Source organism: Cuniculiplasma divulgatum (genome assembly GCF_900083515.1).
Classification (GTDB): Archaea; Thermoplasmatota; Thermoplasmata; order Thermoplasmatales; family Thermoplasmataceae; genus Cuniculiplasma; species Cuniculiplasma divulgatum.
Map to the genome: position 1 here is coordinate 979,222 of NZ_LT671858.1, position 57,671 is coordinate 1,036,892.

Consider the following 57,671-nt stretch of genomic DNA (forward strand, 5'->3'; position numbering starts at 1 on the left):
AATTTTCTCATATAAATTTAAGTCATCTTCAACTGCTCCAACATAAATTAACTTCAGTTCTGGTAATTTTGGTTTCAATAATTGATATAGTTCGACTGCATATATTCCAACGCCTGTCCAGTGTGGCTGATCAACAATTATGGCAACTTTCACTCTAGGAAATTTAGTTGAATAGTATAAACGTTATTAATAAGAGTATCTTATGAATAGTGGTTGTCTCTTTTTTAACCAAAGTATAGAAATATTGTGTGAGGCATTTGATTAAATAAGCGCTTTTATTTACTATTTATCAAGACTAATACTTAACTTTCTCCAATTTATTAATTTAAATAAAACAGCCTTAACGGTTAATATGAACAAATTTTAGATATTTCATACCTCTTTTAAGTGGGCAATGACATAGAATCTATTTTCCTCTATTTCACATTTTCTGGTTGACGCAAAAGGCTGTTCTTTAGGCAATATTTTGAATTTTAGTAAAACATGGTTAATCTGTACTTAGACATCCGAATGGGTACCAACAAAAAAAGGGGCAAGCTTAAAATGTCCCTGTACACATAGAGATTTAGTCTTGGGTAAAACCCATTGGTCTTCATTTTTTTTGAATGTAATATATAGAATTTTAACAAGTTAGTTGTTTCCACAAAAATCTCACTTCTACTTCCTCTAATGTAGGCTCGCTTTAATTTAAGATATGAAATAAGAAGTTCTATATGATTGCCAAAAGCTATATCTCTGTTTTTCATAAATATCTGGATATTTTCGAAGGATTCTATCTCCTTATCCAATTGAGATTTCAACTTATCAAAGGATTTGTCATAAGGTTTAATTCTACTAATGTTCTGTCCGTGAATCCTATAACCAGTTAATTTGCTTTTTGTGATTGCAATTTGCATTGGTTCGAAAATATAAAACATGACTATTGCATCATCTACACCATAGGATATATTTTCCAGATATTCAGAAAGTCTGACCATGTCTTTATTCCTCAGAGAGATTCTACTGGTATTAAAAAATATATCAAACTTCCTAAATTCTTTATTAGAAAGATTACATTTTCCTATGTCTAAAATATTTAATTCGTTATCCTTTTGATTTTCTACAATCTGTTTATCAGCGATTTCACAACCTGATTGGTCTATCTTAAAATAACCATTTATCAAAAGGCTAATCTCCTGATTGTTTTCGAAAATTTTAGAAATTGCTTTAAATTTGTCTTTATTAAATATATCATCATCATCTAAAATACATATAACATCATTACAGCAGCTCTTAATGCCCTTAGAAACGGAAATACCATAGGATGGTGAATCACAGAATATAGTTTTAACATTATATTTATTTAATTCTTTGTCTATATATTCATCTAGGAAAGCTTTCACTACTACGATCTCTACGTTCTCCTGACGATAATCTTGATTTATAATAGATTTTACGGCTTCCAAAATATATTCTTTCCTTTTATAGCAAACTATAAGCGCTGAAAAAGTTGTAACCATGAACCGTAAATAAATGACAACAAGTAATATAAACTCTATTGGAGCATATTAAAAATTCACATATTTTTAACATGATAAATGTAATTAAACTGTCGGATCTCATTGTCCTATAAACTTCAGATAGATATTTTTATAATTCCTTCTGTTGAAGTTTAGTTTTTTCAACCCATAAGATTTGTAAGAGAACTTGTAGCTAAGAAATCAAACCCAGTATGGCTTGATTATAAAAAATTCCTGATGATTAATAACAAATAGAAAAGTATTAAATTTAAGCTTCTCTCAGTCATATCCAATGAGTCTATCTATTCAGTTTAAACCGATAGAACAAATAGAACTGATTAACTAGATAAAATCTAGATCTTAACTATATCTTATCACTGTTAATGTTTCTAATTAATCCTTTAAGATTTTTAAGGGTTCCACTATGGAGATTTGTTAGTTTTGGAGGAGACGACCTTGTATTGAATTGGATCTTTCAAATTTCCAAATTTATTTTTATTACTGAATCAAAAATAATATTCAGTAATATTTCTTTCCTTTACTATTACAAGTGCAAAAAGGTATATAATATTATAACAGATGAATAACAAACGTTATAAAAACAGCAACTAAGAGTTAGAGAGAAAGGTAATTTTATAATATATAAATTCTCATAATTAAGATCCTAGTAGCCTATCAGAATAATCTTTATTATGAAGTTATAGACCTAAGCTTGTCTCATAGGAATCATTTTAACATAAAATAAAAATATCTAATATGATTCCAATTGAAAAATTATTAATCCGAACATACATATAGAAAAGGGTGTCAGACAAAAGTAATATCCCAGAAGCAACATGAGGAGCAGAAGAATGAAGGAAAAAAAATTTCTATTTATATTCCATAAGCCCTTGGATCAGGTAGATGGACAGACACGGTATATTAAAGAATTAATTGATGTAATATCATCAACCTATACGATTACTATACCTTCAGAACTATTCTATTCGAACTCAAAATGGAAAAATAGAAACTGGATTCTTAGAACCACACTGATCAATTTATATTTAATTAAATGGATATTTGTGAATCGAAGAAGTTTAACGACGAAATTCGATTGCTGTATTGTAGAGGACAGATATACGCTTTTGCCTGCTTTTCTGATTATACTCTTAAGCAAGGTGAAGTTAATTTCACGTCTTTCAGATTGGGGTAAGAGATATGTTGATTCGCTAGGTCTCAAGGGTACCATTCCAAAATATTTAGTAAATGTACTTGATCATATCTATGCAGGATTTGTATTACGATATTCTTTTGCAGTAATTGTTCCTTCAGATTATACATATAAACTAGTTAGAGAAAAGTTCAGTGGTATAATTCTTAACTTTCCTTTTCCTTACACACCAAACATTTTAAAAGAGACCGATAAATCAAATAAGACAGAAATTAATGACCATGAACACGATATTTATTGCGTTTTAGTGGCCAATTTTAACTATCGTCCAAACGAAGACTCGGCTTACTTTATTGTAAAGGAGCTTGCCCAAAAAATAAAAAAGAGAGATGGAAGAATTAAATTTCTTCTAGTAGGTATGGGTAGTAAAGAAAAATTCTCAGAATTCGATTGCGAAAATGTTCTTGCCATAGGAGTTCAAGATAATTTGGATGAATTTTATAAACAGTGCCACATAGGCATTAACCCATCCCAAACAGTTGGAGGTACAAGTATTAAAAATATAGAATATTTAACCAATGGATTGCTGGTTGTATCTACGGAGGAAGCTGCAGCTGGAGTTATTAAAAGTTCCCACTTGTTCATAGAAAAGAGAGAAGGATTTTTAGAACTTATCTTAGATCTTGCCAATAAGATTAGAAGTGGAAAAAAGATCACAGATGAAAAAGAAACTGAAAGAATTAAAAAATACTATTCAAAAAAAGAAATTAAAAAAAATACTCTTGCAATCTTAGATGAGATATCCAAAAAAACTCAATAGAAATTAGTTACCTTAAGTTGTATCTCTAACATAAAAGTTCACAATTGTTCAATAAAGGCAATTGGAGACAACTAAGCAATCAACTTGATTAGAAATATGGTGATATAATTCCTTAGATAATGCTACATTATAAATATGAACCTATTAAAAACAGAACCATAAGAAAAAGAATTCAGTTTGATAAAGCTGATATAATTTTTAACAACCTTCCTAAGTAACTTATGGGAAAGTTAATTTTTCAGACTAAGAATACATTACACTTTTAAACAACTCCATATAATAACTTGCACACTGCCTCGAATCTTTAAAGGTTGTTTGAACATCCTGTGTTGAACCCATCAGGGTCTTCATAAAGGTATCCCCAAAAGTATCATTGTTTTTTAAAGGTTTCAAGAGAAGTATATTCCTACGGGTCACTGCACTCCGTGCCACCATGTTGTTCGACCGTCTTGCAATCCAGGCAGCGAATTTTTTTCTGTGCCATTTCATAAATTATGGGTTGCTCTATAAATGTAGGCATAATATCCAGTAGCTTTATTGCATATTCATTCTTTTTAGGAATTTTAGGAACTCCCAATTCAGGGTTATTAAAATATGTGAAATTATACTTCCTATGTTTTTTGATTTCATAACCTACTCCAGAGACAACCTTCAAGTAAGGAAAATACCCCCTTTCTTTAATTGATTTAAAAGCTCCACCAACTGCTGAAGACAATTTTTCTGGAGGAAATGAATTGTAAATCTGTTTATGCTTTTGAGCAATGATATTAAGAAATTCAATAAACGTGTCCTTCCCATAAAAAATATAGGACAGTTCCATATAGTCAGATCTATTTTTCATCAGAAGGCGATTTCCTGGATAATCCTCACCGGAACTGTTAAGCAGTATTATTCGGTAATTGGTTAATACCAGCGACTGAGAGACTCAGTTCCACCTGATTGATACCCTGATGATGTTTCATCTTGTTCATTTGAATAGGAAACAGTAGTTATTCTTTTAAATTCAGCCTGTTGCATTATCTTTTCATTTTCAAATAGATAAACCATAAATTATAATTTGTATGCGTTAATATATTTTTTGTTTCCTAAAAGAAATATCTTCCAATTAATCAAATAAATAATCAATCGATTCTGGATATCTGATAGAATTTGTAATGATAAATTATGTTTATGAATAAGATGCACTTTCCGGCATAAAAAAATCTTATATACTAAAACCTTCGAATAGAAATTCCCAATTATGTTTAAAATATTGGGTGATTGAAAAAACTTATTTCAGCGCAGCTCCTTCTGCCAGTGATTTCAGCTTATGAAGAGCAATATTCTTCGGCACACCATCCATACCGGAAAATGTCTCAAAACCGCAGTCTGTTCCACCTAGAACATGCTCCTCACCAATATCATCAATATCCGATACATTGTGCAGCTTCTGGCTCACCGCCTCCGGTGTCTCAACAAATGGCGATTTTACATCTATTACACCAACGGCAAACTTGATGTTTTTCGGCCAGACGTATTCCTTCACATGCTTCCTTATGATCAACGGGTCGCCGGCATGCCTTGCATTTGCCATCTCTCCCACAATGGTACCAGCCTTAAGTTTCAGTAATTCTGGAAGAACCTTAGAATAATCAGGATCTGTTAGATGGGATGCAGAATAGTTTCCATAGCAGTAGTGAACTCTTATTCTTTCTGAAGGCAATCCCTTAATGGCATCATTGATAGCCTGCACATGCTTTGCAAGCACATCAAAGAATTTCTCCGTCCAGTCAACACCCAGGCTTTTTGCCATGGCGAGATCCGGTGCATCTATCTGCAAATCCACACCATCCACTGAAAGTATGGATCTGTATTCCTTTGCAAGCTCCCTTGAAAGATCAAATAAATAATCCTCATGATCGTGATATGCCTTTCCAGGTGGATAGAATACCGTTATAACACCAGGAGAAGGCGTAGGTATGAAGATCCTCTTTGCACCAAGTTCCTTTGCAAGCTTCCTTGCATCCTCTGCCTCCTTTCTGGACTGCTTTTCTCCTGTATAAACCAGCTTATCTTCAATGGCAGGCAGTTCAAAAACTTTGGAATCCTGTATGACTTTCTCCAAATATGGATTTGCCTCCATAAGCTCATTATAAAATGCCTCTGAAAATTTCTGTGATACCCTGTTCTTTGTGGAAAAACCATGGAACCTGTTTGGTATGTATGTTGTATAACCTGATTTCCTCTGCTCGCCGTTGCTCACCCATGTCAGTCCAGACTTTGAACCAAGTGGATGGAGCTGGTCAGATATGGCAAGTGATTCAGCAGATCTGATAACATGATCATGCGTATTATCTATTTCACCTGTGCTTGATTTTCTCAGCAGTTCCTCGATCTCCTTTGTCCTGAAGAAACTCCCCGTCATTGTTGTTTCATACATAAACTCGCACCCTTTGATGAATGATAAATATTTGGGGAAGAAATATGTGCTGGGGTAATACAACAAATAGGCGAATTAATTAGAGTTTTGAGGATTAAGAATCAACAATGGATGGAATTATAAGTTTCCTTATGAATGAGAAAGATTGCATGCAAAAATAGGATGCATTATATCATTAAGCTGAACACTCACTAAAAACAGAAATAGTAGATTACACAGTGTTAGTATATTTATTTAAGCGATCAGCTATAATTGATCCTGAGTATAACTAGCCCTCATAACAAAATAATGTAATTTTTATTATAAGCAAGAAAAAATTAAAGAACAAAGCTGTATTTCGATTTAAAAGTCAATGGTGAAAATTGGTGAATAAAAGGATGAGCCTTATTTTTAATTATTTAAGTTTTAAAGATTCAACTTTAGGAGGTGGTGTTTATACCATAGAAAATCCGCTATTAGTTTTTTTCCGCAAGAAGGGTCTCGTGAAACTTAGTGATGGATATTCCATTCCTTTTGATAAACAGTCCAAAAAAATAATCATGAGTGTAGTTGACCTCGCTCTGACAAATGGATTCAGGTTTGGCGAACAGGAATATCAATGGAAACTAGATATTAAAAAAGGGATAATTGAAACGCCTCAAGGTATAAAATTTAGCATAAAACAGGTCAGAATCTTGGATGAAATATTTCTTTATCAAGTTCATTTCTCTGGAATGGATTTAAAAGACAAGGTTGTTGTAACGGCTGGAGCGTATATTGGTGATACTCCACTGTTCTATTCCTATTATGGAGCTAAGGTTTATGGCTTTGAGCCTGATCCTAATTCCTATAGCCAGGCTTTAGAAAACATAGAATTAAATCCTGAATTATCTAAAAATATTGTAATGAGAAATTATGCAATAGGAAAGGATGAGGAATTGAATTTTCCCATTAATCCCAATGGAAGCGGTAGTTCATCAGTATTTAACCTGAAGAACAGAAAGACAGTGAATATTACTTCAAAGAGTATTTCAACGATATTGCAGGAATATGACATAACCGATCCATATCTTCTAGACCTTGATATTAAAGGCTCAGAATTTACAGTTATATAAGATTCCTCAATTGGAAAATTTCAGAAAATTAGAATGGAATATTCTCCCTATATACTTCACTCTGAAAATAAAACCCTTGGCTATTTAATAGGTAAATTAAAGAGTTATGGCTTCTGTAAAATTAGGATTTACAAGCATAATAATATGCGCTTTGACCTACTTAACCATGGTACCATAGAAGGTGAGAAATAGCTTTTAACCTTTATAATTTTAATTTTGTGAGATTTTGATCTATTTTGATCCAGTAACAAAGGCTGTTTAGGGGTTTTGAATGTAAGTGTTTGTCTATTCATATTCTCTAAAGAGCAATCGATATAATTTACAAAATAAAGATGCTGTGGAGACAGAAAAGATGAATACCTCTATATCCAAAACACTTCTACTAGGGATCATGAATGAAACCCATATCATTTCTGATGGTAACTCATTTATTGTGCCATTAATGGCCTGAACATGTCTTGACTTCACACTAAAAAATCCATGTCAAGACGGAAAAAATGATTTCTGCTATTCCAAGATCTATAGAGCCTCTCTGCAGATACACACCGTCAGCTGGCAGTATAGATCTGTAATCCTTTGCACATTCCTTTGACAGATCAAAAATCTTTAAATTTGCTATGATGAAGTATTTATGCTTCACGACTTAAGAAATGTTTATAAGTTAAATGTCTTACTTTTATTCATATGTCAATGGGAATATCAAAGAAGCAGGTTTTATCAATCATTGTCATGTTATTTATGGTTCTTTCATCACTTTCAGCAATACCAAATAGTCATGTTAATGAACAGAATAATGACATAACCAATCAAATTTTAAAGAGTCCTTCTGGAATCAATAATCAATTCCAGGTAAACCAGAATATTCATTCCGCATTATTCGGATTTAATTCTAGTTCCTATGGCAGTTCAAAGTATTATGATCAGAGTCCAGAGATTGCCACAACAGATATTCAGATAAATTCCATTATTTATCATAAGGGTGAATATGTTTTAGGCGGAGAAAATACAACACAGTCGCCTCTTCTCATGATATACAATAGTTCCCACAAAAAAATGAGTATACTCTCATCAAAGGTGAGCAGCTCAATCAGATACATTGATACAATGGCATCCGAAGGTGATCTTGTGGCATTCGGCGGCATGCCCTCAGGTTCCGATGGTCAGATCTTCCCAGTGGAGATCATGAATCTATCCTCTAATGAGATTACATCTTTATCAACAGCATATCCATATTTCTCCTCTGTTCCAAACATATATGCCATGTCATTCAGTGGAAAGGATCTTTTCATGGGTGGTTACTATCAGGAGGCTGCCCAGGATGGATACCTTACAGAATACAACCTTTCATCTGGAAAGATAACAAATCTTACGTCTCAAATGCTACAGGGAACCACAATGATCAATGTTGTCCAATCTTACCATGACACACTATACGTTTCAGGAAATGCCATGAATCCAGCATCCTTTGTTCAGATATTCAACCTGACAACCATATCCTCAAATGAATATTCTCTTCCCAGTTCCGTTTACGGCATAACATCCGGATATATTTTCAATGATTCCCTCTTCCTTGGAGGTGGAAATCATCTTGGAGGTGCCCTATACGAAATTTCAAAAACTGGAGTATTGACAAATTACAGTTCACCCTTTACACATTTTGCCCAGATAGACGCCATAGGTATGATGAATAGAAAACTCCTGATCGGCGGATGGGGATTGAACTCATCCTTCGCATCACTTCTTAATCTGAATACTGACATCATAATAAGAAATATTACCCCAGGTGGAGGATTCAGGACCATGGGATCGAATATACTTTCATTTGCATCCAATTCCACCGCAGTCCTCATTGGTGGTACTGTTTCCTCACAGTTCACAAACTACTCAGGCGCACTTCTGGCTTCTGTTACGAATAATTATACATATACAGATTTGTGCGGTGATCTGCAGAAATCATACACCGAGTATAACTACAACAATCCATTAAATGAACAGTTCTATGTGTTTGCAGAAAAGAACATTCTGCTGCCTGGATCAAATCTGACAATTATAGGCCATGATCTGAAGGCAAATGCACAGTATGATCTAAGTTTTCTCAGAGTAAATGAGACTGTTAGAACCAATTCAAACGGCATGTTTTCAATGACATATTCATTGAATAAGACGCAGAAGCCCGGAGATTATCTCATAACGTTGCAGAACTCCTCAAATAGATACTACAACTATTTTGCCATAGCATGCAAATTTGACAGAATGATACATGGTGCCCAGTATCCGGAGGCATCAAAATACATACCCTATTCAAATTTAAAATACGGTTCCGTTGTGATGGATGGGAACTATCTGGAATTCTTCAGGATTGCCAATGGTACATTTCCCTATACATCGCTGGATTATGAGGTTGAGTGGAACCAGATACTCTTCGAGAATCTCACTTCAATAGGATGGACGGTTGCACCACTCAATCAGCTGGATTATGCATCCCAGTATTCCATAAATCCACTGAATGATCAGTACAGCCCATGGACAGATTACGGCATATCAAAAGTAACACAGTCGGCACAGTTCACCAACTTTAACACGCAGAATTCATACTTCTACCTTTCCGGTGATACCATGATAACATGGATACCATTCAGTGATGTAAACGAATCAAAATTCTACTGGTCTCTGGACACGGATTATGTTCAAAACAGCCCAGTTTACAATCCTGCATACAGGGTTGAAATAGGACAGGATGGCATATCACTGTTCAATTCCACAGTTGCACCAACTGCTGTTAACCAAAGTACCATAGCAAATGTTCACTTCTTCCAGAAGGGTTTGCCATCGGGACAGGAGTGGAGTATAAAGATTATCAGCACCGGAGCAAATGGAAGTAACCTCCTCAATACAATCTGCGGCACCGGAAGGGAGATATCTTTTTCCCTTAACAACGGAACATACAAATATGTAATATCCTCGCAGAATGCATTATATACCACATCCAACGCAACCGGCATAATACATGTAAATGGATATGTGAAGAAAAGTGCCACGTTCATAATATCACCGGAATCAACCTATTACCAGGTATACATGCCTGTGAACGGTACAGATGAGAGAACATTTACCCTAGATTCAACAGATTCAAAAGAAGCTATAAGCTTTGGTGTGATGAATTCCACATTAAATGTTAAAATATATCTTGGTACAGAGATGCTGTATCATGGAAATATAACGGGAACACCATACACACTCGTATCCATGGGAAGAACCGGCTCATATGGTTTTGTCAATTTCATTGGAAACGGAAATAAGATGACAATCTATGCAAACAATTCCCATAGCCAGAGAGGATACATTGCATTCAGTCTCTGGAATTACTATATTGACAGTTATACTGCATCCATGATCACTGTTCCACCACAGTTCAGCGAAAACCTCAATGGAAACAACTTTTTAGGACAGTATAACAATACAGGATTATCATTCACGCTGAAGGCACCCTATTATAGATATCCTGTTGCTCTGGCATTCTGGATTGGCGAAGGATACAGCAATCCCGTAACGGGGAAGAACTGGTGGGCCCAGATAGGTTTCAACAACTGGCTATATGGAATGAATGATGTTTCATATGCAGGCTGGGGGGCATTTTCCAACATTTTCGGATCACCAGGCGGCACAGATGGCAATTATCCAATGGTACCCAATGAAACATACACCATAACCATGGAACTTGTGAAGAATACAACATGGGGTTTCTTCATAAACGGGCATCCCATAATTGAACCGGGTCTTGACGGATATTTGAATACAACAAGCAAATATGCCAATGGAGGCGTCACCATGGGATTCGAGGTTCTAACAGAGGCAAGATCAGGTTATGAAAACACAACATCCCTGTTGCCAGATCCTGTAAAGGCCATCACTGCCCAGAGTGTAAGAATTAACGGCAGATGGATCCAGGTATCAAATTTCTCGTTCAACAATATTGGAGAGGACTGGTTTAATGATGGCGCGACGAGTTCTCCAGGAATGAATCTATGGTCCACTGAAGGACATCTTCAGAATTCAACCATAAGCAACGGCACACTCATATTCAGCAATACAGGTAAACAGATGTTCGACATTCCTGTTACGCAGCAGTATACGGTGGCATATCCACTCTACGGGAAATACACATATCCCTATGAAAATATGAATCTTTCACTGAATTACGCAGATGCGAAGTTGCTGTCCAATGATTCCATATATCTTAAAATAAACAATAATAACACACTTGTGAGCATCATATCTCTGGACAGTTCAGGCACGCTTCTTGGCTTCAGGAACCTTGTTTTGAATAATGGAACATATTACATACCAAACAGACTGCCCGATGGAAGGATTGCAGTTATAACAACGCTGAAGAGCAATGCGAAATCTCTTTCCTACGATAACAGGATCGAGGAGATGGAATTAAGATCATTAAAAAGTTTCACATACAGTATATCTTTTATGGAAACGGACCTGCCATCACATTTGGGATGGTATGTCAATCTGAGTAATGGATTCTATTCCGGTCAAATATCATCATCCAGCTATACCTTTGCATTACCAAATGGAACTTACAACTTTACTGTTGCATCCAGCATTAAATCCTTCATTCCTGATCCTGCCCATGGAACTATCACCGTAGATGAGAAATCCTTTACTGTAACAGTCAATTTCACGCTCAATGGTTACAATCTAACGTTCAAAGAGAATGGCCTTCCGGACAATTATATATGGTATGTTGATCTAGCAGACGGGTACAGTTCAGGTTCTATCCATAATGATTCATACACCTTCCATCTGATAAATGGAACTTATGACTACAATATTAGTGATAATAATGCAGCGTACAGGCCAAATATAACAATAGGTTCAGTAAGTATTAATGGCAAATCAAAAAAAGTGGATATTACAATTAGCGAAACCAGATTTTCAATTTACTTCGTTTCCTATGGATTGCCTGCAGGCACTGGATGGAATATTAGCCTCAACGGAATAATTGAGCATTCAGATAATAGAACCATAACGTTCAGTGAATTTCCAGGCATATATAATTACACTGTATTCAATCTTTCATCCTATTATGCACTTCCCTACTCAGGATTTGTGGATCTTGTAAACAGTAATATATCTGTGACTGTTTCATACTTTTCCTACGCGTATCTTGCAATTGGCGTTACTCCTACCGAATTTACACTAATGTTCAACGGAAAGAAGATGGATGGAAATTCATCCATTTCCATTAGGCTTGTAAGTGGCAATTATACCATATCCATAATGTCCAGTGGCTATGTGACACAGAACATGACCCTATTTATCAGATCAGGCAGCAACGTTGAAATAATAGTCAATCTTCAGAAAGTACACAGCAGTTCATCTGTTTCACAGTTAGGCATATATGCAATTATGGTTGGTGCAGGTGCACTAGTTGGAATTTTATGGGGAGCATTGGTTTTCAGGAAGAAATGAGGTAACTTTAATTTTTTGAAAATTAAACATTTATTGCCTAAATTATCCTCGCAGAGGATAATATGTAAGGGAAATCATCCTGTGAGAGGACAATTTCAATTTTAGACCCGTAAATCTTTATCTATTATCAAAGAATGATTGAGAATCTAAAAATTCAACTATTCAGGTATAACTTCTGTCTCTTTAAGATTCCTTACTCAGTTAAAGCTTACCAATCTGTAAGAAAGAAATCTGTGTCAAAGCCTTCAGAAAATTTTACATGAAGCGGAATCAGTGCTACTATGTATATTATAAAAATTGGAGCCAGATAGTATAGGTATGAATTTGGCCAAACACTGGATTTAATCAGAAACCATATGGAGAAAATTAGCATGCTAGATTCGGTTATAAGATGGAGTGAAAGCGCCATCGGACCCTCTTCAATATCAATCCCATCTATTTCGAATGTAAACCATGTCATTATGGTGAATGCTCCTATTGGAATTATCATAAAATAGGCATAATTACCCAATACAGGATACAGGAACATCCATCCCAGTGTATTTCCGAATGTAATGGCAGCGCCAGTTGATATATGGTAAAGAACAAGAAGTAGAAGTATGTTAAGAGGGAGCGAAAGTGCATAGACATACTTTACCAGAACAAGAGAAAAAAGCAGGATAAATGCCAGAAGCAACACCACAGAAGGAGTTGAATCGAAGACTGCACTCGAATGGAGAAGATAAAGTGTCGCTCCTGCTAAACCTCCTGCAATCGCAAAGGCCACATCGAAATAATCTGAACCTAATAGAAGTGATATCAGGGATCCACCAATAAACAGGGCAAAAATTACAGTAATTACAATTACGACCTCGATTGTGTGACCAAAGTGTGTGCTCTCCGATATATTCCCCGCATCAACATGTATAGTTCCAGAGGAGGGATTTGCCGAATAAAGGTTGTCCCCTGAACTTATTTTATAATAATAGGTACCATTTGGAAGGCAAAAGATAATATTGCTGCCCGAAGAGGCATCCTTACCCATCCCATTGCTGAGGTTAACCATCCATACATATCCACCAGGTAAATTATTTTCAGAGAATGTTATTTTGAAACCTTCTTCAAAATTGATGGAATAATTCATGTGCTCTCCACTGACGTTAAGGTAATTCAAATATCTGGAGGCAAGCATTGCCGTTCTGTTTGTTCCATAGGTAAACTCATATGTGCCGTTTGGAAGAAATATGTCCAGTATTCTTTGATTGCTTGAATAATTCAACCCGTTTTTAAAACTCACCCACCAGTAGCTACCATAGTTCAGTTCATATCTATTAAATGATATCCCGTATGCATTACCAAGGGCCATAACAGTACCGTTACTGTCTGTAAGATAAAGTGTACCATTATAGAGAATGGGCTCTGTGCATATTGCGGATCCTGTGCTGTATGACCAGATGGTATTTCCATTGGTTCCAAGAGCGTAAACAAGGCCATTATTTCCAGCAAGGTATAGCCTGTGATTACTTGAAATTACAGGAGATACAGTAATATCTTCACTTAACGACTTCTTCCAGATAAGTGTACCATTATACCTGTTAATGGAATAAAGAGTGTTTCCGTATGGAATGTAAACATAGGTTTTGCATACGGCAGGGGTGTTGGTAAAATGGCCGTTTGGCAATGTATACTGCCATAGAATATTACCATCATTGTTTATGGCATAGAGAGTGCCATTAGATGTTGCGGCGTATATTGTTCCATCAAAATAGCTGGCAGAGGCCACAACGGGTGAATTAAGTTTAACCTTCCATTCCAATGTTAAATTAGAACTATTGAGTGCATCCAGATAGCTGGAATTGGAAAAGCCTAAAATTACAAGGCCATGCTCCAGAGTTGGAATGGTATCGAGTGCCCATGGCATATTTCGATATATAGGTCTTATGAGGTCATTTCTGAACATGGAAATATTAGTATTTCCATTGAATGAATAGTAAAAGCTACTGTTGCATGCTGCAATAAGTCCGTATCCGTAATCCCTGTTAAAGATCATAGATCCTCCTATGGAGGAAACATTTATGTTGTTCCCACTGCTAGAATTATCCAGAGTTAGCCAAGGTCCCTCCGAGAAAAAACATCCAATGCAGAAATCCTGAAGCATAATCTTTCCAGATGAAATTGCAGGATAATAGCTGCCCACAGAAGTTGGGTTATTATACATGGTATGTGCTGTATACCCAGTCCACTTTAATGATCCTGAGGAAGTGGATAGATCGTAATAATAACCATATTCCTGGTCAGGTTCTGTTACTATGAGATTGTTATCATATTCCAGAATAGTATCTGAACCCCCACCAAGATTATATTTCCATATGAGTGAATCGTTGGATGGTCCAGTAGACTGACTGAAACCGTTATGAAAAGAACTACCCTGAAATTGACTCCATTCTGAATTATTATAGTTAACAGCAACATTTGAGGCAAACGAAGGTAATTCACTATCAGAACCTAAGGTTCCTTGAATATTTACAGCATGTGAACTTTCCATCGCCATAGAGAGGAAAGAGATGGATAGTATCAGTGCTAAGAAAATAATTAGAACATGTTTACGTTTTTGTGATAAATTAAATATTTTGTGTAGCCTGTTTGAAATCTTAATGAATTTACTAACATTGTTTTTTAGATATTGTGTAATAAAACACAGTATAGCCTTCAATTCATTGTAAAGGCGTATTGAATATTTAGAAAGCTTTTCAACGCTAATCCTCAATTCAAAATAATAATTCTAACCTGTTTATAAATATTTCTTATACAATGTGGAACTATAATATATTATATAGTTAATTATTACTTTATGACCTTGCCTAACCGTGGAATTGCCACCCCTTATTTCATATCTCTCGGTATTAATAGTATATCAAGAATAATTAATGGGGAGCAAAAATAATAATGTATATATATTAAATCCTTTAGAACGCAATCCTATGGAATGTGTGAGTATCTTTACCTATTAGATATTGAGAAATCATCCCTGAGTATTACGCCATCCTTAAGAGCATCTGTTATAAACCTATCATTCTTACTTTTCATTTTGTTTATCTCTTCTGGTGTGAGCATTATTGTCTCATATCCAGGTGGAAAATCTATATCTTTAAGCCTTTCCAGGGGATTGCCTTTGAAATCGCCAATAATGAGGAGATCAATATCACTCCAGAGATTAAAATCACCCCTTGCATATGAACCTATGAGCAGAACTGAACATTTGAATGAGAGGTTTTTTGAATATGCTGTTGCATCATTAATTATCTTATTTCGTTTTTCTATTCTCTTTTCAACAACTTCCATTTTGCTTCCACCTCTTTGATAATAGTTTGCGAGCATAGTATGGCATCATTTGCATCCTCTACCGTGTAATAGTCATCAGGAGTCCCCTCCGACCACACATCGGTGTATCTAGTTGGAATGTAATACTTATCTATTTTCTTAGCTAGGTCTATTAGATTCTTATCGAAATCAAGATCTTTCAACAAGAGAGATACGGAATGCCCGAAAGAACTCATTCCTGTGCCCCTCAGATAGGCTTTAATTGCATATTCAGATGCCTGTTGAGCCTTAAAGCATGCCCAGTTATAAAATTTGGATGAATTATCATTTTCTGCTGATCTTAATGTGGTTTTTGCATTTTTCATCCAGCGATTGAATTCATCCTCATCAAGATAGCTGGTCATTATACCTACTGAACAGCATAGAATATATTAAGATTGTCCGAGGGCAATTTTGATATATTGTTTTACCAGTAAGTTATAACTTTATCTTTTTTTTTCCTTAACTCAAAGTCTTTTATAGACAAATATAAAAACATTTTCATGCTTTAAGAAATACGAGTTTCCTCTTCTTTCTTTACAGTGTTTACTGAAATTGTGTTGTAGATCATGTTAAAGCCATTAATTAGCATACCAGCGTTTGCAGTCATGAAATATTTAATAAACATAACTATATTTCCTAATTAAATTATGAGAAAGAATAGTCAAAAGAAGATTGCTTATAATATAGAATTACAGTTCTTGATTATTATAATTGCGGTTATTATATATATTTTCTTTTGGTCTATCATAGATATTTTAAGATTATACAGCATGCAGGACAGTGTTTTTGACTCAGGCATTATTTCACTCACCATGGGGTCAATATTTCATTATCATTACTTACCATACATAACGTATATGATTGCGTTTTCTCTCCTTAGAATAATATTTAGTCCCTTGATTTTAATTGATGGAATAACGGGAATGCTTGTAATTCAGGAGATCTTTTTAGGTTTACCTGCAATAGTTATTTATTTAATAGCGAAAACCCATATAAAGGATAAAACCAGTTCGCTTCTAATCTCTCTTTCGTATCTGTTATATTTTCCCCTTGCAGGGGTAAATTACTATGACTTTCACTTTCAGGCTTTTTTCATGTTATTTTTCCTTCTTGGCTATTTTACCTTTATAAAAGGAAAATATTTATATTCATCAATATTCTTCTTCCTTTCAGGAACTGTAAGATTTCCATACCTGGCTTTTCCTATTTTATTCTTCCTTTTGTTGCTTGTAGTTCAATTATACAATAGTTTTCAAAAGAGAGATCATGATAAGAAGATCATGAATTATGCTTTATACAACCTATTGATTCTTGTTCCCTTATTTTCCATATCATATTTCATTCTAACCAGATCAGCATATTATCAGGACCAAAATTCTTATCTTGGCGGATATCTTCACATACATGCGGGTCCTATACTGTCAAATTTAGAATTAAACATAACAAATAAGATCATCACCATATTACTTCTACTGGGTCCTCTTTTATTCATTCCTATCAGAAATAAAAAATGGATCTTATTTACAATACCATTTCTAGTGATATTGTTTTACAGTAATTATAATGTATATGTTTATCCAAATTTCTATCACTTTCAGTATATGGTTACAATTGCACCATTTTTATATTTAGGACTGATCTATTCTATTACGATTGAATCAGGAAGTGTATTGAATAATGTTTCTAAAACGAGGATTAAAAAAGCAATAGAGAAATTTTATATTGAACTAAAAAAAAGAAAAGAACCTATAGGTGTGTTGATTGCAGTTATTCTGTTCGCCATGGTATTCCAGCCTTATGGCCCATTAAACACATCAAATTCCAATCCTTTCGACATGAATATTTTTCATCCAGATATTACAACATACAATGAATATAGGGAGATAGCTAATCTAATACCTAATAATAATCCGTACGTAATTTATCAAAATAATTTACCATATATTGATGTTCATGATCCGTCCCTGTCCTGTTTGGCCTCCTTCCAGACCATTAATGGTTTTAACAACAATCTGTCTTTCATACTCCAAAATCTCACAGTAACAGATAATATAGATTATGCCTTAGGATACATAATTGGATTCTCTGGTGGTAGCCAACTAACTATGTGTCAGGCTATGAACAAACTTTATCAGAAAGGTGACTACGGAATAGAAGCCTCAAAGGGTGGATTTATCCTATTAACAAAAAATTACAATGTGGCACCAATGATATATGAACCAATTCAGTTTAATTCCACCTATTCGGCTTCCTTTAACAAATTAAACAATAGTAAAATTTCTACTTACTGTGATCTCATAATCCCAGGAACCTATAGCTTTAATATTTCATATAATAATACAGGCAACAATTTAATATTTAATAATTATTCGATTATTAGCTTCAATTATAAAGAGGTGAATGCGAAGCTTAAACCGAAAATCACCCAAACGAATAATAGAACATATGTTTCTTTTACAATGAAATCTAACTATTTCCTGTATAATCCAAAGATTGAAATAGGCTATTCCGGGCAGGAGTCAAATTTAACATTAAGCATTGAAATGAAAGAGAATGAACCCCTTTGAGAAACAGTACATGCAATTTTTAAAATAACTAAACAACAAAAAATATATGTTTCCGTAAATAGAATCCACAAAAAGTGAATCTAATCAATTTCAAATGAGTTTAGTGAAGAAATGCACATTAGAAAATAATAGCATTGCTTCTTTTCGATAGAACTTCGATTTAATAATTTGTTCCAGTTACGATAAGTTCTCTATTAAAAATTAGGTCGTGATTGGTGGTTTCAGTATTAATAACGTCAATTTAGGTATTTACAAAAAGGTATCCTGTATTTAGAGATAGTTTGCCCATGGTTATTACAGCGCGTCTTACTAATATTAAGGAAAAGATAATGATAACTTAATGAATCTAATACTATCTTTTTGATAGTGTATTGAATCTGCTGTAAAATTGAAAAGGTCCTGCAAGATTCAGATTTGGAGATGAAAAAAATGCAGGACCAAATGGAAATGGTGAAAGAAGTAATAAGCACTTTCCTGAACGACAGGAAAGAAGGAAAGAAGCAGCTGGTTGAATGGTTTCTCAATAAAGTGATGGAGGAAGAGGCGAGAATCCAGGTATCGGCTGAACCGTATGAGCGATCAGAAGAGAGGAAGGCACACAGGAACGGAACCCGCAAGAGAAAATTGAATACCACTGACGGTACCGTGGAGCTAGACAAGCCACAGATAAGGGAGTTCCCGTTCGAAACGAAGGTGTTCGACCGTTATTCGAGGGTAGAGAAGGCACTGGATTCTGTCATGCTGGAATCCTATCTGCATGGAGTATCGACGCGTAATGTGATGAATGTGGTGAGATCGCTTGGAATGGAGAATGTATCCGCGTCATACGTATCATCGCTTGCATCCGGACTGGATGCAAACGTCAAGACATTCCTTGAAAGACCCATTGAATCTCCCATGAAATTCATGTACATCGATGCAACGTACTTCAAGATACGTGAGGATGGAAGGTACAGCAACAAGGCCCTCTATGTGTGCATAGGCATAAACAGCGAGGGGAAGAGGGAGATCCTTTCGGCAAGGCTCCATGATTCAGAAACAGAGATGCAGTGGGAAGCCTTCTTCGACAATCTAAAGGAGCGAGGATTGAAAGGCGTCGAACTCGTTGTCTCCGATGGCCACAGGGGGATCATGGAGGCGGTATCACGCTCCTTCCTGGGAGCGTCATGGCAGTACTGTCATGTTCATTTCCTCAGGAACCTGATGAAGGTAATACCAAAGAAGAAGTGGCAATCGGTATCGCTCATAGTAAAGGAAGCCCTGGAGAATGAATCGCTCATATCAAGAGCACAGGATGTACTGGTTGCCAATGGATTGGAGGGTGCATCCGATATGTTTGAGAGATGGCATCCATCACTGTACAACTATCTGGCATTTGATCCAAATTGCTGGAGAAGATTGAGGACGACAAACGTGCTGGAGAGGTTGAACCTGGAATTCAAGCGAAGGACAAGGAAGATAGGTGCATTTCCTTCGGAGCAATCCCTGATGAGGCTTGTTGTCTCTATAATGATGGACATAAACGAGGAATGGATCACGGGGAGAAAGTATATTAGCATGGAGGGGAATTAGGATTGAGCTGGATCTTTTCGAAATTACAGCAGATCATGTACACTATCATCTTTTTAATGTTAATAACATTTATTGCGGATATTCCTAAAACATGTGTGTCTTAGGTTCAACATTATAGTTTACCGTTTTATTGAAGAAGAAAATTTTTAAGAAAACTTCCATTTTTAATTTGAATATTATATGCTAAGAGTAAACATAAAGGAAATAGAAGGATGTTATCTAACTGCTATAGTAATACATAAAATATACTCTCTATTCTTCAAGATAAGATAATTAAAATAATTTAAAAAATTGAGTTAAGAATTGGTTTGACTAGTTCTTTCTTCTCATTATCACAACGACTGCTCCTATCACAACTACTAGTGCGATAACACCGAATATGGCAAACAACTCATCGTTGGTCAGTGTTGAAACAGCCTTTGCAGGCTGGGCCACTGCTTTTAATGACAGATCCACATTCTTTGTAGCGCCATTGCCAAGAGTGAAATTGTCGTATACTGTTTCATAACCATTATCTGAAACAACAACTTCATAGGATCCTGCTGCGACACTCATATTGAATGCACCTGTGGATGATAGTGACACTGACTTGCCGTTTATTGTTACAGTAGCACCACTGGGTGATATGTTTCCTGCTATGTACGAATAGTGGAGATATGTAACTGATTCAGATACATCCTTTCCGCTGACCTTTACTGTAAACTGAGTTACTGTGGTGTAATAGTCTGTTGTATTGGTGACAGTGAATGTGTATGTTCCATTTGTCAGTGAGAAAGTTATGGATGAGCCTGAAACTGCACTTCCACTAACCGATCCATTCACATACCATGTTGTTCCTGACGGTAATCCAGTTTCTGAAAAGACAACGCTGTATTTTGCAGCTGTCTTTGGAATGGATACGTCCGGTGAGTATTTCCAGTATAGTGTTGGATCACCTGAGAGATGTGTTACTGTTAGAATGGCAGATCCTGTTGATGATATGGATATGGTGAAATTCTTGTACTGAACCCCATTGATATATACCTTGCTTTCCAGTATCTCAGTTATGGTTGCATTCTGTATCTCATTATATGGCAGCAGAATGATAAGCGTTCCATTAGGATTCGCAGTGTAATTCAGTGAAACATATCCATTTGCAGGTTTAATTCCTGAAACTGTCACATTGTACCCGGTTGAAACTGTTCCGTTGGATGTGCTTGTGGATGTTGGGGCAGGCTCCTTTACCAGTGCAATATTGCTCAGTGTTGTGGATGACGAAAGATTTAGTGTTTCGGAGAATGGGTAATATCCATTTTCCACCGCAGATATGGTAACACTTCCTGCCGGTACTGATACCTCGAAGTAACCGGTTGAGTTGACATATGCCACGAAACCGTTAACTGTGAGAGATGCATTCAACTGATCCAGGCGTCCCTGTATAATCACAGAGCTGGATACCTTTTTAAGTGTTACATCAAGACTGGTTGCTTTATTTTCATATACCTTCACGGTGGTAACATATCCCTGGTAGCCTGAAGCAGAAACACTTATGTAATATGTTCCTGGTGAAATTGTCGTGTTGAAATAACCGTTCATCAAGGGTATTACGGCTCCATTGGCTGTGACAGTGGCATTTGCCGGCAGTACTATACCTGTAAGATATCCATATACGGGAATTTCAGTTAATGTTACACTGTATGAGTATGAATGATTCCATGACAGATAGACAAGGTTTGTATATGGTGTGTATCCTTTTTCATCTACACTTATGTAATAGTAGCCCTCCTTTACGTAGCTGGTGTACTGTCCTAAAATTAGGGATTCGTTAGCACCGTTAAGGGAAAGACTGGCTGTTTGCGGATTTACATCAATTTTCAGAAACGCTTCCTTTTCATAGTTTATTACAACTGAAATATCAGCACCATGAACAACTATGGTTCCACTTTTCACGAAGTAGTGATCTATCATATACGGAATGTAGGAATAGGTTCCGTTTGTAAGCATCAAACTATATTCACTTCCAACGCTTAGGTTTCCTGAAGATGTTAAACTCACACCTGTTCCAATGTTTACACCCCATACAAATCCAGAAGGCAAACCTTTCTCCATGAATAAAACGTTATATTCAACTTTGTAGAATGTAATGTTTATGTAAATATTCTTACCATTGACGGTAAATGTTCCGCTTCTAAGATCCGGGGCATATATTTTGTTTGCTGAGGTGATTGTAAATGAATAGGAGCCGTTTGGAAGATAGAATATATAATTACCCAGCGTATTTGATCCCGGGATAGGACCGGATTTCATTCCATTTGAAAGATTTACATACCATGTATAACCAGCTTTCAATCCGTTCTCATCGAATGTAATCGAATAGTTTTCCTCGGAGAACTTTATATTCTGGGTAACGGATGATCCATTTATTATGAGTGAACCTCCATTTGAGTGGTAGAGCTTGTTACTCGATGCAATGTTATAGAAATAGGTACTGTTAAAGAGAATGAATGAAAATGTAGTTCCTGTTATTGGACCTGATGTGATCCCGTCTGTTAGATTCACGTACCAGATTGTTCCTGATGGCAAACCAGACTCATTGAATACCATAGTATACATTATGTAAAACTGAATTTGTTCATTCACAGAGGATCCATTCACACTAAAGTTGCCCATATCAAAGAAATATACATTATTGTTGGAGGATACTGTGTAATTATATGTCCCGTTGGTAGCATAGAATGTAAAGAAAGTACCATTAATAGGTCCAAATTTTGACAATTCACCAGGGCCGCATGTAACGTTTATATACCAGGATGTGCCCAATGGTAAATCTGTTCTGGTGAAGTTGATTGTGTATAAAGCTTCGAACTGTACTTTCTCGGTAATTGCTGATCCGTCTACCTTAAAAGATCCGCAGCAAGGTGCATAATATAGGCCATTGGTTGCATCCGAAGATGATGAATAATTATATGAACTGTTGATAAGATTAAATGTATATGATGTTCCACTAATTGGTCCAGAACTTAATCCATCTGTAAGATTTACATACCATGGAGTACCAAAAGGTATTCCTGTCCTTGTGAATGTAACATTATACTGACCTTTATGAACTGCAGGTGCTATAATGCTTATGGTTCCTGAGTTTTTGTTACCTACATATAGATTTCCATTCAATGGATCAAACAGTGTGGTGTATGGATAGGTACCCACAGTTATATTTCCGGCCAAGGAGTTTGTTGCACCGTTTATTTGAACCGTATTATTGTATACATCACTTGCACCGTATATATATCCGTTCACAAAATCATAGGATAACCCTGCAAGATGGGCTCCCACATTTATTGACTTAATCACTTTGTTAGACGAACCATCTATAACGGATACATTCTTGCTGAAGTAGTTTGATACATATATATAGCCGTTTGAGGAATCAAATGTCATGAATATAGGACCACTACCAACAGTTATATTTGCAACAACCTTGCTTTCTGATGGATTTATAACTGAAACCATGTAATGCTGTTCTATAGAAACATAAATATTTCCATTGATGGAATCATATGCCAGCCCACAGGGATTGGTTTGTGTCGCGATTGTTGCAGTAACTGTGTTGGTCATTCCATTGATAACGGTTACATTGCTTGAACCAGTATCTGCTACGTATAGATTTCCATTTGATGAATCGTATGCTATGGCCCTTGGATAGTGCTGTACCTTGATGGTCGTTATTACCGTATTTGTGACTCCGTTAATCACAGTCACATCATTTGAACCCTGGTTAACAACATATACATAACCATTCATTGAGTCGTAAGTGATTGCTCTTGGATGGGATCCAACGTTTATGTTTTTCACAAGCATATTAGTTACACTATTGATCACTGATACATCATTTTCAAAACAGTTTGCAACATATATATTTCCATTGGAAGTATCAAGCGTTGATGCAGTAGGAGAGTAAGTAAAGTTAATGAAACCCAAGAGTTCATTATTATTTCCATTGATAATAGAAATGTTACTGTATGTTGGAATGTACAGATAATTGTTTTGTGAATCATATGTCCCCTTTGTGGCGGTGCATTCCAGATTAATATTTTTTAAAATAGTATTGGTTGCAAGATCCAGAACGGAAACATTATTTGACCCCCCATTGCTAATATAAAGGTAATTTGAGGTCCCATCAAAAGTCTCAAAGGTTGGTTTATCGAAAGACGTTATATTTCCAATGATTTTTTCAGTGTTTGCATTAACCAAAGTTACATTATTTGTATTTGGGTTTGTAATATAAAGTAAGGAATTAGAATTGTCATAAGACAAACAAAAAGGATCCTTACCGACGCTTATATTCCCAACAATTTTATTGCTTGTTGTGTTCACAACATATACATTTCCGTAGGTGCAATCAGCTACGTAAAGATTTCCATTCTGGGAATCATAGGCCATTCCCACCGGACTTGAATTTTTGCCTGTAAAAATGGATGACACTACCTTATTAGATTTTCCTGAAATCACAGAAATATTACCTGAACATATGTTTGAAACATAAATGTTGCCGGTGGAGGGAACATATAGAGACGTAAATGGAGCGTTTCCAACACTTATACTTTTAACCACATCATTACTCGTGGTATTTATGACAGTTATATTGTGTGAGTTTTCTTGTGGCAAATATATATATCCATTAGCTGAGTCATAGGAAATCATCGAGGGGTAATAATCCACCTTGATAGTTTTTTCCACAACTCTAGACGATGTGTTGATTATTAGAAGTTGACCGCCGTTTGCATCTGAGTAATACAATAAACCATTTGATGGATCATAGAAGTCGGAGAAGCCTACTACCGAGCAATCGTATAAAAAGTTTCCCTTCACCAAACTGTTGTTATTCATCACAATAGTTTTCAAAACTGGACTCTGATTAATGGCCCCTGCAGATACCTGAGGATTCACGCTTAAAATAGTGTGTGTGCCAGCAGTATTTGTAGGCTGATTTATAGTATTAATTCCGGAATTGTTGTTTGCAGCTATAGAGGCTGCTGAGCTCAGCAAAAACAGGATTACGACAAATATAGCCATCCCTTCAGAGAAAAATTTATTATTTAAAAATTTGTTCATTCGTCCCTAATATCGACCCAATTAATAATAACTTGGATATACTTATTAATAGTGTAAAGAAAAAAATAGTTTTGAATGGTAATTCATAAGAAATAGTTATTAAAATTTTATAAAATATTATAAAAACGATCGCAATTTCAGATCTAAAACATTATGAAAATACTTTTTATCTCTTCTATTTAATTCCAATGATAAATGAAGAATGTGTTATTTATTCCTTTTTACAAAGATGAAAGGAATGATTATGGAGAAAGTATCCTGTACAGGATTATAAGTACAGCAATGCCAAATAGATTTATTATAAACAACGGAACAGAAAGTGCTATCCCATATTTCAATGAAAATCCATAATAGATATAAATGGATACAATTTCCTGCAACAGTATGAGTGTGCCAAGTGCAATAACCGGCCTGTAAACTTTTACCCTGTTCTTTCTCATCTCAGATGAAAACACGTATATAATAACCAGTGAAATTATCAGCTCTACTGCTAGCACTCCTATATTCAGGAACCACATTACCTCAGTCATACATTCATTCCCCTCCTCTTCATCATTGCCACAATTTCATCATATATCTTCTCTACCAATGCAGATGGAAAGTATATTTTACCATATCCTTCACCCTCCTCAACAACCATTTCACTTTTTATCAGTATGTTAATATGATGTTCAACTGTTCTGTAGTTCACATCCAGTTCCCTCGCAAGGCTGTTCATATTCTGTGGCCTATTTATCAGTGTTCCAATGATTCTCATTCTCATTGGGCCACCTCTCGTAGCTCCCAGAATATACCACACAAGCCTTTCAGTCTCCCTGTCCAAGTGTTACACTACCAATCTGTCTATTCAAATTAAGGTAAAAGGTTTTAGATTTCAAACCTTATTTATAGGACCAATTGCAGTGTTGTCAAAGTTTTCGTAAATGATCTCATAGTTGTATGCACCGGTATGAACATCGAAGCCCATGTTGTAATACTCTATTCCGTAGGTGACATTAATGTATTCGAACTTTGAAAGGTTAGAGCTGCTCTGCACTATGAACTGTACCGTAGCGTTAACATTTGCACTGTTTCCATGCATGGTTACCACTGGAGGTGCCTCTGAGTAGAACCAGACGGCGTTCCACAAACCAAAGAACTTGTTCCATGTTCCCATTATGGCACTGTATCCATTGTAGTTACCCTTTAATGGACCGCTTGCCCAGTGAAGTGTTGCATTGGAAGTATATTCCTGCATTACCGTTGTTATATTTTCTATGGCTATGTTATTCCAGTGGTTGAATGCCAGGGAATTTATCTGATTTGTCTGAGAATTCTTCTCCGTAGAAGACACGAATCCTGATCCTGTGATCTTCCATATCTCCTTTTGAATCATTGGTCCAGTTGCGGATGTACTTACTGAAGTATATGCTGTTACACCACTGGATGAAGATACGGATACTTTTCCAAGGCTGTATACCAGTGTGTAACTTACATTTATGTACTGAGCCTGGTTCTGACTATTGATAGGCGTAACAACAAACTGGTTCTGGGAAGTCACTGTAGCATAATTACCACTCATTGAAACTGTGGGTGGATTAACAGAGTAAAACCAGACCGCACTCCAGAGACCAAAGAATTTATTCCATGTAGATGTTATATTTACAACACCATGATATGTGCCTGTAAGTGGTCCGCCAACCCACTGAAGTGTTGCATTAGAAGCATACTGACTGCTTAACAATGTTGAGTTTTCTATGGATATATCATTCCAGTGAGAGAACGCATCTCCCAGAACTGCTGATTCCTCTGTGTTTGGGCTTGCCTGAGGGTGGGCTGCAAGATCCGAATAAGTGTAAGCAAAGGCTCCTGCAAAGCCTATCATCAAAACTCCAAGCACTACTGCTATAATTTTTGTTAAATTCATTTTGATCAGAAATATATATAATCTGTTCATAAGGCAGTTTTTCAAGATCAAATACACATTATATGCAAATTCTTTGCATAATAAGAATCAAATTTCTGTAATTTCTCTAAATTTGTGGATGTGACTTTACTATGGTTAATATGACAAATGTTGAGGAGGTTCAGAAGTTTTCATATTCCATAATGAATTTCATGCAGTATTAGTTTGAAATCTGTTAAGAAAATTTAACTTATGTTAATGTGTAATTGGAATTTATTTAAACGAAATGGAAAAATAGCTGCCAAGACTTAAAAGCAATCATACATTATAAGAATGATTAGCATGGTTAACTTCAAAGAATCCCTCAATAATTTGCCCCTTATATTCACAGTTATACCCTTAAGGGACAGCAAGACCGGAGATCCGGAGCATGACAACAGGATCGTGAAGAATATTGAAGCACGGATTATGGATATATCCAAAACACTGTCAGATTTCCCAGGATTAACAGCTATTAATGTTCCTGAACTGGTGGAAGAAAATCATGAGGGAAAGCCAAGATATAACAGCATATTTACAAGAAAACTGGCCAGGGGAATTGCATATCAGCTTGGAAAAGAAGCAATCATTAATAAGGTTGTAGCACACATGGAATCCTTTGATGAATTTGCCAACTGGATTGTGGAAACTGAATCGCAGGGCATCAGGAATATTGTTCTTGTTGGTGGAAATACAAGACATCACAGGTATACCGGCCCAAATGTTTCAGAGGCAAACCTGATTACAAAACATCTTATGAAGACGAAAAATTTGAATGATATTACCATAGGAAACATCTGTTTGCCTGAGAGGGGTGGTGAGGCAAGAAGGATGTTATATAAGACCATATCAGGAGCTGATTTCTTTACAACGCAGATGTTATTTGAGGGGGATCACATAACTCATCTTCTGAAGGAATATGGTGAATTATGTTCAAAGGCACAGGTGAATCCTGCAACAGTGATCCTGAGTTTTGCACCACTAAAGAGTGTTGCTGACCTCAATCTGCTGGATTTCCTTGGCGTTGATCTACCTGATGAAACAAAAGATTACATACTTGAGAATGAGCAGGTTTCCAAAGCGTATAAGAGATCTATCAAAAACGCATTAGATGTTCTGACGGCAATAATGAGTGACAAGATCCATAATTACCCTGAAATAAACATAGGAATAAATGTGGAACAGCTCACTAAATCCAATATGCCCTATTCAATCGAGATGTTAAAAGAATTTCATATTATGACCCAGAAAAAATAAAATTGTTGTTTAACAATAAAAATATTAATAAATTTTTAAAATTATGGTACAGTCTTCTTTCTAAGGACAAGCATAACCCCGGCACCAACAGCAAGACCCGCTATTGCGGCGACGGCTATACCCACATATGTCAGTGTTGGGGAAACTCCTGGCTTAGCGTAATTTACAGTCACACTGTAATTGCCAAATACTGCAAAGTTGCCAGTTCTCTCTGATGAGATATATCCCGTTTCATTGCCTACCCTGTAGGTTAGGTTTGATCCTATGGGCATTGTCAGCGAAATTGAGGACTGAGTGCTTGAATAAACATGTCCATTGACTGTTACTGTCCAGTTTGTTCCTGATGCAAGTCCATTTTCATTGAAGGTTACAGTATAACTTATTCCCATGAATGATACTGTTTGTGTCATATTTGAAGTAACATCAATTGTGCCAGAAGCAACAACAGGAGAATAGTGACTTGATGAATCAGCTACTGTGTAGGTGTATGTGCCCATTGGGATGTTTGTGAATGTCAGCATGTTAGTATATCCAGACATTGTCATATGATCCATGGTCACTGTCCAGTTAACTCCACTGGGTAAACCGCCACTCATAAACGTTACGGAATACTGTGGAAGTTTACTGAATGTAAGTGGCTCGTTAACAGATGAAGATACTACATCTACTGATCCAGATAAAGACCCATATCCATATGAAGTTGCCTTAAATGAATAGGTTCCTGGGGACACTAATAGATTTATGTATGAACCAGTTGTTGTATGTGTTGTTCCATTTACATCTACACTCCAGGCTGTACCATTTGCCAACCCTGATTCGGTGAAGTTAAGGGAATACAGATACTGGTTACTGGCCTGCGTTGATACATCCCCATATTTTATCAATGAGCTGCTTGCAGGTGAATTGATACTGACAAACTTGTTATGGCCTATAACATTATCACCACCGTAAACAATCAGTGAACTGCCTGCTCCATACTGATTTCCAAGTAGTTCCACATGCTTGGATTCAAATGTGTTTCCCTGAATGTTGTTTATTCCATACTGCACGATTAGATTTGCTGCTGAGTCTCCTCCAGATGTATAGAAAGTTGAACCTGTTACACTGTTTACACCGTCCATGAATGTAATGCTATTTAAGTTAACCTGATAGTCACAGCATATTGTTTCCTCATCATTCTGGAAGTTTATCACAGCAAATGTGTCTCCTGATAAAACGTTTGTTCCATCATAGGTCCATAGGTATGTCGGAAATTCGTAACCTTCACTGACAGATGTTGGAATACTCTGGATTATGCTGTTTGTAAAGGAATTGTTTGAGAATATTGATTCGAATTCAACGCCTATTATGAACGAACCTGTTGTAGAAAAGTTTCCATATTCAGAAAAACCCCTGACTCCAAATAGTTGAGAACTGCTGATCATAGTATTGCTCTTTTCTGAAGCAAATAACAAATATGAGCCTGTAGCTGACTCAATGTTATTTAGTCCGTTCAAAGAGTACAGTTCAGTGTTATATATTTTAACCGAGCTCAGCTTAACAGTAGAATTTATATTACATATGTATGTTGAATTTAGAACTTTTCCACTAATGGAAATCATTGAATTTTCTACTATCAGGCTCATGTCTATATATTCACCACCTACATCACTTGATGTAGAGTCATAGACTATGATTTTACTGCTTCCCTGATAATTATTCATTGAACTTGCTGAGGAAAGGTAATAACAATATACACTCTCAGATACAAGGTTATCTGTACTCATTATTTTCGAATCGACAACCAGTAAATCGTCATGCGTTACAATAGTTCCACGAATGTTTAAGGAAGCTCCATCACATGCTAGTAGGATAGTATCTTCTAAATGGCTGTGTACAAGATCTGCAGTTCCATTTACCTCGGTTAAATTTCCACAGCAAATTATGTCACTTGCAAGGATAACACTTCCACAGTATAGATATATATTATTATATTCCAGGGTAGACACGCTGTTGGATATAGTGATATCTGTAGAATTGACAGTTGTGATTGGAAACTTTGTATCGAAAGAGGTTTGGACTATGAAATCGTTTGAAGAATCCCAAAAAGTTATCTCTCCTGCAATAAACCCGTCTTCTCCAGGGTAAAAGATTCCACTAACTTGCATGCCAATCATTGAATAATTCTGAACTTTATAAAAGGCGAATGGCATTGAATTAAAACCTACATAAGAACCATTATAGGAGTTTTCAACACAGGGTTGTTCGCTATCAACTGAGCTTACATAGTCCGTAGTTCCACTCAAAAAGACTGCCATAAATACTGGAAATCCAAAATCGTTTAGTTGTCCAAATACTGGATCTACCTCACAACACTGGTCTGCAAGTATGTATGGTTCCATTGGTGTACCATTTCCCTGTACGGCTATGTTAGAAAGTTGATTGTTATTGAAAGCGTATAGTGGTGTGTACCCGCAGTACGACGTATTGAAAGGCAGGTTAACTGAAATAACTTTTACTGGACCATTTGCCTTGCCCGATATATTTGATTCGAATGCAGGTGCATAGTTTGAAAGAAGTACCTGAAGGCTGTATGTTCCTGGGGTGAGAGTGAGCATAAACTTTCCGTTCTGTTGCAATGGTGCCCACTGTGCAGTTAAATTGTTCACTTTTGTCCCAACATTGACAAATAAAAATGCGTTTGAAGGTTCAATCTGGCCTGTTATCTTCATGTCACCCATTTTTGTTGCGGACTGTATACCCCACATTCCTTCGAGAATACTTGGACCTGTGTTGATCTCTGCAACATCATTTGAATTCCAGTAAATGGATTCACCTGATGACGTTTCTCCAGTATCAGTACCATAGTCATATGCGCTCGGTACATTCATGTATGCTGAGCTTGTTGCATTGTAATATTTCAATGTCATATTTGCGTTTACATTATAAAGGGTTGTTGTGCTTCCACCACCTGGTCCACCAATCATTATTTCTGCATCATAAAGGAGATAATTCGTTGGTGTAAGATGTGAACCGCTGATGAGAAAGTTTGACTGAGGTGTCTTAAATGTGCTTGCAGTATGGTAGGTAGAGTTGAGTATTACCAAATCGTATGTGCCATGCACCGATAGCTGTGGAACGGAGTAATTGAAATAAACCGCATTCCTGTTGTCAATTAGTGTTGAGTTTAGGTATAGATGTACTGTAAAAGGTGTTTTCACAGCAAAAGTGGGCCCATAAGCAATATGTACACCAGGATATTTGATAACATGCCCAGTAGTGCTATAGATAGAATTTTGTGTTATAATAGCCTTAGGACTTGAAAAATTCCACATATTATCTTCAAAAGTTATAGTGTGATGATTGGATGAATATAATAGCACGTTTTGTGTCCAGAAGGTATAATTTGAATTTCCAAATAGGGTAGCATTATTTAAAACTGTATTCAGCTGCACTGTTATATTGCTTGGATCTTCATTTAATGCATACAATGCAGTAAGATTGCTTATGGATATTGTACCCTCAAAGCTGTTCGTTGATAATTGATATGGCGTAAGAACACCACTCACATTCTTTATTCCAAAGTCTCCTATTCCCATAGGAGCTGGAGCAGATACGTAATGTGGGGTTACATGACCATCTATCGACCTTTTCTATAATCTTATGATTCCTCTAACAAGACAGTACTAAACCTGTTTTATGGGCATGATCATGCCGCTGAATGTGGATATTCTTCTCAAAACCCCTTAATTTTTTCTGTTTTTTTCTTCCTTTTCACTCATTTTACATAGCTGCCGCTATCTTCCCTCTTTTTTTCAGGTTCATCAGTGTGAAAAGATTGTAGCAGAAACACTTGAACATCGCCTTTACACGAACACGCCTAACCATGGTCACATAAACATGATCACCGTTGAATTTTCCCTTGATGATGGAGTACGGTCTCTCACCAGGTGATCTCTTCCTTGATATGCGCAGATTCCGTCTCACCTGATCGATTGAAAGCGGATTATTTCTGGATGCATGATCCATTGTCCCGTTCAGTCCCCTGCATGGTGCACCCTGGTATCCCTTGTCCCTGTAACATGGCATATCCGGTACACTCAGATCAACATTGGCATCATGGAGTGCTGCTGTGGTTACGACAAACTCCCTGATCAGTGGCATGTCGACGCCTACAGAGCTGTGAAGCTTGTATCCGAAATGTGTTCTGTTATCTTTTTTTGTGAAAGTACCGTCCTTCGATCTTCTTGTCTTAGAGGATCTTCTCTCTTCCTTGCTGAGTCTCTTCTTTTCTGATGCTTTTATCTTCGCTGCCTTCTTCTGGGCCTTTGTCATCTTTTTCTTCTGATCTGGATCAGCAGCATCACCCTTCCCTGGCGACTCACCCGTTTCCTCATTCTTCGTCATCTGCGGAGGTTCCGGATCCACTGGAACTGGAGGTTTCCTCCTTCCATGTTTTCCATGATCCGACTCAATATATGAGGCATCCTGTATAACGCCCTTTTCTATCCTTATTCCCCTGTCATTGAACTGCTTCCATATGGCTTCCCAGAGTTTCTTGTCCATGCCGGATGATGAGAGTCTTTCCCTGAACAGCCATATGGTTCTGGCATCAGGCATCTTATCCGGATAGTGGAGGAAATGCCTGAATGATATCCTGTCATAGAGTTCCCTCTCCGTTGCCTCATCACTGAGGCCGTAAAGTTCCTGTATGAAGAGTGTCCTGATCATGGTTATCTCATCAAAGTTAGGCCTTCCACCCTTTTCGGTGTTGTTTTTGAAGAGAGATGATACCATGGATCCAAGGGCATTCCAATCCACAATGGGTTCAAGCCCGACAAGTGTATCCATGCTTCTGATCTGGTTATACGCTTCAGGGATGCTGAAATCACGCAATGAGCTCATTATAATACACATGAAACACGCATGAATAAAGGTTTCGCTATCAATAATAATCATTGGAGCTAGGAAAATACTGGTCTTAATGTAAATTTAGTTTAGAAAATCATCTATGATTTGGCTTAGGTTTTTAGAAAAAGTCTATCATCTTATAATCCTCAGCTGCCTTGTAATTTGGGAGGAAAAGGTTATTATTTAAGTTCTTTGTTGTGTTCTTAAAAGTAGATGAACTTGAAGTACTTTTTCCACTCAGATTTGAGCCAGTCACTTTGGAACTTGCAGTAGCATTCAAACTATTCTCAAAGTTATGAAACTGTGAAATAGCACTTAAATTCTGACTACCAGAAGATGTAAACTGGGAACTAATAGTTCCCACACTACTATTACCAACATTACTTTGAACTGCAGGATTAGTTCCTATTACTGCCATTGAAAAACCTATGACTGACATCATGGCTATCGAAATCACTATTAATTTTTTTAAGTCCATGAAAATAATAAGATTGATATCTATTTAAACATAATGTAGTATTAAATTAAAATGTGTCTTAATAAAGATTTAAAAAGAAGATGTTGATTTATTAACTTTTAAAGTTTAAACCAAAAACCCATCCACTACTTTTCCAACTTTTACCATACTTATTTCTGATTTCCCAAAACCAGAATACTGATGAGTTTCTTTATGGAGTTTAATCTGTTTGGAAACATGGAAAGAATGAATTCCCTTTCCTCCTTTGAGAACACCTTCAGTCTTGATGCAACAACTGTATAGATTAATGCTCCAACTAATATGAGAAATGGTAGAATAAAAAGAGAGTATCCATATCTTTCAACCATAAAATGAAGTGCAAAATAGACAATCAGGAACATGAAAATGGAAGATGCCCATATTTTCAGTGTGCCAGATGTATTGTACTGAACCAGATCCTCCTTCTTTGCAAGCCTGTATAGAATAACGAAAGAAACAACATAAACAGATGAGAAACCAAAGGCTGCTCCTATAAGACCAAAATATGGTATAAGAAGGAAAGAGAAAATAACATTTGCAACTAGTGAACCAAGACTTGAGTATAGGAAGAAAGATGTTTTCCTAACAGATGAGATTGCCTGTATCAGGAGATTTTGTGATATGAATAGAGTTGGAACAAGCATGACAACTATGAGTGCATATTGACCGGAAACATAGGCAGGACCTGCTATGTAATATAAAACAATTGGAGAAAGAGCTGCAATTCCCAATGCGATCGGTGTATAAAAATAGGTCAGAAGTAGAGATGATGCTCCTACGTTGCTCTTTATGAAAGCCCTCTGATCGTTACCGAAAAACTCAGAGAATTTTGGAAGCGTGATATTATTAAAGGGAATGGCAATAAAACTGATTCCCGAAAATATAAGAAGGGTAAAGTTGTAGATCCCAAGATAGTAAGTATTAAGTAAATACGCTACAACAAACCTGTCTGTATATGATGCACCATATCCTATGATTGATGATAGCAGTACGGGAATGGCATATGTGAATATGGATCTGCTGCCAACAGTACGGTGATGCTTCCTCATATATCCCCTGGCCAGTATTGCCAGAAGATAAACGAAATCGATTAATATTCCAAGGGCGAGACCAATAATCCATCCGTATATGATATCAATTAGTGATCGATCTATGTAGGCCAGAGTCAGTGCTCCAAAATAATATATTACCCATATTATTACTGATATCAATGCCGATATCTTAAATTTCTCAAAACCAATGATTGCTCCATTTAGTATGGAGAATATGATGTTTCCGAATAGTACTAATGATAAGAGTTTGATATAGAATGTGTATGATGTTGAATGAAAGAAAATGATTGATATATATCCTGAAAATGCGTATACAACCAGCAATCCTGCTAGTGCAAGTAATATTCCAAGTACAAGTATCCTGAACAATGTCTTTCCCGGTGAGTACACCTTTGAATTAAGATTTGATGAAATGAAATGCGTTATCGCACTGTTGAGGCCTACAGTGAAAACAATTCCGAAAAGACCTACAATGGCAATGAATAATGCGATCACGCCCAGATCGCTTGGAGGAAAGATTCTTGCAGCAAATATATAGAATAATGATCCTGAAACTACCTGGACACCGTTGCCGAGAAACTGGTAAATTGCACTAATCCCAACATATTCCTTCTCGGCACCTAATTCCATTCTTCCCTGAATTCCTCCATAAATAATTAACTTTTATTCAAATCCGCAATTTGGAAGAAATACAGTAAAACAAATATTATTAATATAGTAGAAAAGCTAAAGGATATAATTTTCATAATTTTTCATATAATGATCAACTGTTTGCCTGAGGGCATCGTTGAAATTGAATTCCGGTTTCCACCCCAGTTTTCTTATACTGCTGGCATCTATGGCATATCTCCTATCATGGCCGGGTCTATCATCAACAAACTTGATCATGTCGGTATTCTTTTTCATTAGATGCATAATCTCGTTAACAACTTCAATGTTTGAATGTTCACCATCGGAACCTATAAGATATGTTTTTCCCGCTTTGCCTTTTTCCAGGATAAGATCAATTCCATTGCAGTGGTCTGTTACATATATCCAGTCTCTTATCTGTCTGCCGTCACCATATATTGGAACTTTCTCATTGTTCATTAGATTGATTATAGTTTTTGGTATAAGTTTCTCTCTGTGCTGGTGTGGACCGAAATTGTTACTGCAGTTACTAATGGTCGCCTTCAATCCGTATGTGTTACAGTAGCTGCGGACAAGCATGTCTGCAGATGCCTTTGTTGCAGAATATGGGTTTTTTGGATTATAGGGTGAATCAACATTGAATTTTTCCTTTGAATCTACTGGCAATGCTCCATATACCTCATCCGTTGATATCTGGTGAAATCTCAAATCGTTTTTCCTTGCATGTTCCAGTAAGGCATGTGTTCCCATGATATTTGATTTAATGAAGGATAAGGAGTCTTTTATTGAATTATCAACGTGCGATTCTGCAGCAAAATTAACTACTGTATCTAAATCGCGAAATTCGTCCTGATGAATGGAAATATTATTTATATCGTCATTAATGAATTTATAATTTGGGGAATTTTTAATCTTCTCCAGATACCAGGGATTTGATGCGTAGGTTAAAGAATCCATGTTATAGATGAAATCGTCATATTTCTCCATTCTATTGAGTATATAATTTGAACCTATGAAGCCCATTCCTCCAGTTACAAGTATATTCAGAAATAATCACCTTCCTGGATCAGCTCCTTGAATGTTGTTAATTTTAAGTCCTTTTCTGATATCACGGGATTATCTATATTCCATTTTACGCCTATATCAGGATCATCATATCTTATTCCCCGTTCTGATTCCTTATGATAATATTCAGTAGTCTTGTAAAGCACATAGGAATCTTCCAGTGCCACAAATCCATGAGCAAAGTAGTCCGGGATATAGAGAGAATGGCAATTGTCCTCTGACAGTTCTGCCATCACATATTTACCGAAATCCTTTGAACTTTTTTTAAGATTTACTGCAACGTCCAGTATTTTTCCATGTATTACAGAAACAAGTTTTCCCTGTGAAAACGGTAGCTTCTGAAAGTGTAAACCCCTTATAACACCCTTCCTTGAAAATGAAAGATTTTCCTGTACAAAATTTATTTCTTTGAACTGACTTTTGAAATAATCTTCTCTAAAAAATTCAGTGAAATAGCCTCTTTCATCATTGAATATTGTCCTTTGAATCAAAAATACACCTGAAAGTTGAGTTTCGTTCAGCTTGAAATTCATCTTTTCCTAATCTTCACTTGGCTTATGTATTTTTTTGACTGTTAATTGATAGATATAAAATTAAATTTTCATAAATTTTTAAGAGTAGAAAATAAACTGGTATGTGTATTTAATTTGTTTTCTTACTTGATACACTGCTTTTTGATCTGAAGAAAGACGAAAATAGAAGTCCATTGAAGATCAGAAGTATGGAAAACGCAAGGCTCACTGCCAGAGTTGATGGTGCATTTATTCCAAACCCGAAAAGATAGTTAAAACCAATGGAACCTCCAACATTTGAAATGGAAGATAGTGGAAGGCCAAGGGCTGCATCCAGTATCATTGCTATGGACATAAATATAGAACCATAGGCAAGCCCCATTCTTGCTGTTTCCTTTAGCTTATCTTTTGTCAGTAAATATCCAAGCATTGAAACTATCATCCCTGCAGTGAAGACCAACAGAAGTAGCCAGTGAAGATATCCTGAACTTCTAAGAAGACTGTCATCTGTGATCAGGAATAGTGCAGAACCCATGGAAACGATGAATGACAAATATCCCATTGCGGCTAAGTTTTTGCGTCTAAGAACCATTGGTACAATTGCTGCCAGTAAAAACAGGATTATAACAGAAGATCCGGCTATATCTGTTCCATAAAGAGCAGTGAAGGACTTGGATGGTGTAACAGGAGGAGGAGTGGTGCTGGATGCATGTCCAGTAACGGAAACTGAAAGAACGGCAGGTGAACTGGATGGATCATCTCCTGTCGCATTAATAAACACGTGATAGGTACCATCACTAACTGTTGATGCTATTGAAATAGTCATTGTCCCTGTGTATGGTGGATCACCACCACTGTTGCTGAAACCGATCGTAAATCCGCTTAAAGAATTGGATGAAAGGCTGGTGCCCCAGGTGGTTCCAGACGATAGCTCAACTGTATATGAGTCGGTAGTGGAAGATCCAGGAGTAATGGATACGGAATTTTTACTTAATGTAATACTAGACGTTCCATCAGAGAATGGATTATAATTTCCATTCCTGTCTCTGGTATCATGTGCATTATCAACATTTATCATTGAAATGACCATAATACTCACTATGACAAACAGAATAATAGTTAGTAATTTATTGTATTTATTCATAATTATTATATATTCTAATTATAGTATTTAAAACTTATTTAGTTCAATTTTGAGCAGAAAAGGCTTAAGTAATATAAGAAAAAGATGAAGAAGTAATATACCCTGAAGGTAAAGAAATTTAAGGGGTGGGTCCTAACATGGAAACATACATTGTATGTCCATAGTATGATTCTGGTAATGATAATTCTACCAATGGAACATCAAAAAATGAATCTATCCTGAATTGCAGGTGAAGGATGGAAATTCCGTTCAATATATGAACTCCTGAATATGTCACATTTGTTGTTTCTTTAACTGATCTTGCCGTGACATTTATGTTATGAAGATTATAGGGGATAGTACCATTCGGAAATGTTATGTTAAGATAATAAAGACCCGGTATCATTACCTGCGGGTACAGGTTAATCATAGACCCATTATGTTTATGGGAAATGGCTGTAAAGTTATTAATCAAAGATATAGGTGTGAAATAAACAGGGGTATGATTGTAATTTTTGGCGAGTAGTATAAAACCATCCTGAAATGCTTCGATTCCATAATTCCCCCTTGAATATAGAACATTCATTGCCTGGCACATATCCAGACTGCTGCCGGTATTGAAGCAATTTATATCATATGCAAGGGCGTACTCCACATTTTGAGTTTCTGTCAGATTCTGAAGTCTATAGCTTAAATTACTATTATATCCAGATAGGGATTGAAATGCCCCAAGACATGAAAGCGATGGATCGTGGACATCAACATATGGGAGGTTGTTTTGATATATAACGTAGGGGTTATTCTGCGGAATCAGGTTTGTTATATTAATATAGTCATCATAAACTTTCAGGCTCGGATGCATAATGTCCATAGCAAATGGCTCCGATGAATATGCGTTTAATGGACTGTATGGCTGGAATATGACGGCAAACAGAATTACCGAAGCCATAACAGCTATGGGCTTTTTCTGTGACCTGACAGTATTCCTCAACCTTTTAAAGTAATTATGGGCAGTTTCCCCCATATGCTCTTTCTCTTCTGAAACTCCAGTTCTTAAAACATCAATGAGTCCAAGAAAGATGAAGGGAGCAACTGCTGCTATGTACTGAAAATGATAAAACGCAGGATAATAGTACACACTGTAATTGTTAAAAAATGCAATAAAGAAGAACGGAAGTGTAAAAATCGTCCATTTTATTGATTTAAGAGGTATAAGAAGGAGTGGAGAGAAGATAAATACTACAAGAAGCACTTTATCATCTATATTTTTTAAAAAGAGACCCAGTATGTTACCACTTTTTAGATGGAAATATCCATCAAAATATCCATGCTGGTAGATGTAATATGGTGAGTAAAATATGAGAAAGTATGAAACCACCAGCATTGAACTGAAAATTATTAAACTGGCGATTGAGTATTTTAAAAGGGGATCCATATCCTTTTTTTCCATCTTGTTGCGTTTGAGGTATGTTTCAATCAGAATCATTAACATTAGAAGGGCTGGAAAAACCAAATATGGAAATCTCACTATTCCTGATAAGAAAAAGAAAATGGTGGAAGAAATATATTTTCCTCTCAGGAACTGGTAATAACCCAGTAGAAAGAAAAGAATAAAGAACGCCTGAAAGTGGAAGTTGAAATAATTAAGGCCAGCAAGTGGAAAATATAGAAGATAGGATATGCCAATTATCATGGACGCAAACTGGTTTATGGATTTTCTCCTTGCGATCTTGTAGAGGATTAATGATGGGAGACCTAAAAAAATTTCCTGAATAATAAGCATCCCCGTGATCCCGTCAATAAGGATTAGTGGACTGAATATAATTCTAAGGAGAGAGAAACCACTCATATACATAATGTACTGGGCATAATGATAATGGATTATGGAATTCATTGTCAGAGAAATAATCCCTGAGTCAAAGACAAACTGCTGAAAATTAAACTGCTGTAGTATGTCGATGAGAGACCAGAAAAAGATATACACTATCAAGGCACAGATAACGAAGAATTCATAAGTTTCTACTCTGTAGAGATAGGCCCAAATTGCCGATCCTGTTCTCCTGAAATAATGCATCTTTTTAATTCCTCTTGCACATATCACTATATTATTTAAATTTTGAAAAAACGTTAATAAAGAAAAAATAGGAAAATTACTGCGTCTTGCCTTAATGAAATGTTTTTTTCACACATTATAGAATTAGGAGAAATCCACCTATTCCAGAAAGTATTGGTCCTATTACAAATCCTCCACCAAGGAAAAGTATGATTATGCTTAGCACTATTATGAGGACGCCATTCTCAAATTTACCCCTCCTTCTATGTTTGTGACCAGCGTTATATATAATTACTGCGAGTACTATCCAAATAATCGGAATAATGGCAAGCACAAGTGAACCACCTATGATGGCGAGCCCAGCAGGATTAAAGAATATCAAAGATGCTACTCCTCCTATGCCTGCTATAAAAATTGCCAGCAGTACAAGAATGCCAGAAATCACTGTTAATACTGCACCTAATGTGGTGAGGAAATACCTTAGGTTTGCCTGAGATGTCATAATAGGACGATACCCTTTCTTTATATAGATATTTGTATATTTGTAGATTAATTTCTCATAAAGCTAAACTACTAAAAAAATAGTGCGAATAATCGTTATTCCCTTATGCCACAAATAATTTTCAAAAAAACTATGGCATCTGAAACGTATTCTGATCCGTACTTTAGTTCCAACACTTGAAGTTCTGAATTTGTGGTAATTTTACCGTATTGATTCAACCTGGCGAAGTAAAATAATATTGACCCCCACTTAACTTCTTCCTCTTTCTTTGGTGAAAAAAGATACATTTCTATCTCTACCTCCTCAAATTCACATTTAATTAATCTTTCCAGAAATGAGAATGGAAATTTGCTACCTTCAATATTATGTTTTACACTGATGTCCGGTTCATTATGTTTTATTATTTTATCTCTTAAATAGTCCATATAGTATGCAAAACTATCGGTATTCTTGACTAACAACCCGATCTCCAGAACAAAGTAACCTAAATTATTATTCACTACCCCTTCCATTACGAATAAAATGTCCTTATTCTGAAAATGATCAATGTTATATTTTATCACTCCTATTAAGTCCTCTGGATTACTGGATTTAATAAAAGAGTCAACCGCTGGTTCAATGCACTCAATCGGTATCCTTGTTCTGTCATCATAAAGTTTGGCTATTTCTTTATACTCTTTAAGTTCATAAAGAGTAGTTGTTAATCTGCTAAGGTACCATTCGTTTTGATTTAATGATAATGCTTTTCTGAAATATGAAATAGACTCTTTCCTTCTTGCAGAATTGTAACTGATTTCTCCCATGGAAAGGTAAAGCAAATCTTCATGAGGCCATTCCAAAATAGCGTTTTTGCATAATTCCTCAGCCTTTTCATAAAAACTGTTTTCAATCAGAAATTCTATTTCAACAAGAATTTCAGTGAAAGTTCCTTTAATTTCCATAAATCCCTTACGATTTATTTCTTTTTCAGCCTCTTCCCTCTTTTTTGCCTTCATCAGTCTGCGTATCTTCTCCATTCTGAGAAGATTTGATTCTGGATTGAATCTAATTGCTATATCCAGTTCTTTAATGGATTGTTTTTCCATATTTTGATACTGGAAATACCTTGATAGGATGAAATGCGCATTCCATGATGACGGTAAAATTGATATGGATTTCATCGCCATTCTGTAGGCCTCATCTGGCTTCCCCATTCTAAGGAATATATCTGCCATTAGATCTAATGCTTCAGTATTCTTACTATTAATTTTGAATACCTCATCCAATGTTTCCATGCACTCCCGGTAAAATGAAAACTGATGAAGCAATCTTGCCTTTAGCATAAGGGACTTTGTGTTATCAGGGTTTAATTCCACGCTTTTCTTGGCCCATATTAGAGCTTCTCCCTTGTTTCCAGAACTGTTCAGAAGTATGGATTTAAGATAAACTGCTTCAGGATCCGAATGAGTTACATTCAGAATATCATCTACAATTCTTAACGCATCATTAAAATAACCATTTTCAATTAGCCTAACTGCAAGGGCTTTCTTTTCCTCAATAGGGTCATAAATTCTTTGCATTTACCTGTACAGGATGATTAAAACCTCTCATATTGATATTTGCATTTACCTGAATGTTCACCTAACAATGCGAATGTACCAAACTTTGATAGAGTAGATTTGCTATGAAAAATAAGAAAGATATAGTAAATAAGTAAATTCTCTTCTTCCAACAAATACTAAAGTGAATCTTTTGAACCTTTAGTTCCTTGTACCACAACCACTTTAAATATGAAATGAATGATTGATTATGGAAAAAAAATACATAGCGGCAATTGTGGCTGTTATAATAATAGCTGCCGGGCTGACAGGACTGGTATATTACCAGGCTTCAGAAGCTGCAGCGAATGACGGCCATGTTGCAATGAAAGTGGCAGATTCACCAAACCTTGGTGTTTCGGGAGTGTTCATGACATTTAGTAAGGTATCGTTGCACAGCAATGTTTCTGGATGGACAAATTACAGTGTGAAATCACAGACTATAGATATACTTGGTCTGACCACTACAAATGCATCGTTGCTGACAAATATCACACTTAAGGCTGGAACATATACAATGATAAGGCTGTATATAACCAATGTTTCAGTGGACATACTGGGATTGAGTGTTAATTTCACGCTTCATGCTCCATTTGCATTCATAAACCACCCATTCAAGGTTAGCGCCCACGGAAACATGAATGTGATAATTGACTTCAACCTGACACAGGATCTGAGCCTTAACGCGAAGGTATTCACTCCTAATGTTGGTGTGGTTGTCAACTAAAACAATTTTTATTTTTTATTAATAGTAAAAATAATAGTAAAAAACTTATTTCAAAAATTATTTCTCTTTTATTCACACGATTTGAATCTTATACTAAAAAAATTATTTGAAACTGCTTTTAAGATATCAAAAAGGATTGGTTTAGGCGTATATGAATTCTACGCTTGATATTTTATCAATTCTTTCCATATCCTCTTTTGACAGCTTTACGGAATCTGCACCCATATTTGATTCAACCTGTGATTTGTTCTTGGCTCCAGGTATTATAAGGCAGTTCTTGTGAAGTAAGTATGCGAGAGATAGCTGTGCCATAGAGCATTTCTTTTCCTTTGCCATCTTTCCCAGTTCATCCAACACTGGCTTCATTATCTTCCTGTTCTTCGGGTTGTTAAAAAGCTCATCACCCTTACGGATATTATCCTGAGGTATCTCACCACTGTTATACTTTCCTGTGAGCAGACCTTTTGCAAGGGGGCTGTATGGAATTAGTGTTATATTTTTCTCCTTCATGTAGGGTATGAGCTCCCTTTCTATGTTTCTCTCCAGAATACTGTATTCCATCTGGTTAGATACAATTGAATAATCCTTCATACTGTCTACCGCATCCTTGAGAACAGGTTTTGAAAGGTTACAGACACCAATCTGATCAATGTATCCTTCGTTCTTCAGCTTCTCCATGGAATGCATTATCTCTGACACGGGAACATAGGGCTCATACCAGTGTAGTTGATATAGATCAATTTTTTCTATACCCAGTCTTTCAAGACTCCCCTTCACACTTCTCTCCATTGTCCTGTAATTCTTCACATGTGGGGGATTAACCTTCGTTGCAACTATATATCTGTTTTTTGGAATTTCAGATAGTGCCTGTTTTATGAGTTCCTCTGAGTGACCCATTCCATATATTTCTGCAGTGTCTAGATAGTTCCCACCATTCTCAACATAAAACTTTATGGCCTCAATAATATCCTTATCTCCATAATCTTCTCCCCATCCTCTCAGTCCAGCCTGCCAGCAGCCAAGACCAACTCTAGTTGCCTGTAGCTTGCTGTTTCCAATATTTATTTTTTGCATTTTACCCCATCGTGATACATGTTTTTTAAATTATCGTTATGAAAAAAAGGTTTAATTATGAAAATGTTTGGAAATAACCTACTCAAGATTATAAATAGTTCCTTCACCATCAATATGAATGTTACATGCGGCAGGTTCCTTTGGTAATCCTGGCATTGTCATTATGTCACCAGAATACACCACAATAAAACCTGCCCCTGAACTCACTGATGCTGAGGTAACCCTTAGAATATTGTCATCATTCTCAAGAGGATTCCCACTTAGTGAATACTGGCTTTTTGCCATGCAGATTGGTAATCCTGCGTAACCATTCTTTTCCATTCTTCTAATATCTGAAAGAGCCTTTTTGGAGAATTCAACCCTGTTTACACCATATATGTTCAATCCAATAGATTCAATTTTCTCTCTTATTCCATCATCGAAATTGTAGGTATATTTGATATTATCCGTCGTCTTCTCACATTTCTCTAAAACAGTCTTTGCCAGGGATAGGGCACCATCGCCACCCTTCATAAAAACTTCAGATAACTGATACTCCATATTGTTCTTTTTCAGCATCCCGTCAAGGAACTGAATTTCTTCCTCGGTATCATTAGAGAATTTATTGATTGCCACAACAGGATGAAAACCAAATCTGGTCAAATTATCATAGTGACGTTTCAGATTATTGAATCCACTGGCAATACCATTTTTATCCTCGCTTCCACCAAGAAGTTTCATTGCCCTGATTGTTGCAACGATAACAACAGCGGATATTTTCAAATTGCCTATTCTTGAAACCATATTAATGAATTTCTCAGCACCAAGATCAGATCCGAAACCCGCTTCAGTTATGACGTAATCACTGTATTTCATCGCCATTTTTGCTGCCAGGATACTTGAGGTTCCATGTGCTATATTTCCAAATGGACCTGTGTGAATGAACGCAGGTACGCCTTCAGTGGTCTGAACAATATTTGGTTTAATTGCGTCAGAGAGAATGGCTGCCATTGCACCCTCAGCTTTCAGATCACCAGAATAGACAGGTTTTCCATTTATGTCGTAACCAATAAGAATTTTTGAAAGTCTTCTTACAAGATCATCATAATCCATGGAAAATCCCATAATTGCCATTATCTCTGAGGCTGGTGTTATAACGAAACTGTCCCTAGTGAGTGGCCCATTTTCCTTACCACCGGCATTAAGTATCATGTCCCTCAGTGATCTATCATTCATGTCTATTGTTCGTGGGAAAGTTATCTTCTCCGGATCGATTTTTAACTGGTTCCCATGGTAAATGTGATTTTGTATCATTGAGGAAAGAAGATTATGGGCACCTGTTATTGCGGGAAAATCCCCTGTAAAAAGAAGATTGATTTTGTCAGATGGTTCAACTTTAGATTTTCCACCACCGGTTGCTCCTCCCTTTACTCCAAAACATGGTCCCATTGATGGTTCTCTTATACTAATTGAAACATTTTTGCCAAGTTTTTTAAATGCCTGTGATAGACCGATGGTGTTTGTGGTCTTTCCCTCACCGTACTTTGTTGGTGTCATTGCTGTAACTAAAATGAGCTTTCCATTCTTATTTCCCTTATCCAGTGCCTTAAGGCTAATTTTTGCCATGTATTTTCCATAATTATCTATGTATTCCCTATCAATTCCAAGGTTTGCTGCAATATCCATTATATTTTCCATACCTATCATATAAGCATGCTCACTAAAATTATAAATATACCCTGACTATAAATTGCGTCCATGATTCCAGAGAAGTAAGTATACTTCTTAACTCATTTTCGTAATGATTTCGGCATCAGATTCATCCTTTTTCTTCAGTATTTTTCCTGAGAAAATAAGAAGCAAAATACTTACTGCAAAAATACCGGCTGCAAGAATCTGCCAGATTGTTGAATACTCATGGGTATAGTCACTTATGTACCCAGAAAATGGTGTTCCCAGGATTGTTCCAAAGGAGATAATGAGCAACCCAAGACCACTGTAAAGACCGATCTTTCCCCTTGGTGCTATCTCCGAGATTACGGTTATGTATACACCATTCCATCCTATGGCAGTTAGCCCCAGAACGAATGACATCCCTATGGCCAGATAAAAATTTAGGGTAAGAAAAGAGTAAATAAAGAAAAACAGAGAAGAGAGGATCATCACCATTATGAGAGAAAGAATCCTTCTGTTTGGAAACAGTCGATTACTAAGGGAAGCCCATAATATTCTTCCTATGAATGATCCAATGAGGATACTTGCAAGCAGTATCTCCGCGGTGAATAACTTGAACCCTATGGAACTTGTAAATAGAACAGAATAGGTAAGAAGTGACTGCTGTCCCCATGACATGGCTGCCACAAGAACGTTTATGAGTATAAACCTACCATTTCTAAATGCACCTTTTATTTCCTTAACATATCCTCTGAAATCTATGGGTGAAGCATTCTCATGGTTTTCACCTCTTATTAGAACAAAAAAGATGAATGCAATAATAGCCAGAATTATGAAAGGTCCGAAAAAGCCATATCTAATAGATATTAAAGGAAGAAGAATTGCAGCAGTGGAAGCTCCTATTGGAACACCTGACTGCTTAATTCCCATGGGAGTTGCATGATATGGGTAATACGTCCGCATAACTGCATTATTAGTCGCAGGAGTTACAAGTCCATAACCAAGACCTATGGCATAAAATCCAGAGACAAAAATGTAGAAATTTGGAGCAAGAGTTGCAAGTGTTGAACCTATGGCCATTATAAGGAATGCTATTTTTATTGCCCTGAAGCTTCCCAGATGATCGACAAAATAGCCAACAAAAGGAGAGACTGTTGCAAGTCCAATGAATATAACACTGGTCAGGAGTCCGACCATTGCGGAATCAATGAGAAAATGATCCTTTATAATTTTATCAAGTGGTGAATAAGAAGCCTCAATGAGATTGCCCACTGATATGAATAGGAGACTCTGGAACATCACATTGAGACTGTATACCTTGTTCTTTAGCATTTATTCACTCCTAAATGGTTTAGTAATTTTTCATATTACCACATAAGATAAAATTATGTTTAATTGTTCAAGGAGTGATATTGGTATATAATCACTTACTGTCATCTGGAGTTCTTCTTATTTCCCTTGCATTTGTATGAGTATCAGACTTTCTTCCCCTTACAAGAGCGGCTAATCCAGACACTATCAAAATCAAAAAACTTGCCAGCAAGGCAGCATGTACACCACCCAGAAATGAAGCAGACACGCCACCTTCAAGTTTGTCCTTACCAAGGAAAACTTCAAAAGCAACATAACGTGGGACAGCCAGAGCTGATATGGAAATGGCTATTACGTAACTAAACAAAGTTCCTATATTGGATAGTGTCCTCAAAAGCCCAGAAATTGAACCGTAAAGTTCTCTGGGCGCACCAGACATTACGGCAGCATTATTGGATGGCCAGAACATTGAACCTCCGAAGCCTGTCACTATTGATCCAATTATTACAAGATAGAGAGATGTACTGATTCCCATTGCAAGATAAACCAGTACTCCCCCAGCCATCAGAAATATTCCAGTGGCAGAGACAGTTCTTGGACCAATCCTGTCAGAGAGTTTTCCCATTTTAGGAGCCAGTAGACTCGATATTATATATCCAGGTATTAAAAGGAGGGCTGCATCAAGTGGATCAAAACCTCTTATTCCCTGGAGATACATTATAAGAATGAATAATACTGAGAGATACCCAATAGCCTGAAGAGTTGCTGCAAGAAGAGAAAAAGATAATACCCTATTTTTAAAGGCTTTTAAAACTATTACAGGATCCTTAACAGATCTTTCAATAAGTAAAAATGGAACTATGAGTATCAAACCAATAACAATGAGTAATACGTTGCTAAATGTTACTCCATTTCCGGCTATTTCCACGGCACCGTATGCGATCAAAGATAGAAATGTAAGTAGAAACAAAGTTCCAGCATAGTCTATTTTGGTTTCGGTTCTCTTATTATCTTTAATATACAGTAGGGCGAACACGAAGCCTATTAACCCTACAGGCACATTTATGTAGAAAATATATCTCCAGCCAATAAATGTGGTTATTATTCCACCCAGAACTATTCCTAAGGAACCACCAATACTCCAACCCATAGATGTGTATCCAAAGGCCTTACCCCTTTCCATTGGCTCAAAGTGATCTGCAATTATTGCATTACTATTTCCCTGAAGGAAAACTGCACCTAATCCCTGAAATGCTCTTGATGCAATGAGGAAAAACACATTTGGAGAAGCTCCAGAGGCGGCAGAACCGATTATAAATATAAGGAATCCTATATTAAAGATCCTACCTCTTCCATATATATCTCCTAGCCTTCCAAGCTGTGTTGTAAGTGCGGCCAGTACCAGAAGATAGATCAGTATAACCCAAATTGTATCCAGAAAAGGAGCCTTTAATTGATCTGTAAGGGTTGGCAGTGCGAGGATTACAATTGTCGTGTCTATTGCTGACATTAGCATTCCAATGAATACGCTGATCAGTATAAGCGTCTTTTTTTCAACCATTTTTATTTACACCTATGGAGTCGGGGCACTCCCGCAAGGTCGAAACACCTTAGCACCTGAACAAACAATTTTTATCTGCTAATAGATCTTCTTTCAGGTAAATTCAGGATTTCAATATCCTATTTAAGAATTTAACGAGAATTTGATGATAATTAGTATTGATACATTTGTTGGATGTTAACAACAAATGCAAGAACATGTGCTGTGAAAGTTAAAAAAATTGAGCAAACATACTTCGTGTTTACCCTAAATATTTCTGAACATAGTTTTTTACTTAAGGTAAATAATATAGGAAAATCTGTCTTTCCATTCCTTTTTCCAAATCTTCATTTTGTGATTAATAATAGTTTTAATAAATTTAAATTATCATCATTTTCCATAGGTTGAAGATTTGAATAACTGACATTTGCATTTTACTAATCCTTGTAAGACCTTTTCAGAAAATATTGGAAATGATACTTTTTTAGTTTGAATCTATTGTGTTTGTATCGTGAATGATGATATGCAGGAAATAAAATATAATGTATACTCTGAAAATCTAAATCAGTCCATGTGAAAAGTTGGAATATGACAGGTTCTAATTGGAGTCTTATTTAACTAAAGTAATAGATGATAATTTACGAGAAGGAATAAAGAAGTCTTAGATTTGAAATTAAAAAGATTAGAAGACCAAAGATACAAATTCAAACATTTAAATAAAAAAGATACAGTTATATAATGAAAAGAAGTATAGAAAATTAGGCAATTGATTAATGCAAAGAATTATTTAATTACAAATTAGGGGGGTTATAGATGGAAAGAAAACAGTATACTGCTAATGAAAAGTTAAAAATAATAAATAGAAGTAGGTACATTAAAATTGTTAAAAGTGAAAAAGACCTAAAAGAAAATGATATATTTGTCCAAATTAAAAAAAATGGAAAAAAGGTATATATAGTAGCTCAGAAGTAGTTTTATAAAGTGGATTACTTGTTTTTTTACCCGAATAGTATAGAAATTATAAGCAGACGTATAAATTATAGTCATTCCGAAGGATTACTTAAGAGAACTGTCAGAGAACGGATAACCTTCCAAAATAAGTCTGAAGATGGATTGAATGAAATAATTTTAGAAATTGAAAATTTTAAGACGAATCTAAAAATAAGTAATACCATTGGAAATGAACTGACATATTTACCAAATTATAAACTGATTAAGAGGGAGGATATCCCACAAAATATTAAGGAAAGTATAACAACGGATGACCCTGATAAAAGGATATATACCTTAGCAATTGCATTAAATGAAACAATAGAAAAGGATGAATATTGTTCAATATTTTTGGATTATACTGAATATCCGAAAGAGGAAAAAAATAGTAAATTAATAGATGGTAATACCGAGTCTAGTCACTTCATGTATAAGGAAGCTGAATATATGGATTTGATACTTTTTTATGGTGAAGAAACTCTTAGCATTGCAAATAGCTGGGGAAATGGACTACAAATAGATGAAACAAATGATCCGTACATTTTCGGTGGTCTTGTTTCGAATGTACAGGATGATGACTCCTTTAATGAGCTAGATGAGTTAAGAATGCATTTAGATATGAGAAAAAATAGTTACTCATTTAGTCTTTCCAATGACTATAGAAATGATAAGAATATAGATAGCATTGCCATTTTTTATAGTGTAAAACCTGAGAAAAATGAATACAGTTTAATCCAAACATTAGCTGTAATTACATTTTTACTCCCATTCACAGGTCTCACAGCACTTTATTTTAAGAATATTTCATATTTATTTGATTCATTGGAGATTGAAAGCGTTTTCATTTTAACCTTAGCCTTTGCACAGACAAGAACAAGACTACTTTCACATGAGAAGTACATAAGAAATATAGTCATATTTGCTGGTTTTTTATTTAAATTAATTTTAGGCCTATATGTGACCTACGTATAATGAAGAAGTATTTTTTCATTAAATTGATGTGGTCATTTTAAATTTTATTAAATAGGATTATATCCTCGCAAGCTGCCTGGTTGATGGTGAAAGAGATACTAGCGTTTTAACTTCTTGCGAAGTCCCATTAATAAATGTTCAAAAAGAGACTATTGAGGTTTTTAATTTCCTCTCTATTTTCCACAAGTATGCCAGAACTTAACGTGTAGAAGAGAAAATAGAACAATTTCACCTGATTACTTATAGAGTTATCCTTTTTTTCTTCTATCTTTTTTGAAAGATTAAGAGCTCACGCTATCCATTAACGATCTTAAATGCATGTATATTATAAACAAAACAAACAAACGAACTTCATTCTAACTCGTTTCCCTGCTGTACTGATTACCTGTGAAAATGAAATACCCTTTTGATGACGCAATAGAAAATATCAGGATAGTCAAGAAAGTTCATGAATGATATTCTATCATGGATCTCCTTCTCAGAATGTTCATCCATTAAATTGTATATGGAATGAATGTAGAGATCCTTTACCATTGTTATGATTGGAATCTTGGGTCTTCCTCCCTTATCTGTATCATTACAATACAGATCCTTAAGAAGTGGATCAAATCCACTCCAGTCAATGGCATGCTTCATGAATGCAAATGGACCATTTAAGAAATATTGTTTGTATTTCTCCGTAAGAGCTGTGTCGAAGAGATCACTCACGCAGTAACATGCGTGTTTCATGAATAAATTTTATGGTGTTTTCTGGGAGATTTTCAGAACTCCCCTTCAAATATTATCTGCAGAAATATTTAAAAGTGCTTTCCTTTCTATTACGAGGGTTATTAGTTATAAAAGAAGTCTTGGAGTATAATAAAGTCATCCATTTGGGTACCTTTCAGTTATCGATAAATGAATTTTTCATATATAATTGATTGATCGTAACTTCAATTTACAAAACGGAATAATTAAGAATATAAATATTGTTTTAAGAACAACTTTATAAAATTAATAGGTATACAAAGACAAATAAAAATGAGGATTAAAGAAATTAATATTGAGAGCTTCAAAGGAATTGATTCACTGGAATTTAAGCCGAGGCTTCTAAATGTTATCGTTGGCAGAAATAATACCGGAAAAACTTCAGTTCTAGAAGCTATTGCTGTGACAATGGACAGAGTGTTCTTTGAACAAAATTATTCAGATTCCCCATCCTCTATAGTAAACTATTTAGTAAATGCACTTGAAATTAACTTAGTTCTTACCGGAAATACAAATAGCAGCAAATCCTTAAAGGTTGAAAAAATAAGTGAACAGGATGTATATAAGAATATTGCCAGCACTATTTTAGAACGGGTTAATCAAATTAGAAAAGACAAACGGTATAATTTGGAAAGAAAAAATAGTCCTGGCAAGAATAAGAATGCAACCAAGGTTGAGATCCATGATGAAATTTCTATCATCCAACAAACCATAAATAATGTTATTAAAGATCAGTTAAATTCCGATAATAATAAAAAATTATTTCAAGACTGTGTGTTAATTAAATATAATAGAGGGGAGTCAACATTGTTTAAGGGAGAAAATTTTAGGTTGAATGAAATAATAATGACCGGTGAGGTCATCGAAAGACTTTACAAAAATAAAAAGTTGCAATTAAAATATCTGCTTGATTATCATATGAGGCATGATTTAAATCCGTTTGTTAACTCCAGAAAAGTAAAAAATAGGAAATTTGGAGAATATAAAAAGATAATTTTAGTTAATGATCCAGTCAAAACTTTGAACACGCTCTTGGACCAAAAGGACGGAAATCAGGAACTTGCATTGAAAATTGAAGAAATACTAAAAAGTGATATAATTTTACCAAACCTGAAAAGATTTGATTTTACTGAATTAGTATTTGATACGGTAAATGGCACAAAAACAGTGAAATTTAGTATGATGGGAGAGGGGTTTCAAACACTTGTTGCTATTTTAGCAATATTGAAATCAAACGAAAATTCGAAATCTGTTATCTTATTAGAGGAGCCAGAGATTCACATGCATCCCGGATACGTGACAGAATTGGTCAAGTATATCTCACAAATCTCAAGTTCTTTAAAAATTCAGCTATTCATAACGACACATAGTTCAGATTTAATACAATCACTATTTAACCAGGAACAAACCCAAATTCAAGAATTTCTAAAAAGGAATCTAGTGATGCTTAGATTGAATAAAATGGATGACTCCATAATTGGAGAAAGAATGACGTATAAAGAAGCGAAAGAAAGTGTTTATGATCTAGAACTAGACCTGAGAGGTATTTGATTGAAAAAGCTTGTTATAATAGAGGGCTTACATGATGGAATTTTTCTTAAGAAAATAATGGATAACAGTATTGGAAATTCAGAATATCTCTATTACAAAAATCGAGGAAAAAAGGAACAAAAGAGGTATAGTGAAACTGACATTTTAAGAAAATTTATTAGTGAAAAAAATAAATTAGATTTTTTAATAAAAGAGGAGGGTGGAAAAAGTTTTGTAAAGAATTTTTTTTTGGGGAATATTATCAACTTTTCACTAAATTATAGTTCTCTAGAACTAACTGTAATCTTTGATCATGACGGTAAACATCCGACACAGGAAATCACCCAATGGAAGAAGGATTTTGAATCTAAAAATAATAATGTCACATTTGATAATGTTAGTAATCCAGTAAAAATTACGAAAGGATTGTATTGGAGAAAGTTCGACCTATATCAAATTAGAGGAAAAAATACAGTTAAATTGAATTACTTTCATTTAGTTACATTTGACAAATCCCTAGAAAGCGAAGTTGCTGAATTTTGTAATAAAAGTAAGAAACAAATTACCGAACGGGACATTCAAGACTTTGCATCACAGGTTCCTTTAAAAAATTTATTTCCTTAAAAATAAGTAACATAATTTGAATCAGTTCACAATTATAGCTCTTGCTTTATGGAGTTCTAACCTTTTGTTATGACGCCCGAGCCGGGATTCGAACCCGGATCAAAGGCTCCGCAGGCCTCTAGGATATCCAAATTACCCCACTCGGACTTATGTGCCTTTTATTAAAAATAAAACGCAAATTCAGTTACTGAATGTTTTCAGAACTATAATATGTTTCCCAAAGGTGATTAGTTGTTTCAAGAAGTTCCATTTTTATAGGATATTTTGAGATAACTTTTAATAGACACATTCAATTATTTTCTTATGATAGCAATTGTTAAAATTATTATTATAGCTGTTATAGTGGTTGGTGTTGCAGCCCCAACTTCATACGTTGCATACAGTTATTTATCCTCATCAACACCTCCAATGACTCATTTTATTCCCGAAGGGGTTTCCGCTCTTGTTGACTATAAAGTGAACAATACTAATTTCATAGTTTATGCATCAAATACCACAGCAGGTGTAATTCTGAATTACAACCTTAGTGCCTTTGAAAATACAGCAAAAAATTCCTCTAACACAACTGCAAACACAGTTAAAGGAAGTAATGTTTCAGTAAAATATTATATGACCTATGAGAGCTACAACATTTACAGGGTATCAAACATATCCTTATCGAATTCAATAAACCTCTCCGCAGCAGGTAACCTTCCAGGGAATGTAACCAGTTCTATATATGTGGCACCTATAGGCAACTCATTTATTGTGCTTTCCAATCTTTCAGGTGTAAAAATGGCAATCAATGCAAATCATACCGGTAAGTATTTGAAAGAACATCAGTCTTTCCTTGCAATGAAGGGGAGCGGAATTTCATTTTATGTAAATCTTTCAGCGTTGGACTATTCAAAAACGATTCCAATCTCAAAAAGCTCAGGTGTAAGTGTGTATTCAAATATGTTCAGTGGTGTAGTAATATATGGAAACGTTTCAGCTAAATTTACAAATATTACAATCACAGGCGTAGATCATTCCCTCGACAAGAACATTTCCTTAATTACTGGTATTCTTCCGTCTAATCTGACTGTTACTTATAATTATAATTCCGTAAATGGAATTTACAGTGCAGAATTTAATGTAGGTTTCGCCAATTACAGATATGTGGCAACAGAAATATTATCTGAACTTGGAAATACTAAATTTTAATTTGTAAGAATTTTTATTGACTTTTTTTAAATATCTTTTGGACATTACCTATTATGTTTAAGAGAGCTTCTCTTCTAAAAGATACTTATGTATATTACTTCAGGAATTATTACAGATCAAAAAGTTTCTACTTGATGTTTCTAATGGCAATTCTCGTGTCCATACTTTTAATTTATCTTTCCTTTAGATATCAATCTCAAATTTCATCTTTTGCACATAGAGCAGGGCTAGATATTATTGGACCTCACGGAGATGAATTGGTTCTTGCCTATCTATGGACATTTATACTTTCATTGCTCCCTGTATTTGCATCAGTATTTTTTGGTTCACCAGCCATTTCAAGTGAAATAGAAAGTAAGACGGCATTTCATATCTTTACCCTTCCTATACCCAGAACTATTTTGTTAACGGGAAAATACCTGGCAGCAGTTACAGTTACTTCCCTAATAGTTGTGACCTTTACTGTAATTGAGATTGCTACTTTCCAGTATATATATGGCATAATTCTAATCCAGTTTCTATATAGCTTTCTTCTTACGATCCTATTCATATTTTCAATCTCAGGAGTTACTTTTTTGATAAGCAGTTTATTTAACAAAAATACCTACGCTTACATATCAGTTCTCCTGATCTATCTATTAATCTTCAATGCAGGGACCATCATAATAGAGTTACTTTATAAGGTAACCCCATACTATCTATTAAACGAAGCTGAAACCATAGTTTACAGAGTTTTCCTGAACTTTTCCTTTGGTATAACAACAACTGTACCATCAAGCTTGTCAGCATCTACCCATGAGATAATTGCAAGTTCACTGATACTTGCACTTTATGCAATCATAAGCTTTGGAATTACTTTAATATTATTTGAACGTAAGGAGGTGAAGTGATGATGGAACTGGAAGCAGCTAATTTAAGCAAAAAATATGGAAATTTTTATGCTTTACAAGATTTTAATTTAGATGTTCATAAGGGTGAATGCGTAGCACTTCTTGGTCCTAATGGTGCAGGAAAGAGTACATTGTTAAAAATTTCCACAAATATAATACATCCGACAAAAGGGACTCTTAAGATCGCAGGAATAAATGTACAGGATGATCCAATGAAAGCGCTTGAAAAGGTTGGTCCACTGGTGGAACTCCCGGAGTTTTATCCATATCTCAATGGAACTGAAATTCTTAATTTTGTATGCAAGGTGAAGGGAGCCTCAAAAGAAAAGATAAAAGATGAGATAGAAAGGCTATCTTCTATGCTAAAAATGGAAGAATTCATAAATAAAAAGAGTGGGTCATATTCCAGAGGGATGAAGCAGAGGCTTGCACTGGCATGTTCTATGACAATGGATCCTGAGCTACTTATACTTGATGAACCAACCTTTGGCCTTGATCCAAGAGGGATGAGAGAATTTATTGAAATAATTAGAGAGATAAATGTAAAGGAGGGGAAAACGGTAATCCTAAGCACACATCTGATTTCAGAAGCGAGGGAAATAGCAGACAAAGTTGTAATTATTAATCACGGTACAAAAATGCTTGAGATGAAAAATGAAAGAGAAACAAATCTAATGAATGTCACATTTTACAGTAAACCTGAAGCATCTTCCCTGGAAACATCTTCCATAAAGGTCATTGAGGATCATGGAAATACTGTAACTATCCAGAGAGATGAAAACATATCCAACGATGACGTAATTGATTACTTCCGGGAGAAGAATCTAAAGATAAGATGGATAGAACCCACGAACCAGATAGAGCGCAAATACCTGGAACTCATTAATTGAACTTAATAAATGTATTAATTTATTATTTAAATATAATCCCAGAGACGATCCTGCCAGAGATCGTATTCCTCCTTTAGTTCCTTAATTTCCACTTCCTTAAATCCACCCTTTTCCTTCGCTCTTTTATATTCCTTCATCAGATCTTCCTGACTGTTCTTTGAGAGATCGTCAAAATATTCTTTAATTTCCTTTTCTATGGCAGGGTGTAACTTTCCTATTTTTTCCCCGCTATAAAGTACCTTGAAGAATACATGATCTCCTAGGGTTACGTGGAAAATACTCCACTTCTCAACGTAATTATTCAGAAAATGGTTTCCCGTTAAATTACCTAAAGCCTTTACGATTTCCTGATTCTGATCGGAATCGTTCAACTGAAACGATATCTCCACTCCTTTCTTCATTTTCTCTCTTCCATACATGCTAATCATAATTTATAAAGAGATTGGGATTTTGTATTAGATTTCTGTAGCCCACGTCTCAATATCCCTTCTTTCCATTTCCTGTGAACCGAAAACGATCTCAGGCATCTTTTTTATATCCCTGCTCACATCTGGTTTGAATTCCATCTTCTCTACAATATCCTTATCAATATCTATTCCTTCTGGCACTTCTGTTATACACAAACCTTTTTGTGTCAGATCAAAAACACATCTCTCTGTAAAATACTTTACAGTTTTACCATATTTCAGAGCCTCATTTCCGCTAAAGAATATCTTATACACCTTCTTGACAAATTTAACTGTATTCGCATCTTTTAATATTTTCAATTTTCCGTCCTTAAACTGTAATTCAATTTTCCCAGCGGTGAAATTACCTGCAAATAAAGATGTTGGAGATCCCTGTGCAATAACTGAAAAACCACCAGGTCCTGTTAGCTTATTCGGGATATAGGAAGGGTTCACGTTCCCACTGCCATCAATTTGAAGAAACCCAAGTGATGCAACATCTATTATTCCGCCCTCATAGTTTGAGAACATATCTGGAATTGTGGACAGGGCAAAGGCACCCATGGATACCCCAAAATCGCCACCAGTTAGAGCTATACCTCCCCACGGTCCCGATTCTACAACTGTAACAATATCCCTGGAATACCCTGCCCTGGAAAGAATTGATGAAACTAGTGCAGGTATTCCAACACCAAGGTTAAGTAAAATTGTATTTCCTTTCTTTTTTCTCATTGATACGAGTTCAAGTGCGATTCTTTTTGCGATTATACTCTGAATGTATGGAACATTGGAATTTTGAAGATCATGAAGGATGCTGTCGGTAATGTTTGAAGGATTAATCTTAAAACAGGCCCTTGGATCATATTCAAACGAAGGTGCCTGCCAGTGATATTCTCTGGGGCTTCTAACAACTATGTCCACTAATGGATACGGTACTTCAACCATCCTGGGAGCAAACTGTTTTTCATTA

At 35.7% G+C, this 57,671-nt stretch carries 43 protein-coding genes and 1 tRNA gene (2 of these 44 only partly in view); 14 read left to right on the forward strand and 30 right to left on the reverse strand.

Annotation, left to right across the window (positions count from 1 at the left end; translation table 11 throughout):
• Both CSP5_RS04805 and CSP5_RS04810 read right to left on the reverse strand, forming a co-directional pair.
• Positions 1-153, reverse strand: the 5' end (the start) of a protein-coding gene (locus tag CSP5_RS04805) for a glycosyltransferase (RefSeq protein WP_077076274.1). Its footprint begins 915 nt before the window's first position; the window shows 153 of its 1,068 coding nt (coding positions 1-153); it begins with the start codon at positions 151-153; the stop codon falls past the left edge of the window.
• Between the two features lie 320 nt (positions 154-473).
• A complete protein-coding gene (locus CSP5_RS04810) occupies positions 474-1,499 on the reverse strand; it encodes a glycosyltransferase (protein WP_077076275.1) in 1,026 nt (341 codons plus the stop codon).
• Between the two features lie 851 nt (positions 1,500-2,350).
• On the opposite strand from CSP5_RS04810, the gene CSP5_RS04815 reads away from it, so the two are divergent.
• Positions 2,351-3,472 (forward strand): glycosyltransferase, encoded by a 1,122-nt coding sequence (locus tag CSP5_RS04815; RefSeq protein ID WP_172399405.1) that lies wholly within the window; start codon positions 2,351-2,353, stop codon positions 3,470-3,472.
• A gap of 406 nt (positions 3,473-3,878) precedes the next feature.
• Here the strand turns inward: CSP5_RS04815 and CSP5_RS04820 are convergent, their stop codons facing one another.
• A complete protein-coding gene (locus tag CSP5_RS04820; RefSeq protein WP_148689763.1) occupies positions 3,879-4,187 on the reverse strand; it encodes a hypothetical protein in 309 nt (102 codons plus the stop codon).
• Positions 4,188-4,742: 555 nt separating this feature from the next.
• Entirely contained in the window at positions 4,743-5,891 is a 1,149-nt protein-coding gene (locus CSP5_RS04825) for a hypothetical protein (RefSeq protein ID WP_077076278.1), read from the reverse strand.
• Positions 5,892-6,256: 365 nt separating this feature from the next.
• Here CSP5_RS04825 and CSP5_RS04830 point away from each other — a divergent pair, with 365 nt between their 5' ends.
• Entirely contained in the window at positions 6,257-6,985 is a 729-nt protein-coding gene (locus tag CSP5_RS04830) for an FkbM family methyltransferase (protein ID WP_145983957.1), read from the forward strand.
• A gap of 469 nt (positions 6,986-7,454) precedes the next feature.
• Here CSP5_RS04830 and CSP5_RS09745 read toward each other — a convergent pair whose 3' ends face one another.
• Complete coding sequence (locus tag CSP5_RS09745) at positions 7,455-7,625, reverse strand: hypothetical protein (RefSeq protein ID WP_171970448.1); 171 nt, start codon at positions 7,623-7,625, stop codon at positions 7,455-7,457.
• A 44-nt stretch (positions 7,626-7,669) separates the two neighbouring features.
• Here CSP5_RS09745 and CSP5_RS04835 point away from each other — a divergent pair, with 44 nt between their 5' ends.
• On the forward strand, positions 7,670-12,469 hold the full coding sequence (locus CSP5_RS04835) for a hypothetical protein (protein WP_148689764.1): 4,800 nt from the start codon (positions 7,670-7,672) through the stop codon (positions 12,467-12,469).
• Positions 12,470-12,677: 208 nt separating this feature from the next.
• Here the strand turns inward: CSP5_RS04835 and CSP5_RS04840 are convergent, their stop codons facing one another.
• The 3 genes from CSP5_RS04840 to CSP5_RS04850 all read right to left on the reverse strand — a co-directional run bounded on the left by CSP5_RS04840 (position 12,678) and on the right by CSP5_RS04850 (position 16,173).
• A complete protein-coding gene (locus tag CSP5_RS04840; RefSeq protein WP_077076280.1) occupies positions 12,678-14,993 on the reverse strand; it encodes an outer membrane protein assembly factor BamB family protein in 2,316 nt (771 codons plus the stop codon).
• Positions 14,994-15,448: 455 nt separating this feature from the next.
• The gene (locus CSP5_RS04845; RefSeq protein ID WP_077076281.1) at positions 15,449-15,790 is read right to left on the reverse strand and encodes a nucleotidyltransferase domain-containing protein; all 342 of its coding nucleotides are present in this window, start codon (positions 15,788-15,790) and stop codon (positions 15,449-15,451) included.
• Entirely contained in the window at positions 15,766-16,173 is a 408-nt protein-coding gene (locus CSP5_RS04850; RefSeq protein WP_077076282.1) for a HEPN domain-containing protein, read from the reverse strand. Before CSP5_RS04850 ends, CSP5_RS04845 begins: the two co-directional genes overlap by 25 nt.
• Positions 16,174-16,581: 408 nt before the next feature.
• Here CSP5_RS04850 and CSP5_RS04855 point away from each other — a divergent pair, with 408 nt between their 5' ends.
• Together CSP5_RS04855 and CSP5_RS04860 are read left to right on the forward strand one after the other, a co-directional pair.
• Positions 16,582-18,378 carry a DUF2079 domain-containing protein gene (locus CSP5_RS04855; protein ID WP_172399406.1) on the forward strand — a complete coding sequence of 599 codons (1,797 nt, stop codon included), beginning with the start codon at positions 16,582-16,584 and terminating at the stop codon, positions 18,376-18,378.
• Between the two features lie 429 nt (positions 18,379-18,807).
• Positions 18,808-19,950, forward strand: coding sequence for an IS256 family transposase (locus CSP5_RS04860; protein WP_148689766.1), 1,143 nt, complete (start codon positions 18,808-18,810; stop codon positions 19,948-19,950).
• A gap of 312 nt (positions 19,951-20,262) precedes the next feature.
• Here CSP5_RS04860 and CSP5_RS04865 read toward each other — a convergent pair whose 3' ends face one another.
• From CSP5_RS04865 to CSP5_RS04880, 4 genes are all read right to left on the reverse strand, one after another.
• Positions 20,263-25,002, reverse strand: a complete 4,740-nt coding sequence (locus tag CSP5_RS04865) for a PEGA domain-containing protein (RefSeq protein ID WP_172399407.1) — start codon at positions 25,000-25,002, stop codon at positions 20,263-20,265.
• A 281-nt stretch (positions 25,003-25,283) separates the two neighbouring features.
• Positions 25,284-25,571, reverse strand: a complete 288-nt coding sequence (locus CSP5_RS04870; protein WP_077076284.1) for a hypothetical protein — start codon at positions 25,569-25,571, stop codon at positions 25,284-25,286.
• The gene (locus tag CSP5_RS04875) at positions 25,568-25,864 is read right to left on the reverse strand and encodes an ArsR/SmtB family transcription factor (protein WP_197685795.1); all 297 of its coding nucleotides are present in this window, start codon (positions 25,862-25,864) and stop codon (positions 25,568-25,570) included. The genes CSP5_RS04870 and CSP5_RS04875 overlap by 4 nt, the downstream gene beginning before the upstream one ends.
• A gap of 51 nt (positions 25,865-25,915) precedes the next feature.
• Positions 25,916-26,947, reverse strand: a complete 1,032-nt coding sequence (locus CSP5_RS04880) for a hypothetical protein (RefSeq protein ID WP_148689768.1) — start codon at positions 26,945-26,947, stop codon at positions 25,916-25,918.
• A gap of 321 nt (positions 26,948-27,268) precedes the next feature.
• Between CSP5_RS04880 and CSP5_RS04885 the strand changes: the two genes are divergently transcribed.
• Positions 27,269-28,222, forward strand: coding sequence for a methylenetetrahydrofolate reductase (locus tag CSP5_RS04885; protein WP_172399408.1), 954 nt, complete (start codon positions 27,269-27,271; stop codon positions 28,220-28,222).
• Between the two features lie 41 nt (positions 28,223-28,263).
• On the opposite strand, the gene CSP5_RS04890 is transcribed toward CSP5_RS04885, so the two are convergent.
• From CSP5_RS04890 to CSP5_RS04935, 10 genes are all read right to left on the reverse strand, one after another.
• Entirely contained in the window at positions 28,264-31,845 is a 3,582-nt protein-coding gene (locus CSP5_RS04890; protein WP_277868679.1) for a thermopsin family protease, read from the reverse strand.
• Between the two features lie 139 nt (positions 31,846-31,984).
• Positions 31,985-33,106: an IS5 family transposase gene (locus CSP5_RS04895; RefSeq protein ID WP_172399409.1), complete on the reverse strand. Its 1,122-nt coding sequence runs from the start codon at positions 33,104-33,106 to the stop codon at positions 31,985-31,987.
• A 124-nt stretch (positions 33,107-33,230) separates the two neighbouring features.
• Positions 33,231-33,590, reverse strand: coding sequence for a hypothetical protein (locus CSP5_RS04900; protein WP_148689772.1), 360 nt, complete (start codon positions 33,588-33,590; stop codon positions 33,231-33,233).
• A 149-nt stretch (positions 33,591-33,739) separates the two neighbouring features.
• Entirely contained in the window at positions 33,740-35,290 is a 1,551-nt protein-coding gene (locus tag CSP5_RS04905; protein ID WP_148689773.1) for an oligosaccharide flippase family protein, read from the reverse strand.
• A 96-nt stretch (positions 35,291-35,386) separates the two neighbouring features.
• On the reverse strand, positions 35,387-36,337 hold the full coding sequence (gene rfbB, locus CSP5_RS04910) for a dTDP-glucose 4,6-dehydratase (protein ID WP_148689774.1): 951 nt from the start codon (positions 36,335-36,337) through the stop codon (positions 35,387-35,389).
• Positions 36,334-36,888: a dTDP-4-dehydrorhamnose 3,5-epimerase gene (gene rfbC / locus CSP5_RS04915; RefSeq protein ID WP_148689775.1), complete on the reverse strand. Its 555-nt coding sequence runs from the start codon at positions 36,886-36,888 to the stop codon at positions 36,334-36,336. Before rfbC ends, rfbB begins: the two co-directional genes overlap by 4 nt.
• Positions 36,889-36,997: 109 nt before the next feature.
• Entirely contained in the window at positions 36,998-38,011 is a 1,014-nt protein-coding gene (locus tag CSP5_RS04920; protein WP_148689776.1) for a hypothetical protein, read from the reverse strand.
• A 118-nt stretch (positions 38,012-38,129) separates the two neighbouring features.
• Positions 38,130-40,064 (reverse strand): DUF2079 domain-containing protein, encoded by a 1,935-nt coding sequence (locus tag CSP5_RS04925; RefSeq protein WP_148689777.1) that lies wholly within the window; start codon positions 40,062-40,064, stop codon positions 38,130-38,132.
• Between the two features lie 115 nt (positions 40,065-40,179).
• Positions 40,180-40,545 (reverse strand): hypothetical protein, encoded by a 366-nt coding sequence (locus CSP5_RS04930; RefSeq protein ID WP_077076292.1) that lies wholly within the window; start codon positions 40,543-40,545, stop codon positions 40,180-40,182.
• A gap of 95 nt (positions 40,546-40,640) precedes the next feature.
• Entirely contained in the window at positions 40,641-42,104 is a 1,464-nt protein-coding gene (locus tag CSP5_RS04935; protein ID WP_148689778.1) for a tetratricopeptide repeat protein, read from the reverse strand.
• Positions 42,105-42,333: 229 nt separating this feature from the next.
• On the opposite strand from CSP5_RS04935, the gene CSP5_RS04940 reads away from it, so the two are divergent.
• Entirely contained in the window at positions 42,334-42,849 is a 516-nt protein-coding gene (locus CSP5_RS04940) for a DUF4382 domain-containing protein (RefSeq protein WP_021790053.1), read from the forward strand.
• Positions 42,850-42,990: 141 nt separating this feature from the next.
• Here the strand turns inward: CSP5_RS04940 and CSP5_RS04945 are convergent, their stop codons facing one another.
• The 4 genes from CSP5_RS04945 to CSP5_RS04960 form a co-directional block, all read right to left on the reverse strand.
• A complete protein-coding gene (locus CSP5_RS04945) occupies positions 42,991-43,923 on the reverse strand; it encodes an aldo/keto reductase (protein ID WP_077076294.1) in 933 nt (310 codons plus the stop codon).
• A gap of 78 nt (positions 43,924-44,001) precedes the next feature.
• Positions 44,002-45,600, reverse strand: coding sequence for a formate--tetrahydrofolate ligase (locus CSP5_RS04950; RefSeq protein ID WP_148689779.1), 1,599 nt, complete (start codon positions 45,598-45,600; stop codon positions 44,002-44,004).
• 87 nt (positions 45,601-45,687) lie between these two features.
• Positions 45,688-46,908: an MFS transporter gene (locus CSP5_RS04955; protein WP_021790049.1), complete on the reverse strand. Its 1,221-nt coding sequence runs from the start codon at positions 46,906-46,908 to the stop codon at positions 45,688-45,690.
• A gap of 91 nt (positions 46,909-46,999) precedes the next feature.
• The gene (locus CSP5_RS04960) at positions 47,000-48,448 is read right to left on the reverse strand and encodes an MFS transporter (protein WP_148689780.1); all 1,449 of its coding nucleotides are present in this window, start codon (positions 48,446-48,448) and stop codon (positions 47,000-47,002) included.
• Between the two features lie 792 nt (positions 48,449-49,240).
• Here CSP5_RS04960 and CSP5_RS09750 point away from each other — a divergent pair.
• Entirely contained in the window at positions 49,241-49,399 is a 159-nt protein-coding gene (locus CSP5_RS09750; RefSeq protein WP_172399410.1) for a hypothetical protein, read from the forward strand.
• A 9-nt stretch (positions 49,400-49,408) separates the two neighbouring features.
• Positions 49,409-50,389 (forward strand): hypothetical protein, encoded by a 981-nt coding sequence (locus CSP5_RS04965; RefSeq protein ID WP_148689781.1) that lies wholly within the window; start codon positions 49,409-49,411, stop codon positions 50,387-50,389.
• 381 nt (positions 50,390-50,770) lie between these two features.
• On the opposite strand, the gene CSP5_RS04970 is transcribed toward CSP5_RS04965, so the two are convergent.
• On the reverse strand, positions 50,771-51,097 hold the full coding sequence (locus CSP5_RS04970) for a transposase (RefSeq protein WP_172399411.1): 327 nt from the start codon (positions 51,095-51,097) through the stop codon (positions 50,771-50,773).
• A gap of 312 nt (positions 51,098-51,409) precedes the next feature.
• Between CSP5_RS04970 and CSP5_RS04975 the strand changes: the two genes are divergently transcribed.
• Together CSP5_RS04975 and CSP5_RS04980 are read left to right on the forward strand one after the other, a co-directional pair.
• Positions 51,410-52,687: an ATP-binding protein gene (locus tag CSP5_RS04975; RefSeq protein ID WP_148689783.1), complete on the forward strand. Its 1,278-nt coding sequence runs from the start codon at positions 51,410-51,412 to the stop codon at positions 52,685-52,687.
• A complete protein-coding gene (locus CSP5_RS04980; RefSeq protein WP_148689784.1) occupies positions 52,688-53,290 on the forward strand; it encodes a hypothetical protein in 603 nt (200 codons plus the stop codon). It begins immediately after the preceding gene.
• Between the two features lie 73 nt (positions 53,291-53,363).
• Here the strand turns inward: CSP5_RS04980 and CSP5_RS04985 are convergent.
• Positions 53,364-53,437, reverse strand: a tRNA-Arg gene (locus CSP5_RS04985).
• A gap of 156 nt (positions 53,438-53,593) precedes the next feature.
• On the opposite strand from CSP5_RS04985, the gene CSP5_RS04990 reads away from it, so the two are divergent.
• The 3 genes from CSP5_RS04990 to CSP5_RS05000 are packed head-to-tail and all read left to right on the forward strand — an operon-like array spanning position 53,594 to position 56,255.
• Positions 53,594-54,475, forward strand: coding sequence for a hypothetical protein (locus tag CSP5_RS04990; RefSeq protein ID WP_148689785.1), 882 nt, complete (start codon positions 53,594-53,596; stop codon positions 54,473-54,475).
• Positions 54,476-54,528: 53 nt separating this feature from the next.
• On the forward strand, positions 54,529-55,365 hold the full coding sequence (locus tag CSP5_RS04995) for an ABC transporter permease (RefSeq protein ID WP_148689786.1): 837 nt from the start codon (positions 54,529-54,531) through the stop codon (positions 55,363-55,365).
• Positions 55,365-56,255, forward strand: coding sequence for an ABC transporter ATP-binding protein (locus CSP5_RS05000; RefSeq protein ID WP_148689787.1), 891 nt, complete (start codon positions 55,365-55,367; stop codon positions 56,253-56,255). Before CSP5_RS04995 ends, CSP5_RS05000 begins: the two co-directional genes overlap by 1 nt.
• Positions 56,256-56,281: 26 nt before the next feature.
• Here CSP5_RS05000 and CSP5_RS05005 read toward each other — a convergent pair whose 3' ends face one another.
• Positions 56,282-56,683, reverse strand: coding sequence for a DUF2004 domain-containing protein (locus tag CSP5_RS05005; protein ID WP_241869797.1), 402 nt, complete (start codon positions 56,681-56,683; stop codon positions 56,282-56,284).
• Positions 56,684-56,710: 27 nt separating this feature from the next.
• Positions 56,711-57,671: the 3' portion of a CoA-transferase gene (locus tag CSP5_RS05010; RefSeq protein WP_148689788.1), read on the reverse strand. Its footprint extends 695 nt past the window's final position; the window shows 961 of its 1,656 coding nt (coding positions 696-1,656); the start codon falls outside the window, past its right edge; its stop codon occupies positions 56,711-56,713.

Bases quoted from the DNA above. Each gene is read 5' to 3' on its own strand.
- CSP5_RS04810 (WP_077076275.1), bottom strand. From the start codon at position 1,499: ATGGTTACAACTTTTTCAGCGCTTATAGTTTGCTATAAAAGGAAAGAA.
- CSP5_RS04815 (WP_172399405.1), top strand. From the start codon at position 2,351: ATGAAGGAAAAAAAATTTCTATTTATATTCCATAAGCCCTTGGATCAG.
- CSP5_RS04825 (WP_077076278.1), bottom strand. From the start codon at position 5,891: ATGTATGAAACAACAATGACGGGGAGTTTCTTCAGGACAAAGGAGATC.
- CSP5_RS04835 (WP_148689764.1), top strand. From the start codon at position 7,670: ATGTCAATGGGAATATCAAAGAAGCAGGTTTTATCAATCATTGTCATG.
- CSP5_RS04840 (WP_077076280.1), bottom strand. From the start codon at position 14,993: ATGGAAAGTTCACATGCTGTAAATATTCAAGGAACCTTAGGTTCTGAT.
- CSP5_RS04845 (WP_077076281.1), bottom strand. From the start codon at position 15,790: ATGGAAGTTGTTGAAAAGAGAATAGAAAAACGAAATAAGATAATTAAT.
- CSP5_RS04850 (WP_077076282.1), bottom strand. From the start codon at position 16,173: ATGACCAGCTATCTTGATGAGGATGAATTCAATCGCTGGATGAAAAAT.
- CSP5_RS04855 (WP_172399406.1), top strand. From the start codon at position 16,582: ATGCAGGACAGTGTTTTTGACTCAGGCATTATTTCACTCACCATGGGG.
- CSP5_RS04860 (WP_148689766.1), top strand. From the start codon at position 18,808: ATGCAGGACCAAATGGAAATGGTGAAAGAAGTAATAAGCACTTTCCTG.
- CSP5_RS04865 (WP_172399407.1), bottom strand. From the start codon at position 25,002: ATGGCTATATTTGTCGTAATCCTGTTTTTGCTGAGCTCAGCAGCCTCT.
- CSP5_RS04870 (WP_077076284.1), bottom strand. From the start codon at position 25,571: ATGACTGAGGTAATGTGGTTCCTGAATATAGGAGTGCTAGCAGTAGAG.
- CSP5_RS04880 (WP_148689768.1), bottom strand. From the start codon at position 26,947: ATGAATTTAACAAAAATTATAGCAGTAGTGCTTGGAGTTTTGATGATA.
- CSP5_RS04885 (WP_172399408.1), top strand. From the start codon at position 27,269: ATGGTTAACTTCAAAGAATCCCTCAATAATTTGCCCCTTATATTCACA.
- CSP5_RS04895 (WP_172399409.1), bottom strand. From the start codon at position 33,106: ATGAGCTCATTGCGTGATTTCAGCATCCCTGAAGCGTATAACCAGATC.
- CSP5_RS04900 (WP_148689772.1), bottom strand. From the start codon at position 33,590: ATGGACTTAAAAAAATTAATAGTGATTTCGATAGCCATGATGTCAGTC.
- CSP5_RS04905 (WP_148689773.1), bottom strand. From the start codon at position 35,290: ATGGAATTAGGTGCCGAGAAGGAATATGTTGGGATTAGTGCAATTTAC.
- rfbC (WP_148689775.1), bottom strand. From the start codon at position 36,888: ATGAATTTCAAGCTGAACGAAACTCAACTTTCAGGTGTATTTTTGATT.
- CSP5_RS04920 (WP_148689776.1), bottom strand. From the start codon at position 38,011: ATGAATAAATACAATAAATTACTAACTATTATTCTGTTTGTCATAGTG.
- CSP5_RS04925 (WP_148689777.1), bottom strand. From the start codon at position 40,064: ATGCATTATTTCAGGAGAACAGGATCGGCAATTTGGGCCTATCTCTAC.
- CSP5_RS04930 (WP_077076292.1), bottom strand. From the start codon at position 40,545: ATGACATCTCAGGCAAACCTAAGGTATTTCCTCACCACATTAGGTGCA.
- CSP5_RS04935 (WP_148689778.1), bottom strand. From the start codon at position 42,104: ATGCAAAGAATTTATGACCCTATTGAGGAAAAGAAAGCCCTTGCAGTT.
- CSP5_RS04940 (WP_021790053.1), top strand. From the start codon at position 42,334: ATGGAAAAAAAATACATAGCGGCAATTGTGGCTGTTATAATAATAGCT.
- CSP5_RS04945 (WP_077076294.1), bottom strand. From the start codon at position 43,923: ATGCAAAAAATAAATATTGGAAACAGCAAGCTACAGGCAACTAGAGTT.
- CSP5_RS04950 (WP_148689779.1), bottom strand. From the start codon at position 45,600: ATGGAAAATATAATGGATATTGCAGCAAACCTTGGAATTGATAGGGAA.
- CSP5_RS04955 (WP_021790049.1), bottom strand. From the start codon at position 46,908: ATGCTAAAGAACAAGGTATACAGTCTCAATGTGATGTTCCAGAGTCTC.
- CSP5_RS04960 (WP_148689780.1), bottom strand. From the start codon at position 48,448: ATGGTTGAAAAAAAGACGCTTATACTGATCAGCGTATTCATTGGAATG.
- CSP5_RS09750 (WP_172399410.1), top strand. From the start codon at position 49,241: ATGGAAAGAAAACAGTATACTGCTAATGAAAAGTTAAAAATAATAAAT.
- CSP5_RS04975 (WP_148689783.1), top strand. From the start codon at position 51,410: ATGAGGATTAAAGAAATTAATATTGAGAGCTTCAAAGGAATTGATTCA.
- CSP5_RS04990 (WP_148689785.1), top strand. From the start codon at position 53,594: ATGATAGCAATTGTTAAAATTATTATTATAGCTGTTATAGTGGTTGGT.
- CSP5_RS04995 (WP_148689786.1), top strand. From the start codon at position 54,529: ATGTTTAAGAGAGCTTCTCTTCTAAAAGATACTTATGTATATTACTTC.
- CSP5_RS05000 (WP_148689787.1), top strand. From the start codon at position 55,365: ATGATGGAACTGGAAGCAGCTAATTTAAGCAAAAAATATGGAAATTTT.
- CSP5_RS05005 (WP_241869797.1), bottom strand. From the start codon at position 56,683: ATGATTAGCATGTATGGAAGAGAGAAAATGAAGAAAGGAGTGGAGATA.